At 57.7% G+C, this 57671-nt stretch carries 36 protein-coding genes, 2 rRNA genes and 1 riboswitch (2 of these 39 running past the window's edge); of the genes, 17 read left to right on the forward strand and 21 right to left on the reverse strand.

Annotated elements, in window-relative coordinates; translation table 11 throughout:
• The 4 genes from HUW35_RS08890 to HUW35_RS08905 form a co-directional block, all read left to right on the forward strand.
• Positions 1–1881 (forward strand): 23S ribosomal RNA (locus HUW35_RS08890); it begins 1005 nt to the left of the window's first position.
• A 212-nt stretch (positions 1882–2093) separates the two neighbouring features.
• Positions 2094–2209 (forward strand): 5S ribosomal RNA (rrf, locus tag HUW35_RS08895).
• An 866-nt stretch (positions 2210–3075) separates the two neighbouring features.
• A complete protein-coding gene (locus tag HUW35_RS08900; protein WP_181255207.1) occupies positions 3076–4242 on the forward strand; it encodes a glycosyltransferase family 4 protein in 1167 nt (388 codons plus the stop codon).
• Positions 4243–4312: 70 nt separating this feature from the next.
• Complete coding sequence (locus HUW35_RS08905; RefSeq protein ID WP_181255208.1) at positions 4313–5974, forward strand: alkaline phosphatase family protein; 1662 nt, start codon at positions 4313–4315, stop codon at positions 5972–5974.
• A gap of 340 nt (positions 5975–6314) precedes the next feature.
• On the opposite strand, the gene HUW35_RS08910 is transcribed toward HUW35_RS08905, so the two are convergent.
• The 3 genes from HUW35_RS08910 to HUW35_RS08920 all read right to left on the reverse strand — a co-directional run bounded on the left by HUW35_RS08910 (position 6315) and on the right by HUW35_RS08920 (position 9041).
• The gene (locus tag HUW35_RS08910) at positions 6315–7031 is read right to left on the reverse strand and encodes an outer membrane beta-barrel protein (RefSeq protein WP_181255209.1); all 717 of its coding nucleotides are present in this window, start codon (positions 7029–7031) and stop codon (positions 6315–6317) included.
• 101 nt (positions 7032–7132) lie between these two features.
• Positions 7133–7786 carry a replication protein P gene (locus HUW35_RS08915; RefSeq protein ID WP_255463578.1) on the reverse strand — a complete coding sequence of 218 codons (654 nt, stop codon included), beginning with the start codon at positions 7784–7786 and terminating at the stop codon, positions 7133–7135.
• Entirely contained in the window at positions 7698–9041 is a 1344-nt protein-coding gene (locus HUW35_RS08920) for a DnaT-like ssDNA-binding domain-containing protein (protein WP_181255210.1), read from the reverse strand. The genes HUW35_RS08915 and HUW35_RS08920 overlap by 89 nt, the downstream gene beginning before the upstream one ends.
• A gap of 93 nt (positions 9042–9134) precedes the next feature.
• On the opposite strand from HUW35_RS08920, the gene HUW35_RS08925 reads away from it, so the two are divergent.
• From HUW35_RS08925 to HUW35_RS08935, 3 genes are all read left to right on the forward strand, one after another.
• Positions 9135–10424, forward strand: coding sequence for a permease (locus tag HUW35_RS08925; RefSeq protein WP_219932675.1), 1290 nt, complete (start codon positions 9135–9137; stop codon positions 10422–10424).
• A gap of 77 nt (positions 10425–10501) precedes the next feature.
• Positions 10502–12748: a heavy metal translocating P-type ATPase gene (locus tag HUW35_RS08930; protein WP_181255211.1), complete on the forward strand. Its 2247-nt coding sequence runs from the start codon at positions 10502–10504 to the stop codon at positions 12746–12748.
• Positions 12748–13107 (forward strand): cupredoxin domain-containing protein, encoded by a 360-nt coding sequence (locus HUW35_RS08935; protein ID WP_181255212.1) that lies wholly within the window; start codon positions 12748–12750, stop codon positions 13105–13107. Before HUW35_RS08930 ends, HUW35_RS08935 begins: the two co-directional genes overlap by 1 nt.
• 75 nt (positions 13108–13182) lie before the next feature.
• Here HUW35_RS08935 and HUW35_RS08940 read toward each other — a convergent pair whose 3' ends face one another.
• The 7 genes from HUW35_RS08940 to HUW35_RS08970 form a co-directional block, all read right to left on the reverse strand.
• Entirely contained in the window at positions 13183–14022 is an 840-nt protein-coding gene (locus tag HUW35_RS08940) for a copper resistance protein B (RefSeq protein ID WP_255463579.1), read from the reverse strand.
• Between the two features lie 11 nt (positions 14023–14033).
• Positions 14034–16034 carry a copper resistance system multicopper oxidase gene (locus tag HUW35_RS08945; RefSeq protein WP_181255213.1) on the reverse strand — a complete coding sequence of 667 codons (2001 nt, stop codon included), beginning with the start codon at positions 16032–16034 and terminating at the stop codon, positions 14034–14036.
• 7 nt (positions 16035–16041) lie between these two features.
• Positions 16042–16569, reverse strand: coding sequence for a DUF411 domain-containing protein (locus HUW35_RS08950; RefSeq protein WP_181255214.1), 528 nt, complete (start codon positions 16567–16569; stop codon positions 16042–16044).
• 223 nt (positions 16570–16792) lie between these two features.
• Complete coding sequence (locus HUW35_RS08955) at positions 16793–17209, reverse strand: hypothetical protein (RefSeq protein WP_219932676.1); 417 nt, start codon at positions 17207–17209, stop codon at positions 16793–16795.
• Positions 17210–17351: 142 nt separating this feature from the next.
• The gene (gene nqrF, locus HUW35_RS08960) at positions 17352–19232 is read right to left on the reverse strand and encodes an NADH:ubiquinone reductase (Na(+)-transporting) subunit F (RefSeq protein WP_181255216.1); all 1881 of its coding nucleotides are present in this window, start codon (positions 19230–19232) and stop codon (positions 17352–17354) included.
• A complete protein-coding gene (locus tag HUW35_RS08965; RefSeq protein WP_181255217.1) occupies positions 19229–19960 on the reverse strand; it encodes a hypothetical protein in 732 nt (243 codons plus the stop codon). Before HUW35_RS08965 ends, nqrF begins: the two co-directional genes overlap by 4 nt.
• Before the next feature lie 85 nt (positions 19961–20045).
• Positions 20046–20762: a 4'-phosphopantetheinyl transferase superfamily protein gene (locus HUW35_RS08970; RefSeq protein WP_181255218.1), complete on the reverse strand. Its 717-nt coding sequence runs from the start codon at positions 20760–20762 to the stop codon at positions 20046–20048.
• 131 nt (positions 20763–20893) lie between these two features.
• On the opposite strand from HUW35_RS08970, the gene HUW35_RS08975 reads away from it, so the two are divergent.
• From HUW35_RS08975 to radA, 5 genes are all read left to right on the forward strand, one after another.
• Positions 20894–21355: a hypothetical protein gene (locus HUW35_RS08975; protein WP_181255219.1), complete on the forward strand. Its 462-nt coding sequence runs from the start codon at positions 20894–20896 to the stop codon at positions 21353–21355.
• Between the two features lie 68 nt (positions 21356–21423).
• A complete protein-coding gene (locus tag HUW35_RS08980) occupies positions 21424–22734 on the forward strand; it encodes a TolC family protein (RefSeq protein ID WP_181255220.1) in 1311 nt (436 codons plus the stop codon).
• Between the two features lie 84 nt (positions 22735–22818).
• On the forward strand, positions 22819–23688 hold the full coding sequence (locus tag HUW35_RS08985) for an efflux RND transporter periplasmic adaptor subunit (RefSeq protein WP_219932677.1): 870 nt from the start codon (positions 22819–22821) through the stop codon (positions 23686–23688).
• A gap of 10 nt (positions 23689–23698) precedes the next feature.
• Entirely contained in the window at positions 23699–26863 is a 3165-nt protein-coding gene (locus tag HUW35_RS08990; RefSeq protein WP_181255222.1) for an efflux RND transporter permease subunit, read from the forward strand.
• Positions 26864–26960: 97 nt separating this feature from the next.
• Positions 26961–28355 (forward strand): DNA repair protein RadA, encoded by a 1395-nt coding sequence (gene radA / locus HUW35_RS08995; protein WP_181255223.1) that lies wholly within the window; start codon positions 26961–26963, stop codon positions 28353–28355.
• Between the two features lie 26 nt (positions 28356–28381).
• Here radA and HUW35_RS09000 read toward each other — a convergent pair whose 3' ends face one another.
• Entirely contained in the window at positions 28382–28765 is a 384-nt protein-coding gene (locus HUW35_RS09000) for a DUF6249 domain-containing protein (RefSeq protein WP_181255225.1), read from the reverse strand.
• Positions 28766–28862: 97 nt separating this feature from the next.
• On the opposite strand from HUW35_RS09000, the gene HUW35_RS09005 reads away from it, so the two are divergent.
• The 5 genes from HUW35_RS09005 to cobO all read left to right on the forward strand — a co-directional run bounded on the left by HUW35_RS09005 (position 28863) and on the right by cobO (position 34531).
• Positions 28863–29723, forward strand: coding sequence for an ABC transporter substrate-binding protein (locus tag HUW35_RS09005; protein WP_181255226.1), 861 nt, complete (start codon positions 28863–28865; stop codon positions 29721–29723).
• On the forward strand, positions 29710–30699 hold the full coding sequence (locus HUW35_RS09010) for an iron ABC transporter permease (RefSeq protein WP_255463581.1): 990 nt from the start codon (positions 29710–29712) through the stop codon (positions 30697–30699). The genes HUW35_RS09005 and HUW35_RS09010 overlap by 14 nt, the downstream gene beginning before the upstream one ends.
• On the forward strand, positions 30696–31478 hold the full coding sequence (locus tag HUW35_RS09015) for an ABC transporter ATP-binding protein (protein ID WP_219932678.1): 783 nt from the start codon (positions 30696–30698) through the stop codon (positions 31476–31478). The genes HUW35_RS09010 and HUW35_RS09015 overlap by 4 nt, the downstream gene beginning before the upstream one ends.
• 80 nt (positions 31479–31558) lie before the next feature.
• Positions 31559–31754: riboswitch (cobalamin riboswitch) on the forward strand.
• 118 nt (positions 31755–31872) lie between these two features.
• The gene (locus tag HUW35_RS09020; RefSeq protein ID WP_181255228.1) at positions 31873–33747 is read left to right on the forward strand and encodes a TonB-dependent siderophore receptor; all 1875 of its coding nucleotides are present in this window, start codon (positions 31873–31875) and stop codon (positions 33745–33747) included.
• Between the two features lie 163 nt (positions 33748–33910).
• Positions 33911–34531, forward strand: coding sequence for a cob(I)yrinic acid a,c-diamide adenosyltransferase (cobO, locus tag HUW35_RS09025; RefSeq protein WP_181255229.1), 621 nt, complete (start codon positions 33911–33913; stop codon positions 34529–34531).
• 4 nt (positions 34532–34535) lie between these two features.
• On the opposite strand, the gene HUW35_RS09030 is transcribed toward cobO, so the two are convergent.
• The 10 genes from HUW35_RS09030 to HUW35_RS09075 all read right to left on the reverse strand — a co-directional run.
• The gene (locus tag HUW35_RS09030) at positions 34536–34913 is read right to left on the reverse strand and encodes a hypothetical protein (protein WP_181255231.1); all 378 of its coding nucleotides are present in this window, start codon (positions 34911–34913) and stop codon (positions 34536–34538) included.
• Positions 34914–34915: 2 nt separating this feature from the next.
• Positions 34916–35887, reverse strand: a complete 972-nt coding sequence (locus HUW35_RS09035; protein ID WP_181255232.1) for a hypothetical protein — start codon at positions 35885–35887, stop codon at positions 34916–34918.
• Between the two features lie 188 nt (positions 35888–36075).
• Positions 36076–38340, reverse strand: coding sequence for a TonB-dependent receptor (locus HUW35_RS09040; protein WP_181255234.1), 2265 nt, complete (start codon positions 38338–38340; stop codon positions 36076–36078).
• Positions 38341–38760: 420 nt separating this feature from the next.
• Positions 38761–40206 carry a coniferyl aldehyde dehydrogenase gene (locus HUW35_RS09045; RefSeq protein ID WP_181255236.1) on the reverse strand — a complete coding sequence of 482 codons (1446 nt, stop codon included), beginning with the start codon at positions 40204–40206 and terminating at the stop codon, positions 38761–38763.
• 110 nt (positions 40207–40316) lie between these two features.
• Positions 40317–41306 carry an AraC family transcriptional regulator gene (locus HUW35_RS09050; RefSeq protein WP_255463604.1) on the reverse strand — a complete coding sequence of 330 codons (990 nt, stop codon included), beginning with the start codon at positions 41304–41306 and terminating at the stop codon, positions 40317–40319.
• Positions 41307–41407: 101 nt separating this feature from the next.
• Positions 41408–51913, reverse strand: coding sequence for a DUF4347 domain-containing protein (locus tag HUW35_RS09055; protein WP_181255240.1), 10506 nt, complete (start codon positions 51911–51913; stop codon positions 41408–41410).
• Between the two features lie 79 nt (positions 51914–51992).
• The gene (locus HUW35_RS09060; RefSeq protein WP_181255242.1) at positions 51993–54275 is read right to left on the reverse strand and encodes a biotin/lipoyl-binding protein; all 2283 of its coding nucleotides are present in this window, start codon (positions 54273–54275) and stop codon (positions 51993–51995) included.
• Positions 54276–54300: 25 nt separating this feature from the next.
• The gene (locus HUW35_RS09065) at positions 54301–55632 is read right to left on the reverse strand and encodes an efflux RND transporter periplasmic adaptor subunit (protein WP_181255243.1); all 1332 of its coding nucleotides are present in this window, start codon (positions 55630–55632) and stop codon (positions 54301–54303) included.
• Entirely contained in the window at positions 55619–56455 is an 837-nt protein-coding gene (locus HUW35_RS09070) for an efflux RND transporter periplasmic adaptor subunit (protein WP_181255245.1), read from the reverse strand. Before HUW35_RS09070 ends, HUW35_RS09065 begins: the two co-directional genes overlap by 14 nt.
• A 74-nt stretch (positions 56456–56529) precedes the next feature.
• On the reverse strand, positions 56530–57671 hold the 3' portion of the coding sequence (locus HUW35_RS09075; protein ID WP_181255247.1) for a TolC family protein. 439 nt of this gene lie beyond the right edge of the window; 1142 of the gene's 1581 nt are visible here — the last part of the coding sequence; the start codon falls outside the window, past its right edge — the gene reads right to left on this strand; its stop codon occupies positions 56530–56532.

The raw sequence follows: 57671 nt of genomic DNA on the forward strand, positions 1-57671 counted from the left end.
AGTGGGAAACGATGTGGGAAGGCCCAGACAGCTAGGAAGTTGGCTTAGAAGCAGCCATCTTTTAAAGAAAGCGTAATAGCTCACTAGTCGAGTCGGCCCGCGCGGAAGATATACCGGGGCTCAAACTGATAACCGAAGCTGCGGATGCTCTTATGAGCATGGTAGAGGAGCGTTGTGTAAGCCGCTGAAGGTGAACTGTGAGGTTTGCTGGACGTATCAGAAGTGCGAATGCTGACATGAGTAACGATAAAGGGGGTGAAAAACCTCCTCGCCGGAAGACCAAGGGTTCCTGTCCAACGTTAATCGGGGCAGGGTAAGTCGACCCCTAAGGCGAGGCCGAAAGGCGTAGTCGATGGGAAACGGGTTAATATTCCCGTACTTCTTACAATTGCGATGGGGGGACGGAGAAGGCTAGGCCAGCACGGCGATTGGTTGTCCGTGTTTAAGGTAGTAGGCTGGGGACTTAGGCAAATCCGGGTCCCTAAGGCCGAGAGCTGATGACGAAGCTTACTTCGGTAAGTGAAGTGGTTGATGCCATGCTTCCAGGAAAAACTTCTAAGCTTCAGGCAATTGCGAACCGTACTCTAAACCGACACAGGTGGTCGGGTAGAGAATACCAAGGCGCTTGAGAGAACTCGGGTGAAGGAACTAGGCAAAATGGTACCGTAACTTCGGGAGAAGGTACGCCGGTTTTGGTGATGGGACTTGCTCCCTAAGCTGAGGCCGGTCGAAGTGACCAGGTGGCTGCGACTGTTTATTAAAAACATAGCACTCTGCAAACACGTAAGTGGACGTATAGGGTGTGACGCCTGCCCGGTGCCGGAAGGTTAATTGATGGGGTTAGCTTCGGCGAAGCTCTTGATCGAAGCCCCGGTAAACGGCGGCCGTAACTATAACGGTCCTAAGGTAGCGAAATTCCTTGTCGGGTAAGTTCCGACCTGCACGAATGGCGTAACGATGGCCACGCTGTCTCCACCAGAGACTCAGTGAAATTGAAATCGCTGTTAAGATGCAGTGTACCCGCGGCTAGACGGAAAGACCCCGTGAACCTTTACTACAGCTTTGCACTGAACTTTGAGCCTACTTGTGTAGGATAGGTGGGAGGCTTTGAAGCAGTGACGCTAGTCATTGTGGAGCCATCCTTGAAATACCACCCTGGTATGTTTGAGGTTCTAACTCTGGTCCGTTATCCGGATCGAGGACAGTGTATGGTGGGTAGTTTGACTGGGGCGGTCTCCTCCCAAAGAGTAACGGAGGAGTACGAAGGTGCACTCAGCATGGTCGGAAATCATGCAATGAGCATAATGGTATAAGTGCGCTTGACTGCGAGTCAGACATGACGAGCAGGTACGAAAGTAGGTCATAGTGATCCGGTGGTTCTGTATGGAAGGGCCATCGCTCAACGGATAAAAGGTACTCCGGGGATAACAGGCTGATACCGCCCAAGAGTTCACATCGACGGCGGTGTTTGGCACCTCGATGTCGGCTCATCACATCCTGGGGCTGAAGCCGGTCCCAAGGGTATGGCTGTTCGCCATTTAAAGTGGTACGCGAGCTGGGTTTAGAACGTCGTGAGACAGTTCGGTCCCTATCTGCCGTGGGCGTTGGAAATTTGAGAAGAGTTGCTCCTAGTACGAGAGGACCGGAGTGAACGAACCTCTGGTGTTCGGGTTGTCACGCCAGTGGCATTGCCCGGTAGCTATGTTCGGACGGGATAACCGCTGAAAGCATCTAAGCGGGAAGCCTCCTTCAAGATTAGATTTCCCTGACTCCTTGAGAGTCCTAAAGGGCCGTGGAAGACTACCACGTTGATAGGCTGGGTGTGGAAGCGTTGTGAGGCGTTGAGCTAACCAGTACTAATTGCCCGTGCGGCTTGACCATACAACAGAGATGGTTACTAACGATTACTGATCAGATGATCGATCAGTGGATTGTGCGCCAGACGAGACATACAGTTCTTGCGGTGTATTACTACAGAATGTTTTACCGACTTATTTGGGTTGACTGTTAACTGCGGAAGCAGTGGCAAACGGACAGTCAAGCGGCAGCGCAGAGCACAAGCTCATAAGACCAAGCCAACCCAAGCCAGTTTGCCTGACGACCATAGAACTGTGGAACCACCTGATCCCTTGCCGAACTCAGAAGTGAAACGCAGTATCGCCGATGGTAGTGTGGTGTTTCGCCATGTGAGAGTAGGTCATCGTCAGGCTTCTAAATAAAAGAAAGGGCCACCCATTTGGGTGGCCCTTTCTTTTATTTTGGATACGGTGAATTACTGCCACTACCACGCAGCGCCAAAGCGCTGCCATGTGAGCGGTCGTGCGCGACCCCGGCCGCACCGCAGGTGCAAAGGCACGGGCGCCAAAGGCGTCGCACCGCTCGCCACCCAGTGTAGGTCCGCGGACTACCAGCGACCCACACCACCAGACCGAACACAAAAATCGAACACAAAAAAGGCCCTGCTCGAACCAACGACCAGGGCCTTTTTTTATATCCACACACACCTACAAAACCAAACCCGCCCAAAAAAACACCGTCGCTTTTTTAAACGTTTTCCGCAACCCAACAACCACGCCACTCACACCCAATATCCCACACTTACCCACAGCTCTGTCCAGAGTTTCTGTGAGTAACGCGCCTGTGTATAACTCAAAAAAAGCTAAATAAAACAATCCACAAGTAAATTAAACGGCAGCCTTTATCCCATATTGATCTGGTTGAAAAATATACGGGCGCAGTTTGAAGGAGGTCAGTCCGAATATTGAACTGGTCTCAAGAAGGACTTACAAATCACACTAAACGGTGTACTCTTGAAAACTACTTTCAAGATATTTCGTCCGCCATTCTGGGAATAAAGATAAATAGAATGGCTTAATGCAACTAGTCGATTAAAAAGGCCTGGCGTTAGAAGCCTTCTGAAGGCCGAGCTCTGCTTATTTTTGCCTGTCATTAAGTGTTGTTGACGCAGTGTATAAGCGTGGCTTTTGGCTAAGAACATTGTTTATTAAGTTTTAAGAACTGCGTTGTCCGCAGGTTGCATAAATTAGGTACCGGAAAAGGACTTACGGTAATCCAATGCTGCGTATCGGATTTATTACTAGCCACAACCCGCTCGACAAAAATAGTTTCAGCGGAACTGTGTACTACATGTATCACAGTCTTCAAAAACTACAGAATGTGGACGTTGAAATTGTCTGTCAGTCTTTTCATTCAAAGCGCAACATGGTTGAAGAGCTGCTTTTCAAGTTGGGAAAAAGGCTGGCTAAAGGCGCTGGTTTCTCACCGCTCCATGACTTTTTAAATAGGCTTAAGGTGAGACGGTTTGAAGCCGTATTGAAACCCGAGATAGCGCAGCTTAAAGCGAGGTACGATATTCTCCTGGCGCCTGTCGCCTCTAATATTATTGGACGCCTAAAAGACTTTGAGAAACTTCCACCGATTGTATTCGTAACCGACGCAACCTATACATATCTCCACGAGAATTATGGCCAACCACTAAGACACGAGTATGTGGAGAATGAGCAGAAGACATATAGTAGTGCTGCCAGAATCGTATTTTCTTCCGAGTATATGCTGGGGTTGGCGAAGAAAACTTTTACCGAACAGATATTACTTCAACCTGAAAAATTTACACACTTTCCGTTTGGTTTGAATCTGGATTCATCCGTTTCATCGATCATAAAGCCGCCTTTAAGTGCGGGGGTCAATCTTGTTTTTATCGGGAAGGACTGGGAGCGTAAAGGTGGCCAAGAGGCGCTCGAAGCATTATCACTTCTTACAGAAATGGGAATTCAGGCACACTTGACGATCATCGGGGCATCCCCGGATAGTATTCGCGAAACTTCCCGCGTAACTATTCACCCATTTCTTGATAAAAATACCCAAGTAGGCCAGCAGCAGTTCTCCGAGGTCATGGCTAATAGCCACTTTCTACTATTGCCTACTAAAGCAGATTGCACGCCGATGGTGATTGCAGAAGCGAATGCATTCGGTATCCCGGCATTGGTGTCTAATGTGGGCGGAATCCCATCTTTGGTCGAACATGGTGTTAATGGTTTGTTATTTCAGCCCGATGCTTCGGGCTTGGAATATGCGGAAGTCATCCGTATATGGCTGGATGACCCTGAGGCATATCGTCGTTTTTCAGCGACTAGTAAAAGAGTTTTTGAGGAGCGACTTAACTGGGAGTCATGGGCAAAGAATATTGTTAGAAATGCCCACGAAATACTCGGCTGGGCGTAAGCCTATTGAATTGCATGTGATTTTTAAACTCTCTACATAATTTAATAGTCGCTATTTACAAGGATTGTTTATGACATTGATTGTTATTGGTCTGGACTCTGCGGAACCCTCGATGGTGGAAGAATTCATCGCGTCAGGCGATATGCCGGTACTAAAAGAATTAAGGGCGCGAGGGGCTTACGGCAGGCTCGAGAACTTTTCTGAGTTTACGGCTGAATTACCCTGGACAACCTTTGCTACTGGCGTTATGCCAGAAAAGACAGGCTACTGGACACCGATAAAATATACCGCGGATTATCAGGTTCGTACTCGTGCTGCCTATGAGTATGAAGAGTTCCCTGCATTTTTTGCATTGGGAGACAAATATCGGGTGTGTTGTTTCGATATTCCCCAAATTCGCTTGCAGAAAGGGCTAAATGGTATACAGGTCAATGCTTGGGGCTCCCATTCACCCCAGGTTAGCGCCGCTTCGAGCCCGCCTGAGCTATATCAAGAGATAACGGATAAGTATGGGGTGCACCCGGGGCTACATGCCGATTATGCCCATGCATTATCAATGGACGAAGTGAAACAGGTCTATGACCGCCTTATGGACGGTATTGATCGGCGCGCGTGTGTGGGTGTTGAACTATTAAAGCGTGAGCCCTGGGATCTATTTCTTACTGTCTTTGGTGAGACCCACGGCGCAGGGCATAATTTTTGGCAGTTTGAACCGGACCACCCGCTTTGCGATAGCAATATTCCTGGTAAGGAAGGTTTACCCGAGCGGCCGATGAAAGAGATTCTCATGGCGATAGACCGCGCTATCGGGAAGATCGTCGATTCGGCACCAGAGGGTGCGACAGTACTCGTTTTTTCCGCGCACGGGATGGGTGCCAATACTATGGATATTCCGTCTACGCTCTTTCTGCCAGAACTTATGTACCGCTGGCATTACGGTAGGCCTGCACTGGCAAGTGGCTTGCATTCGACAGAATTGTTACTGGAACAAGAATGGGGCACTTGGACGCGGCATATCTGGAATACCGTTGAGCCCGGCGGCTGGATTAGAAAACTGGCCAGAAAGAAACTACCATCGCGTTTGTATCGGTATTGGGCGCGATACTTCGAGATTGATCAGCCAGATTTCCCTATGTGCCCGGTTAAGGCGAGCGAGCGTTTTAGTGATATTCCCTCCTGGATGCCTTCAGTGTGGTACAGAAACTGTTGGCCCAATATGAAGGGATTCGCTTTGGGGAGTTTTTCGGAAGGTTACATTCGGGTCAATGTGAAAGGGCGTGAAGTCCACGGCGTGGTTGAACCGGGTGATTTCCAATCTGTCATTGACGAAATCCGCGAAGTTCTGGGGGAGCTGCGTTGTGTTCGAACCGGTGAACCAATGGTAGCGAAGACTCTGCAGATGCGGGAAGACCCGCTGGATTCGAATGAGAAACTATCGGATGCCGACCTGGTGGTAACGTGGCAGGAAAAGTTTGCGAGTGATTGCGTCGAGCATCCCAGGTTCGGAACTATAGGACCGGTTCCGCATTTTCGTGCCGGTAGTCACCGTCACACTGGATTCTACTTGGCCGCGGGTGATCAGATTGCGGCTGACGCGCAGGTGGGAGAAGGGCATGCTCTTGATCTGCCGCCTAGCATTTTGCAACTATTAGGCGCAGCAATCCCGGAGTATATGCAAGGCAAGGTAATCTCAGCGTTATTACAACGAAAGGCAGCTTCGGAAGCTTTATAGCGTAGCGGTTTTGTAGCGCCAATGGGCTTTATGCGCTTCTGTCCGCGGATTGGCGTGAGTATGTATCTGGCCCATCTCTGGGCCAGACCAGGCGACTGAACTGGCCGTCGTTTTTTTGTGCACGGCGTACAGCCTAGCAACCATACCGTCTAAGCCCAATATCCCCGGCTTATCCCCAGCTATGTCCAGCGTTTCTGTGAGTAACACGTCTGTGCATAACTTAGAAAACTTTCACAAAATCAATCCACAGCGTTACGGAGAATTATCAACAGATAGACAAAAAATACCCCGCAATGCGAGGTATCTCTGGATCAACGGGATTTTGTGCACAGTTCGGAATTTAGAAGTGCACACTCCAGCCGAGAGAGGCGGACTCAACCTGGTATTCGCCGGAAAGTTCATCGCTACCCACCTCGGGAAAGAGCTCCCACTCTGCACGCAGGCTCCAGCGGTCTTTTATACGGTAACTGATACCGGCACCGTAGCCCCAGTGAAAACCGCTCGTGTTCTGTGAGTAAGTTCCGTCAACAGGGATACCTACAGGCTGCAGGCTTCCGTCTTCCAGCTGGAGAATGGCAATGGCTTCGCCTGACTGGCGGGAGCGAAGCTGGCTCAGCCAGAAGCCGCCGCCGACTTTGCCGAAGAAGCTCAGGCCGGATCCGCCCACGGGAAAGTGTCCGACAAAGAATGCGTTCCCCATGCGGGTAGTGATTCTGTCTTTGACGTTGATATAGGAAAACTGCGGGTTACTCACACAGAAGCTGCTGGTGGCGGTCGCGGTCTGGCGCAGGTCGGCCTCTACGGCCATTAGCGGGCTCCAACGCCAGCCTGCGTAGAGTTTTACGCCTGTGCCGCTGTCCGAGCAGCCGATGAATTCTGCGGATTGCTGATCGCGATTCAGTCCTTCCACGAAGCCGCGGGAACTGGAACAAACGGGATCAAGGGCTGTGCTCTGTAGGCTCAGACCGCCGTAGCGATGTGAATAGAAGTCTGCACTGGCGAGGCTGCTGCCAAGCAGAGAAAGGGGTACCACAAGCAGAAGAAGGGGCCTGACCATGGCGATACCTGCTCTGGAGTCGATGAATTTTTGCGGCAGCCACTCCCGATAAAATCCGTTGGGAAGTGGCCGCAGGACCTTTATACGGCCCTGATATCACATCATATTTTGAGCTGTGCGCGCAATTCCGCCAACTTCTTGGCATTTTCAGCTTTTGATAATGGCTTGGCGGTCTGGTGTTCGAGCTGTACCTGCTGTGGTGCCGGCAGCGTTTCGCCGGCCATCAGGCGTTCACATATTTTCTTATAGTGCGCAGCAAATACCGGGTAAGCGGAAGATTCGGGATTGTTGGCGAGAAAGAACCAGTCCGCCGCGCGACCGGCGTGGTACACCGCCGGGTGACTCCAGTTATGGTTCGCCTTGGGGCTCGGTGCGTTGCACGCTTCGCGGTAGGCCGCACGGGCCTCGGGCAGGCCATTTTCGCCCTCGGCACACAACTGGAGCATACGGTGTACGTTAGGCAGGAACTCACACTGGCGGATGGCGCGCTTGGCGCCGGCAACCATCTGTTCCGGTGAAAAGCCGGAAAGGGACTCCAGCCACAGCCGCTTGGCGTGGTTCAGTGTCTGCACGTCGGGGAAGGCCGAGTTGAACTGATTGTGATAGCTGAGCTTGAGCAGTCCGAATACTTCGTTCAGTGCACGCTTGCGCGCGTCCAGTTCGGGATCACCAGTTTGTGTCTGTGACGATGTCCCAGACTGATGTGTCCCTTGTGCGCTGGTTACCTGAGTGCCCGGATTCTTGTGGCTTGCCATGATGTTGTCCTATCGCGAACTTGTTGCGCTCGGCCCACTGGTAGCGCGCGTGGCGCACGAAGACGGCGTCCCAGCTCTTGCGCGCTGCGCCCTGTTCCCGCCAGTAGAGACGGAATTCGGGGACCAGGCCGAGGGCAAATTCACGGTCGATTTCACATTGATTCAGTAGATGCCCGAGACAGTCGCTCGAAGGCTGCCAATTGCGGGAAATGGGCTTGGCGATCGGGTTCTTTTCGATCCCCTGACAGTAGTAGGCCCATTCGATCCGCGCGTATTCGATAAACTGTTCGCCCCAGCGCGCGCTGTGACCGCCGCGCTCGAGCCACTTGTAGATGAATTCCGGCAGTAATTCTGCGGCAAAACTGGGGTTGATGGCCAGTCGGCGCATCTGCTCCCAGGTGTGTTCGCTGGGTTGCCAGTCCCGGGTCATGGGTACCGGCTTGCGCTTCTCGATAAACGGGGTGTCCTGCTTCTCCCAGTCTTCGGTAACCCAGTCGTTAAACTCGAGATCCCAGGACACCGACTGCTTGCCGCTATTGCGATGGTACTCGACAAAGCGTTGCAGGCAGCGACGCACAAAGGTGCTGGGAACCCCCTCATCAGAGAGCTTGCTCAACGTACCCTCATCGGGATGCCAGGATTCCGGCAGTGGCTGCTTGCGTCCGTGGGTCGCGCGGAATGCCTCCCACTTGTTCTTTACCTGTTTGAGGAACAGGGAGCCGAAGGAGTGCCGGCTTTCGCCGCGATCACGCCAGTAGGTGACGAATTCAGGCACTTGCTCCCGGACGAAGTGCTCCGGAATGCCCAATTGGCTGATACGCGTCAGGGTCTCGTTGTCTGGTGTCCAGTTGGGGCCAATGGTATTCGCACTGCGCGCCCCGTATGTGTCGCCGGACGTGCCGCCGCCGGCTTGACGCGCCGAGGGTGGACGGGCAGTCCCCTGGGAGGCGGGCGCCGGGAAGGCGAACTTGAGCAGGCCGCTCTCCCCATAGGGCGCAGCGCCCAGCAGTAATGCCCCCTGATTACGCAAGCTGGTGGCGACACGCTGCACGTCGGCAGGCTGCCAGAACGGTAGCAACTGCTGAAGCTGATCACCATTGATCGTATACCAGTCCCGTCCGGGATGGGCTTCCACACCCAGGAACGGCAGTAGGTCCCCCAATGCGGTAAGCAGCACCGCCTCCTCCAGGCCGAGGGTCGCGGCCAGAGTCGGGGAGAAGTGGAGCGGTCTTTCCGAGAGCAGGGGATGTTTCATGGCGCGATTCTACCACTGCCGGGGCCGGGTTACAGGGTACAACGTCAGGTGACTGGTGGTTCCGGTCTGGTTTCGCCGGTGGCGACTGCTAGAGTGTCAGAGAGCTATCTATTAACCGCCATACGTCGTCATTTGCGCCTTGTACTCAACCTCGATAACCCGAGCGCCATGCAAACCTTCCTCTCCCAGTGGCACCAGTCCGCACTCACCACCCTCGGCCTCTTCTGGATGGCATTCTGGGCTTTTGCCCTGGGCTACCTGATCAGCAGTATGGTGCAGGTATTTGTCACCCGCCGGCGAATGCGTGAAAACCTGGGCAAGGCTGACGCGCGCAGTGTCGGCCTCGCTTCTTTTTTCGGGTTCATTTCCAGTTCCTGTTCTTTCGCTGCATTGGCCACCACGCGCGCGCTGTTTGCCAAGGGCGCCTCACTGATTCCTTCGCTCGCATTTCTGCTCGCATCCACCAATCTTGTTATCGAGCTGGGTATCGTGATTGCGATATTTCTCGGTTGGCAATTTGTGGTGGCGGAATATCTGGGCGGTATTCTGCTGATCCTGTTGATGTGGGCGCTGGTGGCCGTCAGTTTACCGAAGCATCTGGAAAAACAGGCGCGAGAGCATGCGCGTGAGGCGGAAGACAGCGATGACGGAAACGAGGATTCCCCCAACTGGAAAAAACTCCTTTTCTCACGTAAAGGTTGGGCGCGAGTTGCGAATCGTTATGTCATGGAATGGCATATGGTATGGCGGGATGTCACGGTCGGGTTTACGGTGGCCGGGATCATTGCCGTATTTGTGCCAAAAACTTTTTTCCAGACACTTTTTATCGGAGCCGGTGATGCCGACCCGGCGTTCTGGCAGGTGTTAATGCAATGTATCGTGGGGCCTGTCGCCGCGTTTTTTACCTTTATTGGCTCGATGGGTAACATTCCTCTCGCTGCAGTACTGTTTGGTAATGGTGTTGCATTCGCTGGCATTATGGCGTTTATCTTCAGTGATCTGGTTGTACTTCCGGTCTTGCGTATTCAGGCCCGCTATTACGGTTGGAAAATGGCACTGTATATTCTCGCGGTGTTTTTACTGATCCTTGTCGCGAGTGCCCTGCTGCTTCACTACGGGTTTGCCGCGTTTGACCTGTTACCGGACCCGGCCTCTGCCAAGCAGGTGGTGGATCGCGATTTTTTCAAAGTTGATTACACCCTGTTTTTCAATATTGGATTTGCGCTGATATCCGCTGCATTTTTTGTCTGGCGCTTTTTTCAGTCGGGGATGCCCGCTCTAAAAACCGCTTCAATCAAAGAAAAAATATTGCTAGCCCTGGCCGTGGTCGCGCTATTCTGGCTCGCCGTGGGTGCGTTACTACCTCTGTGGACTGATGTCTGAAATACAGTATTTGCATTGCCCTGGGGGGAAGCTTTTATGATGGCTGCATATAGGGTAAGCACAGGATTTAGCAGATTATGAGCCAGAAGCAGAAACAGGTATTCGCCCTCAGTGGTGCATCCTGCGCCAGCTGTGTACGCAAGATTGAAAGTGCCCTTGAGAGTGTTCCCGGTGTCGAGGATGCGAAGGTTAATCTCGCGGAAAAGACACTGTCGGTAGTGGGCGATGTGGACCAGACGCGCTGCATACAGGCGGTAGAAGAGGTCGGTTACGGCGCCAAACCCGCCCGTAAGGACCCCCGCGAACAGCGGGAACAGCAAAAAGCAGAAGACAAGCGCCATTATCGGCAGCTTCTGTGGCGCTGCGGGGTGGCGCTTGGTCTCGGGATTCCGCTGATGGCCTGGGGATTGATTACCGGCGAGATGACCGTGACTACCCCGACAGAACAACTCGCCTGGGGCGCCGTTGGGTTGCTGACACTGGCGGTCATGGTGTTCTGCGGGGGGCACTTTTACACCGGCGGCTGGAAAGCGTTCCGCCATCACAATGCGAACATGGATACCCTGATCGCACTGGGTACTGCGGCTGCCTGGCTTTATTCGATGATGGTGGTACTGGCGCCGGGACTGCTTCCCGAAGCGGCGCGACATGTGTATTTCGAAGCCAGCGCGATGATTATCGGTCTGATCAACCTCGGTCAGGCCCTGGAGGTGCGCGCGCGCGGTAAAACCAGTGCGGCAGTAGAAAAATTGCTGGAGTTACAGGATACCAGCGCGAGAGTACTGCGTGATGGCGAGGAAGTGGATATACCACTCGAAGACGTCCAGCCCGGTGATCGCATGCGGGTGCGTCCGGGAGAAAAGGTGCCGGTAGATGGTGTCGTCAGGGTGGGCAGCAGCCTGGTGGACGAATCCATGCTTACCGGCGAACCGGTACCGGTGAAGAAGGTTGAGGGCGATGCTGTTTCTGCGGGTACCCTGAACAAGAACGGCACCCTCATTTTTGAAGCACAGAAAGTCGGTGCGGAAACCCGCCTGTCACAGATTATTGAAATGGTGCGCAACGCACAGAACTCCCGGGTCCCCATTGCACGTCTGGCGGATCAGATCTCCGCGATATTTGTGCCGACGGTAATGATCATTGCGGTGTTGGCCGCACTGGTCTGGTTCAACATCGGACCGGATCCGAGAGCCGCCCATATGCTGGTGGTGCTGACATCGGTACTGATCATTGCCTGTCCCTGCGCGCTCGGTTTGGCAACGCCCATGTCGGTGATGGTGGGTGTAGGCAAGGGGGCGGAACACGGTGTTCTGATTCGCAACGGCAAGGCCCTGCAGCAGGCCAGTGATCTAGACACACTTGTTGTGGATAAGACTGGAACCCTGACCGAGGGCGCGCCGAAACTGACCGATATAGAAACGGATTTGGATGAAGATACATTGCTCGCACTACTGGCGTCCCTTGAGGCCGGCTCGGAGCACCCCCTGGCGGAAGCCATAGTGCAGGCAGCGAAAGAACGAGATCTGCAACTATCGGAAGTAGAGGATTTCGAGGCGATTACCGCGCATGGCGTACGCGGCAATATAGGTGGTAAACAGGTGCTGCTGGGCAATCGCAAGTTGCTGGAAAGAGAAGGTATTCCGGAAGGTGACTGGCCGTTGCAGGCAAAAGCACTGGCGGAACAGGGGCGCACCGCAATGTATGCCGCTGTGGATGGAAAAGCGGCCGGTGTGATCGCCGTTGCCGACCCCATCCGCGACGATGCCAAAGCCGCGGTCGCGCGGCTGCAAAAAGCCGGTCTGACGGTACAGATGCTGACCGGTGACAATCGCGCTACCGCCGAAGCTGTCGCCAGGCAACTGAATATCGACGAAGTACACGCGGACCTGCAGCCCGAAGACAAGGAAAAACTGGTGTCCCAACTGCAGGACAAGGGCAAAAAAGTCGGGATGGCCGGGGATGGTATCAACGATGCGCCAGCGCTGGCCCGTGCCGACGTGGGGTTCGCGATCGGTGCCGGTACCGATGTGGCTATCGAGACCGCCGATGTCACCTTGATGCGCTCGTCCCTGCATGGTGTCGCCGATGCGATCGAGCTGTCCCGCGCGACTCTGCGCAATATCAAACAGAACCTGTTTGGGGCCTTTATTTACAATACGCTGGGGATTCCCATTGCCGCCGGGGTCCTCTATCCGGTTACCGGCGCGCTGCTAAGCCCGGTAATCGCCGGTGCAGCCATGGCGTTTTCGTCGGTGACCGTGGTGAGTAATGCCAACCGATTGCGCTTTTTCCGTCCCACGCAAGTTGCAGGGGAGAAGAACTGATGAGTTTACTGGTGAATATTCTCGGCTTGTTGCTGATCGCTGCCATCGTGTGGTGGTTCTGGCTGGCCGGGCGTAAAAATGGCGGTGAGCACTACTCGGATACTCTGGAAATACTGGTGAAGGACGGTGTGTATGATCCGGATCGAATCGAAGTGCCCGCCGGCGAGGAAATCACTTTGCATTTCAGGCGGGAGGACCCCAGTCCCTGTGCCGAGTATGTTGTGTTTTCAGATCTGGATATCAGCAAGCAACTGGCTGTACACAAGGTCACCGAGTTGAATCTTCCGGCTCTGCAAAAAGGCGAATACCCTTTTACCTGCCAGATGAAAATGTACCGGGGACTACTGGTTTCCCGATGAATAAAATCGACAAATTACCGTGGAAGCCCGCAACTGTGAAAGCAATCCGGGGCAATCATTGCCCCGGATTTCAGTTTAGAACCAGGCGTGCAGCCCGATCACCCAGGTAGTTTCGCTGGTGGACTCCCCTTCGTCGCGGACGAAATCTGCGGTGTTACCGAATTTTTTTTCATAGTTCACCCCGATGTAGGGGGCGAACTGCGGCGTAAATTCGTAGCGTAACCGCAGCCCCGCCTCGATATCGGAAAGCCCGGAACCGGTGTGGAACTCGGGTGTATTCTGGCCGAAGAAATTCATTTCGATTTCCGGGCTCAGAATCCACTGCTGGGTGAACAGCAGCTCATACTCGGCTTCCACCCTCAGTGCGGTGTCCCCCTCTTCGCCGACAAACAGCGATGTGTCCACTTCGAAGAAGTAGGGCGCCAGTCCGTTCAGGGCAAGGACGCCCCAGTTGCGGCTGTCGCTTTCCAGTTCGAAGTCGTGGCGCACGCCCATCTGCAGATCCCAGTAGGGGGCAATGGCGCGGCTGTACAATGCCTGCAGTTCGGCTTTTTCGATTTCCCCCTCTTCCTGTTCCACCTCTGTTTTGAACCACGCCTTGTGCTTGTCACCACCGAACCACACGCTGCCCTCCAGCGCGCCGCCATCGTGCTCGCGCGCCTCCAGTTGGTCGATGGTGACCTTGGTCAGCAACACTTCGTGATCCATCACATGATCGGGTTCATTGGGGGCGTGGCGGAGATTCGCTGCCGCAGGTGCGCTGGCATCCTGCTGCGCCGGCTTGCCGTGCCCCATATGCTGATGCGCCGCGTGTTCGTCGCCCTGCATCGATTGGGGGGGATGCGTGTGCGGTTCTTCCGCGGCGTGCGCCAGTGGCGCCGCCAGGGTTAATGCCAGTAAGGTTTTCTTGTTCATTTGCAGACTCCTCATACCACACGCACCTCCCGGAACATGCCGGGCATGTGGTAAAGCAGGTGGCAGTGGTAGGCCCAGCGGCCGTAGGCATCTGCAGTCACCAGGTAACTGATCTTGGAGCCCGGTTGCACGAGGATGGTGTGTTTGCGCGGGATATATTCGCTGTCGCCGGTTTCCAGCTCACTCCACATGCCGTGCAGGTGAATGGGGTGCGTCATCATGGTGTCGTTCACCAGAGTGATGCGGATACGCTCGCCGTACTTCAGCATCAGGGGCTCGGCATCGTTGAACTTGATTCCGTCCATCGACCACATGTAGCGGTGCATATTGCCGGTGAGATGCAGTTGCAGTTCGCGGGTGGGCTCGCGCTTGTCGAGCGTGGGCGTGAGGTTGCGGATATCCGCATAGGTGAGCACGCGGCGGCCGTAGCGGGTGTCGTGATCGCGCAGGCCGATGCCGGGATCGTTCAGGCCATTGCCGGGCATTTCCGCACGCATATCCACGCCGTAGCGATACTCGCTGGGTAGATGCACGATGGGGCTGTTGCTGCCGTGTCCCGCGCGGCCCAGGCCATCGGTAAACCAGACACCCTGCATGCCGCCGAGCTCGGGACGGCCGCCGTGCAGACTGTACTGCCCGGCACTACCTGATTGCATGCCTGCGTGCTGGGAGTGGTCCATGCCGCTCATGCTGCCCATGTCGTGGCCGCTGTGGTCCATGCCCCCCTTACTGCCCATGTCGTGGCCACTGTGATCCATGCCACCCATGTTGCCCATATCGTGGCCACTGTGATCCATATCACCCATGTTGCCCATATCGTGGCCGCTGTGGTCCATGCCACTCATGCCGCCCATATTGTGGCCGGAATGATCCATGCCCATGTCGCGGTGAGTGAGGACCGGGGCGTAATCCATCGCCGGGACTTCGGCGCGCAGTTCCGGGTGCGGTGTCAGGGTGCCGCGGGCATAACCGCTGCGGTCGATGGTCTGGGCGAAGAGGGTATAGGCGCGGTCGTCTACCGGCTCAACCACGACGTCGTAGGTTTCCGCAACGCCGATGCGGAACTCATCCACGGTAACCGGTTCGATGTTCTGGCCGTCGCTCGCCACCACTGTCATTTTCAGTCCCGGAATCCGGATATCGAAAATCGACATGGCGGAGCCATTGATAAAGCGCAGGCGCACCTTCTCTCCCCGTTTGAACTGCGCCATCCAGTTGCCATCCGGGGTCTGTCCGTTCATCAGATAGGTGTAGGTGTAACCGGTGACGTCGGAGATATCGCGATCGGACATGCGCATCTCGTTCCACATCTTGCGGTCCTGCCAGGTCTGGGCGACGCCTTTCTGACGAATCTCGCTCCAGAGATCACCGGCGGTACGGCGCCGGCGATTGTAGTAGTGTCCTTCTTTTTTGAGCTTGGCGTATATATCGTGGGGCGATTCGTCGCTCCAGTCGGAGAGCATCACCACGTAATCGCGATCGCAGGCCACCGGATCTGGCTCTGCGGGATCGATGACGATGGAACCGTAGTGCCCCTGCTGTTCCTGGAAATCCGAGTGGCTGTGGTACCAGTAGGTGCCACTCTGGTTTACCGCAAACTGGTAGGTAAACGTCTCGCCGGGGCGGATGCCGTTGAAGCTGAGCCCGGGGACACCATCCATACCCGTGGGCAGGATAATGCCGTGCCAGTGGATGGAGGTGTCGTGGGCCAGATGGTTAGTGACATTGAGGGTGACGGTTTCTCCCTCTTTCCAGCGCAAGATGGGTCCGGGCACCGAGCCGTTGGTGGCTACCGCGGTGCGCTCACGACCGGTGAAATTCACCGGCTGATAATTTACGTGCAGATCAAACTGGTTTCCGCGCAGTGTCTGCGGCGTCGGATTGGCACGGGGTGAGGCGCTGCTGGCTCTCGCGGGCATACCCAGCAGCGCCGCGCCGGCGGCAACACCGGTGACAAAGCGCCGCCGGGACAGAGCCGGCAGTGCAATCTGGGGTTCTCGGGATCTGTTCATGAGTACCTCAGTGTTGTTGTTCAAAACGGTCGATGCTCGCGTATACCGCGGTGCTGCCATCTTTGTTGAGCTGTAGCACTTTATAGGGAGTGAAGCGGTCGCCCACTTCCATGCCGGGGCTACCCAGGGGCATGGCAGGTACCGCCAGGCCGCGCGCGCCTGCGGGCGGGTTTTGCAGGAACTGGCGAATCAGTTTTGCCGGGATATGCCCTTCGAAAACATAGCCGTTCGGTGACACGCTGGTGTGGCAGGATTGGAATTCCGCTGCAATCTGGTACTTGTCCTTGACGGCATTCAGGTCCGAAACGTTCTGCGCGTCGACTTCGAAGCCGTTGTCGGCGGCGTGTTCCACCCACAATTTGCAGCAGCCGCAAGTGGCGCTTTTATAGGTGGTCAGCGTAGAGGCGATGGGGGCGACGGCCGCGACATCGGGGCTGTCTTCACCCATATCGTGGTCGTGATCGGCTTTGGCGCAGGCGGTCAATGCGAGCAGTGCGGAAATGGCGAGGCTGCGCAGAAAAACATTCTGTTTCATAAATCAATTCCAACCTTGTATTGGTCACGTTTGCGTGACGGTACTGTTTTGGTGACGGTGTTGTTTTGCTAGTAGTGCTGTTTGGATAGTGGTGCTGGGCCCGGTTTCGACAGTGGGATACGGACGACAGCAAAACGCACGCGATGACAAAACGCGGAGCGCTGATATCGCAAGAGTTTGAAATGGGGGAAAGTGCGCCAGTGGGTGCGCGGGGATCCCCGGGTCAGGCAGACCGGGGTGGTTTGATCAGGGATTCGGGCTCGGCAGACGAGGCGAGATCCCGGTAGGTCACTTGCAGGGCAGTACGAGGCATGGGGATGCCGGCCGTTTCCACCGGCGGCAACACGGTTGCGCAGTGGCTGGGGCAGCAACTGCAGCTCGCATTGCACGGCTCACCGGTGGTATTCACACCAGTAGCGGAGGACTGCGCACAGTGGTCAGTACTGCTGGGCGATGAAGTGGCGGGCATATCTCCACAATGCGCGGATGTCTGCGTGTTATCCATAGCCTGGTGGTGGGTGGCTTTGACCTTGGAATCAGGATTGCCACCCATGTCCATGACCGAGGCTTTGGCCATTGCCGGTGCTGACATTTCCGCGCACGGCTGTGCCGCCGCCTGTCCGAAGACAGACAGCATCATAAGCGTTGCCATGATCCGTGCGATAAATCTTTGCATGTCAGCCGGTTGTTCGTTGAAGCCCGAAGGTTAGGGGTTGCTATTCGCTATGGCAAGTGGACAACGGCGCGTACCGAAAGGTTTCCGGTGCGCGCCGTTTTTCCGCTCAATTGCCGAAATCATCAAATGCGATCTGCTCTTCGCGTACGCCGAGTTGCTGCAGCATTGCGATGCTCGCGCGCAGCATGGCGGGCGGCCCGCACAGATAAAACTCGCAATTGCCGATGTCCGGATGCTGGCGCAGGTAGCTGTCCGCGGCGATATCGCTGATAAAGCCGGTCGCACCCTGCCAGGCATCTTGTGGACGCGGTTCCGACAGGCCCAGCTGCCACTGGAAGTTGTCGTATTGCTGCGCCAGTGCATCGAACAGTTCCGCGTAAAACACCTCGCGCAAGTTGCGCGCGCCGTACCAGAAGCGCATTGGCCGCTGGGTGGCCTGATTGCGTAACTGGTCGACAATCATCGAGCGCAGTGGCGCCATACCCGCGCCGCCGCCAATCAGGATGATCTCGCGCTCGCTGTCCTGTACATGGAAGCTGCCAAATGGGCCACTCAACTGCACCTGATCGCCCGGCTGCAGATTGAACATGTAGCTGGAGCCGGCACCTGCGGGCAGGGTTTCCTGTCCGGCGGGCGGCGGCTGTATCCGCACGTTGAGCAGAATGGAATCATTGCCGCTCGCATCGGTGCTTTCCTGCGGTGCATTGGCCATGGAATAGGAGCGGCGCAGGGGCGATGCGTGACTGCTGCCGGCGGCGCCGAGCCAGGGCTGCCAGTCGTCGCTGTACTGTGTGTCGAGTGGCATGTCGGCGAGGCGCAGCTGGTGCGGCGGAATCTCCACCTGCACGAAGCCACCGGCGCGGAAACCGAACGGGCGCTGGCCTTGCGGCGCCAGGCGGATCTCCTTGATGAACGGGGTAAGGAAGCGGGTTTCCTGGACCTCGGCGGTGAAGGCACCGGCCTGCAATACACTGTCATCCAGTGTCAGGCGGGTGGCGGCCACGGCGCGCTGCTGACAGGCGAGGCGCTGGCCAGCTGCCAGTTGCGCTGCGGACAGCAGGGCTTTCTCGCTGCTGGTGATCGGCGCGTCGGCGTCGAGCTGTACCTGGCACAGGCCACAGCTGCCACCGCCGCCACAGTTGGAAGGCAGCTGCACGCCACTGGCGGCAAGGCCATCGAACAGGTTGACGCCGCTCGGCAATGCCAGCTCCTGCACCGGGGTGGCGGCCTGATCGAGCAGGGTTACCGCCACTTTGCTGCCGCGCAGTTTTGCCAGCAGATTGAAGTCGTGGCGGGAGAAGCTGGAAAACAGCATTACGCAGCCGGAAATGGACAGCAGCAGGGCGCCAATGCCGAAGATCACCACGAACGGATTGTTGAAATCCTGGCGCTCGGTGTAGTCCATGATGTGCAGCATCCAGAAGATGTCGAACAGCCGCCAGGTGTCGTTGCGGCGCTCGAGTATCCGGCCGTCCGCCGCGGAGATATACAGGCTGGTGTTGCCTTCGTCCGCGATATCGACACGCCACACGGGCCCGTCGTGACGGCGGGATTCCATATTCGGCTGCGACAGGCGCTGCGGCGTGCCGATCAGGCTGTCGTCACCGGCGTAGTCGTGCGCCGCAATGGCGGCGGCCATCGCCGCGTCGATGAGCAGCGGGTTACCGCTGCGGGCATCGCGCAGCTCCACGCCGTCGGTGGTCTGAATCCGGTATACCGGGCGATCGAAACCCGGCTGCAGGCGGATATCCACAACCGCCTTGTCGGCGTTGTGATACAGGTCGGCGATCTCGGCATGCGAGCGCAGCGACTCAGAGCCCGACTGGTTTACGGAAAGAACTGCGGCGGGATGGCGCTCCGCCAGATGGCGGCCGCCGACCACACTGGAATCGAGCAGCGCGAAGGCGAGGCCACTGGCCAGCCACAGTGCCAGCTGCAGGCCGATGACGAGGCTCAGCCATTTGTGTGCGATCTTGATGAAATTCATTGTGCACCTCCCGCCGTAGCCGCGGTGCCGGCCGCTTTTTCCCTGCGCGCAAAGCTGTAAAACAGCAGGATCAGGCCGGCCAGTACGCCGGTCAGGCTGACGATGGAAATCACCAGCAGCAGCGGGTTGTGGATATCGGCCCGCTCCTCGTAATCCATGATGTGCAGCATCCAGAAGAAATCGAACGCGCGCCAGTAATTGTGGCGGCGGGTGACCAGCGCTCCGGTATCCGGGTCGACATAGAAACTGGTGCCGTAGCGGTCGTCAAAGTTGACCCGCCACAGGGGCAGTGCACGGGATTGCAGCTCGGTGGGCGGGTTGTCGGTAATCAGTTCGGCGGAGACCGCAGGCAGGCTGCCGGTGTAATAGTGCTCCGCCAGCGCGCGCGCGCGGTCGCCGTCGATGGGGGACACTTGGCGGCCGCTGCGGGCGTCGATCAGGTGTGCGCCCTCGCCGGTATTTACCACATAGTAAGGGTTGCCCTGCAGCGCCTTGAGCTGGATGGATTTCACCCCGCTATAGCGCTCGAGTAATGACTGGGTGGGCGCCAGTGTGCCCTGCTCCGTCGGCAGTGGCTCGCGCAGGTTCTTGACCAGGTGATCGCCGTGGATAAAGTCCAGGTCCATCACCACCATGCAGACGCCGCTCAGGGTCCACAACAGGGCCTGGACGCCGACAAACAGAAACAGCCACTTGTGGACTTTTCTCGCTATGGATGCCGAACGCATTATTATTACTCTTTCGTCACAGCTGGATAGAAACTATACAGATGGCGTCAGTTTAGCCGCCAGATCTGGAAAAGTCTCCAAAGGCTTAGTCAAAGCCTCGGTGGATACCCTCTTGCTGTAGCTCCCCCAGCCCTGGATCGGTGCCCGCCAGCGCTACGTGCAGCTGCGTGGTGTCCGGTAGTGGATGCATGGCGTAGTAGAACTGCCACGGAGCGTCCCGGTCGGCGAGGGTTTCGTCGAACGAGACTCCCTCGCCCAGGTGGTAGCCCGCCAGGTTGATCCGCCCCAGCCCCTCGGAGATACCGGTGCCGCGGGCCTTGAAAAAGGCCTCTTTCATTGTCCACAGCCGATAAAAGTGCATGGGCATCAGCTCCAGGGGCGGCGCCTCCAGTAATGCACACTCCTGGGGGTGGAAGTAGTGGCGGGCGATACGCAGAAAATCCCGCGGTTTGCTCGGCTGCTCGATATCGATACCGACGGGCGCTTCGCAGGAGACCGCCAGTGCGATCCACTGGCCACTGTGGCTGAGGCTGAAGTGCAGGTCGGGCATCGACGCGAGTAAAGGCTTGCCGTTTTCGTTGCGGGAAAAGCTGAGAGCTTCTGGTGGCTGATCGCTGATCTTCCCCAGAACCCGGCGCAGCAGAGCGCGCCCCAGCAGAAACTGGTGGCGGGCTTCGCTATTGTGATAGCGCGCGCGACGCGCGTGTTCATCGGCAGAGAGTAAGCGCTCCAACGCTTTGGCATCGGCGCTGTCGGCGGGCACATCATTGCTGTGGAGAAGCCATACGGCGGGTAAAGTCATCGCACCTGTAAAAGCATTGGAACCATGGACTTCATGCTAATCGCTGGCACGGGATGCTGCCACCGCTTTGTTTGATTGGGCGCGATTTGTTTTAATCGGAACTCACCGCGCGACCACCGGTCTGAAATTTCATGCTGAAACCCAGTTCGATCAAGTTGTTTGGCTTTGTGCTGACCGCACTGCTGGTATTCCAGCTGGTGTCGTCGGGCTATGACAGCCACAGCGAACTGGAAGCTTCCCTGCAACATCTGCCGCCGCATCACCAGGACGCGGCGGATGGCACCCCGCACCTGGATCATGCCGAGCACCGCAATCACAGTGCTGGTGATAGTGCTGGTGATAGCGCCGGTGATAGTGCCGGGGATTCTGGTGGTATCGTTCAGCTGGAACAGGTGATGCCCGACGAGCACCAGAAGCCGGATGCCGTTCAGGACTGCAGTCACTGTTGTCACTGCCACGGCAGCTCTTCGCTGTGTTTGCCTGTGACCAATCTTATTGCCCACAACCGTACCGCCAGCCGCTGGGCTGCGGCGGTGGACTCGGACTTCGTCCACGGCTACTTTTCCACGCCTTTCCGCCCTCCTATTACCTGAATTGTTGAATTTACCGCGCAACCCGTGATTCGGGCTGCGCAATTCGTTCAATAGTTCAGGAAACCTATATGTATATTCTGACGACGCCCTCCGTCCGGCGTCTGTACGCCTGTCTGCGCGCAAAGTCTGTATGCGCACTGGTATTGCTGTTTCATCCTGCGCCCGGTACCGCGGCGGTTCTTCCTCCGTCAACTCTTTCGCTGCAGGAGGCCATGGGCCTGACGTTGCAGCGCAATCCATCCCTCGCGGTATTTGATTTTCGCGAGCGAACCCTGAGCGGTCGTGTACAGATGGCGGCGCTGCGGCCGGCGATAAATTTCGATGCCGAAATGGAAAATTTCGCCGGTTCCGATGGCAGCGAAAACGCTGAGCTTACGGTAGCGCTTTCTTCGGTCATCGAACTGGGTGGCAAGCGCGACGCGCGCGTTGCGGCGGTTAATAGCGAGCGCCTGCTGCTGGATATGGAGCGCCAGATTCAGGCGCTGGATTTACTCGGTGAGGTCACCCGGCGCTACGTCAGGGTGCTCGCCAGCAGCGAGCGGCAAGTGATGGCATCCGATGCCGTTCGTCTGGCGCAGGATACGCTCAATGCGGTGCACTCCAGAGTCGCTGCTGGCGCTGCGCCCCGTGCGGAGAAGTTGCGTGCCGAGGCCGCACTGGCGAAAACAAAGCTAGCTTTTAATGCGGTGCAAAAGCAGTTAAGTGCTGACCGCGTGGCGCTTGCGGCCATGTGGGGGGATGTCGCTGCGGAGTTCTCCGTCAATGGCTCCGCACTTTACGACGTGGGGTCTGCTGGAGATTTTGCCAGCTTCTTCCAGCTTGTGGAGGAGAGTCCGCGTCTCGCCCGCTTCGCTTCCGCAGAGCGCGTTGCCGCCGCGCAATTGCGCCTCGCCCGCACTGGCGCCAGTGCGGATATCGGCTGGTCGGTCGGTTTGCGCCAGAGCCGTGAAACCGATAGCACCTCACTGGTTGCCGGTGTCAGTGTCCCCCTGTTCTCCGGCCGGCGCGCCCGCGGAGAAATTACCAGCGCCCAGGCCGCTCTCGACGAAATAGCCCCACAGCGCGCGTCCGTTCGTCTCGATCTCTATACACAGCTACATCGCGCATTCTCACTGCGTGCCCAGGCGATCGATTCCGTGCGTCAGCTGCGCGCCGAAGTGATCCCGACACAGATGCGCGCTCTTGAGGAAACCGAGCGCTATTACCGCGCAGGTCGCTACGGCTACCTGGAATGGGTTGCTGCGCGAGAGGAGTTGCTCGATACACGCCGCGCATTAATCGATGAGGCGGCAAAGGCACTGCTGGCCGCAGCAGAAATTGAGCAGCTGACCGCAGCTTCTCTAAACGCACTGCCTGCCAGTACCGCGGTGGAAAAATAATTCAGGGTTATCGATATGTTATTAAAGATATTGAAGAGAAAACTTCGTTCTCAGATTGGCTTGTGGAGTGCGGTTTTATTATTGATGCCGGCCGGCCAGGTATTTGCCGCCGGCGGACATCGCGAAGAAAACGAACACGATGAAAAAAAGGTAGTGCAAGTCGGCGAAAAAGCATTGAAGAGTGCAGGCGTGTCCACAGATGTAACCGCCCCGAAAAAAATCGAGCGGTACCTGAAACTGTACGGAAAACTGCACCCGGAGCCGACCGCGGTCAGTCATATTCGCGCTCGCTATTCCGGTGTGGTTTCCCGGGTTAACGTGCACATTGGTGATACGGTGAAAAAGGGGCAGGTACTGGCGGAGGTGGATTCTAACGAGAGTCTGCAGGAATACCAGTTGCGCGCACCATTCGCCGGTATGGTGACCGCAAAGCATGCGGGCCCGGGGGAATACGTCAATGACCAGGTACTGTTTACCGTTGCGGATTATTCGCAATTGTGGGCGGATCTGCAGGTCTTTCCCGCACGCATGGCATCGGTCAGAAAAGATCAGCGGGTGCGGGTCATTGCCGGGGATCACGTATACGCGGGCACCGTGCGCAGTGTGGTGCCGGGCAGTGAGAATTCTCCCTACGCCCGTGCCCGTGTTCTGGTAGACAACCACGACGGTAGCTGGGCGCCGGGTATTTTTGTTGAGGGGCATGTCGAAGTGGCCACAGCCGAAGTGCCGCTTGCGGTGGATAAACGGGCGCTGCAGTCACTGGATGGTGATACCGTGGTGTTCGTGCAGCATGGCCCTGGCCGCTTTGAAGCGGTGCCGGTTGTACTGGGGGCACGTGGTAAACAGTTTGTGGAAGTGCGCAGCGGGCTGAAACGTGGTGCGCGCTACGCGGTGGAAAACAGTTATCTGCTGAAAGCGGAACTGGAAAAATCCACTGCTGAACATACGCATTAAGGGGGATAGCATGATAGAACCCCTATTGCGTTTTTCCATCGAGCGTCGGGTGCTGCTGCTTTGCAGTAGCCTCATCATCGTTGCACTCGGGCTCTGGAGCTATCAACGCCTGCCCATCGATGCGGTGCCGGACATTACCAATGTGCAGGTGCAGATCAATACACAAGCCGCTGGCTATTCACCGCTGGAGGCGGAGCAGCGGGTAACCTTCCATGTGGAAACGGCGCTCGCGGGCCTGCCGGGGCTGGCCTATACGCGCAGTCTCTCCCGCTATGGCCTGTCGCAGGTCACAGCGGTGTTTCACGAGGGCACCGATCTCTATGTTGCCCGCAATTTGGTGGCGAACCGCCTGGCGTCCATTCGCAATGAGTTGCCGGCGGGACTGGAACCGAAAATGGGGCCGATTGCCACCGGCCTCGGGGAAATCTTTATGTACACCGTTACTGCCGACGCCCAGGCGCGGCAGGAAAACGGCAGGCCCTACGATATTACCGCGCTGCGGGAAATCCAGGACTGGATTATTCGCCCGCAACTGGCGCTGGTGCCGGGCGTAACCGAGGTCAACACCATCGGTGGCTACCGCAAGCAGTTTCACGTAACCCCGGATCCGCGCAAGCTGCTGAGTTTTGGAGTGCGCATGGAGGATGTGGTCAGTGCGCTGCAGCGCAATAATCAAAACCGCGGAGCGGGGTTTGTCGAGCGTGGTGGCAGCCAGTTGCTGGTGCGTTCACCCGGGCAGCTGGAAACCATAGCCGATATCGAAAGCGTGGTGGTTAAAGTGCCGGGAACTGCTAAGGATGGCAGCAGCGCGACGCCGGTAACGGTTGGCGACCTCGCTGACGTTGCCATCGGCCGCGAGCTGCGTACCGGTGCGGCAACGCAAAATGGTGACGAAACCGTGCTGGGTACGGCAATGATGCTGGTGGGGGAAAACTCCCGCGCAGTCTCTGAAGATCTCGCAATGGCATTGCAAGATATACAGAGTTCACTGCCGGCAGGTGTGCGCGCCGAGGCCGTGTACAACCGCACCACGCTGGTGGACAAGGCCATCGCCACGGTACAGAAAAACCTGCTGGAAGGCGCGCTGCTGGTCATCGCGGTGTTGTTCCTGATGCTGGGCAATATCCGCGCGGCTCTGATTACCGCAGCCGTCATTCCACTGGCGATGCTGGCCACCCTCACCGGAATGCGCGCCACCGGCGTATCCGCCAACTTGATGAGCCTCGGTGCGCTGGACTTTGGTCTGATCGTGGACGGTGCGGTGATTATTGTGGAAAACGCCATCCGCCGGCTGGCGCAGGCATCGGCGGGCGACAAAGCGGAGGCGTTACCGTTACAGCAGCGCCTGCACGTTGTGTTCAGTGCAACCAACGAGGTGATCCGGCCGAGCCTGTTCGGCGTGCTGATTATCACATTGGTTTATATCCCGCTATTTACCCTTACCGGTGTGGAAGGGAAGATGTTCCACCCCATGGCGGCGACGGTGGTGATGGCGCTGCTGGCGGCGATGGTGTTCTGCTTTACCCTGGTGCCTGCGGCGGTAGCGGTGTTTCTGCGTGGTCGCATTCAGGAGCGGGAGAGCTTTGTGGTACGTGGATTGAAAAGCGTGTACCGACCAGTGCTGATGCTCGCGTTGCAGCTGCGCTGGTTGGTGGTCTCCCTGGCAATGTTGCTGGTACTGCTGTGCGCCTGGCTGGCGATTTCTCTGGGATCCGAGTTTGTGCCGCAACTGAACGAAGGCGATGTCGCCCTGCATGCATTGCGCGTCCCGGGTACTGGCCTTGAGCAATCGGTGGCGATGCAACGACAGCTGGATCAGGCGCTGTTGGCTTTCCCGCAAGTGCAGCGAGTGTTTTCCAAAATCGGTACCCCGGAAGTGGCGACAGATCCGATGCCGCCCAATGTGGCGGATACCTTCGTCATTCTCAAGCCGAAATCGGAGTGGCCGGACAGCGCGCTTTCTCGTACGGCATTGCTTGAACAGTTGCAGGATGCTGTGGAACAGGTGCCGGGCAATAACTACGAATTCACCCAGCCAATCCAGATGCGGTTCAACGAACTGATCTCCGGGGTGCGGGCAGACCTGGGAATAAAAATCTTCGGGGATGACCTGGGCAATTTGCGCAAGTCTGCGGAGGAAATTCTTGCCGAGGTGCGGGAGGTTGAAGGTGCTGCGGATGTGCGTATCGAACAGATTGACGATCTGCCGGTGCTCTCGATCAAACCCAAGCGTATCGCCCTGGCCCAGTTTGGCCTCGATCTCCAGGCGCTGCAGGAATTGATCGCCGCGGCCATTGGAGGGGAGTCCGCCGGGCTGATCTACGCGGGCGATCGCCGTTTTGAACTGGTGGTGCGTTTGCCCGAACCTCTGCGCCGGGATATCGATGGCCTCACCTCGCTGCCGCTACCGCTGCCCTCCGGAGGCTTTGTGCCTCTAGAGGAGGTTGCCTCTGTGGAATGGGTGCCGGTTCCGGGGCAGGTCAGTCGCGAGAACGGCAAGCGCCGGGTGGTAGTCACGGCCAATGTGCGCGGCCGGGACCTGGGTTCGTTTGTGCGTGATGTGCAGGAAAAAGTTGCCGATTCGGTACGGTTGCCGCCGGGCTATTGGCTCGATTACGGCGGTTCCTTCGAACAGTTGCAGTCAGCCAGTGAGCGTTTGTCTGTGGTGGTACCGTTGACTCTGGTGATGATTCTGGCGCTGTTGCTGCTGGCTTTCGGCTCGTTGAAAGATGCGCTGATTATTTTTACTGGAGTGCCGTTGGCATTGACCGGTGGGGTATTGGCGCTGTGGCTTCGGGATATGCCGCTGTCGATTTCTGCGGGCGTCGGATTTATCGCGCTCTCCGGGGTGGCGGTACTGAATGGTCTGGTGATGCTGTCGTTTATTCGCGAGCGCTGGCGGGAGAGTGGCGAGTTGTATACGTCGGTGGTGGACGGCGCGATGTTGCGCCTGCGGCCAGTGCTGATGACGGCGCTAGTGGCGAGTCTCGGGTTTGTACCGATGGCTCTGAATACGGGCACCGGCGCGGAGGTGCAGCGGCCGCTGGCGACAGTGGTGATTGGGGGAATTATTTCCTCTACGCTGCTGACTCTGGTGGTATTACCGGTGTTGTACCAGTGGGTGCATGGGCGGATTCGGGGCTCTCAATTTTCCTCAGCCTTGACGGAGGGGTAAACTGCAGGCCTTGTTAGTGGCTCGAAGCAGGTTTTTGGCGCCGCCACTTTCCCCGATTGGGGCCCCTAAGACTGCACAATGAATCGAGGGAAACACCTTGGCCAAAAAATCCAAAACCGCATTTGTCTGTAATGAGTGCGGAGCCGACTACAGCAAATGGGCAGGCCAGTGCGGTGCCTGTGGGGCGTGGAACAGTCTGAGTGAAGTGCGACTGGGGCCGGCGCATACGGACAGCCGCTCTGCCAACTTTACCGATGCCCAGGCCGGCTACGCCGGCGCCGCAGGGCAGGGCAGGGTGCAGAAGCTTTCCGAGATCGACCTCAGCGAGTTGCCCCGTATCCCCACCAATGCCAGTGAGCTGGACCGGGTGCTGGGTGGTGGGCTGGTGCCCGGGTCGGTGGTGCTGATTGGCGGGCATCCCGGAGCGGGCAAGTCCACGGTGCTGCTGCAGACCCTGTGTCACCTCTCGCAAACCCTGCCGGCACTGTATGTGACCGGTGAGGAATCCCTGCAGCAGGTGGCCATGCGCGCCAAGCGCCTGGGCCTGCCGGCGGACCACCTGCAGATGCTGTCCGAGACCAATGTCGAGCAGATCTGCCTTACCGCCGGTGAAGTGAAACCCAAGGTGATGGTGGTGGATTCCATCCAGGTCATGCATATGGCCGAAGTGCAGTCCGCGCCGGGCTCTGTGGCGCAGGTGCGTGAGAGTGCCGCCTACCTGACCCGCTACGCCAAGCAGACCGGCACCGCGCTGATCCTCGTCGGCCACGTGACCAAAGACGGCAGCCTCGCCGGCCCCAAGGTGCTGGAGCACATCATCGACTGCTCGATCATGCTCGAAGGAACCCACGACTCCCGCTTCCGCACCCTGCGCGCGCACAAAAACCGCTTCGGCGCGGTGAACGAGCTGGGGGTGTTTGCGATGACCGAACAGGGACTGAAAGAAGTCTCCAATCCATCTGCGATTTTCCTGCAGCGCGCCGATGAGATTGCCGCCGGCTCGGTCGTCACCACCATCTGGGAAGGCACGCGGCCGCTGCTGGTGGAGTTGCAGGCACTGGTGGATGACAGCAGCCTAGGCAATCCGCGCCGGGTAGCGGTGGGCCTCGACCAGAATCGCCTGAACATGCTGCTGGCGGTGTTACACCGTCACGGTGGTGTTTTGGTGGGTGACCAGGATGTATTTATCAATGTAGTGGGCGGTGTGAAAGTCATGGAGACCAGCGCCGACCTGACACTGTTAGTTTCGGTGGTTTCCAGCTTCCGCAATCGCCCCCTGGCCAGGGATATGGTGGTGTTCGGTGAGGTGGGCCTCGCCGGAGAGATCCGCCCGGTGCCATCGGGCCAGGAGCGCTTGCGGGAGGCCGCCAAGCACGGTTTCCGCAAGGCGATCGTGCCTGCGGGCAACCGCCTTAAAAATGATATCGACGGCATGGAAGTGATTGCGGTCAAGACCCTGGCCGAAGCACTCAATGCCATCGAAATGAGCTGAGCGCAGACGGCGACGGGTCTCTCTGATCAGGCGACCTGGGTGTGGGTGAAGCGGTGCATGGCCAGGTATCCAAGGCCGATGGCCAGCGGCAGTGCGGCAATGGCCAGGATGGCGAAGAAGGCATGATTGCTGGGATCCGGGACGCAATAGCCGAACAGGGCCATACCCGCGGCAACGGCGATCCAGACAATCCCTCTGCGCACATCCTTCAGCGGGTGCGGTTTGTTGCTGGCCCCCATCTGCTCAATGAGTTCCGGAGACAGTTGCATACCGTTTTCCATAGCCATGCGCACGGTTTGCTGTACTTCCAGCGCTCGTTTGTTGCGGAAGTACAACACCATCCACAGCGAAGTGCCGATCAGTAGAAAAAAGCCGAAAGGAACCAGCAGTGCCAGGGTGCCTTCATTCATGTTGTGCTCCAAAGTTGGTTATTAGGGATGTGTTATTAACAGTTCATCGTTGGTACCAGTAGGATGCGCCGGCGCCATGGTTTGGATGCAGATGAAAATGGAACTCTACAGAGAGCCAGGAGCCGGCCTGCGGCTTCTGCGCTCGATAGCAACAGCGGTCCTGTTGCAGGTGCTGGTCTCTGTACCTGTCGCGGCTCAGGAGCGAATTGCCTCTCTCAATCTGTGCATGGATCAGATGCTGCTCCAGTGGGTCGCACCGGAGAGAATCGTTTCAGTAACCTGGCTGTCCGGAGAGCGGCACTATCAACGGGCGCCCTTGCCTGAGCACCTGTACCTGAACCGGGCGCAGGCGGAAGAATTGCTGCCGCTGAAGCCCGATCTGGTATTGACCGGCCAGTATGGCGCCCAGCGTGCGTCTCACCGTCTGGAACAGCTGGGCTTGCGCGTGGTGCGGATTCCCGACGCCTACAACCTGGCGCAGCTGCAGCAGCAACTGGCATCTCTGCAGCAGGCCCTGGGGGAATTGCCGGGGTTGCGGCAGCAGCGGAGCCAGCTAAAGGCGCTGCTGCAACAAATACCCGAGGCCGCTGCGGGTAATCCCGGTGCCCTGATCCTCTCGGCGAATAACATCACCTACGGCGACGGCATGCTTGAGCATGAGTTGTTGACCCGCGCGGGATTTACCAACCTGGCCGCGCAACAGGGTGTGCAACAATTGGGTCGGGTAAGCCTGGAACAGGTGATTGATGCCCGGCCCGAGCTGCTGGTTTTCTATGGCGGTGAGCAGGACTTTGCTATCGCCCATCTGGCGGAACGCCACCCAGTGTTGCGTGAATATATTGAGGCGGGCAGGGTATACCGTTTGCCGCAGGAGCTGGGTTTTTGCCCGGCACTGGCCGCTGTGGAAGTGCTGCAGCAGCTGATGGAAAAGAGAAAAGAAATTGTTGGCCAACCGTAATGTAATTCTGATCCTTATCGCCTGTGCGCTGCCCTTGGCCATGTTGGCGGCGTTATCCAGCGGCCCGGTATCGATTGACCTGGCGGCAGCGCTCGCCGATGGCTGGAACAGTGACAGCAGCGATGCGGTCATTCTCTGGCAATTGCGCCTGCCGCGGGCGGTGCTCGCCATTGTAGTGGGTGCGGCACTGGGGCTGGGGGGCGCGGCCATGCAGGGCATGTTGCGCAATCCGCTCGCGGAGCCCGCGCTGCTGGGCGTCAGCAGTGGTGCGGCACTGGCAGCGATTTTGGTGCTCTACTACGGCGCCGCGGTGAGTGGTTACCTGCTGCCAGCGCTGGCAATAGTGGGTGCGTTGCTCGCTGTGGGCAGTGTATGGCTGTTGGCGGGCCATGGTGCCAGCGCTACTCGCCTGGTACTGGCGGGCGTGGCGATCAATGCGTTTTTGTCGGCACTGATGGCGCTGGCATTGAACTATGCACCGAGCATGTTCGCCATGCAGGAAATCGTTTTCTGGTTGCTCGGTTCGCTCGCCAATCGGGGCTGGGATCAGGTATTGCTGGCGTTGCCCTTTGTGGTTCTCGGTGCGGTATTTCTGTTTTTTGCCCGCAACTACCTGCGCGCACTTTCTCTCGGCGAGGCCAGTGCCGCTTCCCTGGGGTTTGCCGGTCGTCGTTACCCCTTGCTAGTACTGTTTGGTATTGCCTTTGCGGTTGGGGCTTCGGTCGCGGTAGCGGGCACCATCGGCTTTATCGGTCTGGTGGTTCCACACCTGATGCGGCCACTGGTGGGCCAGGATCCGGGGCGACTGTTGTGGGCCAGTGCCCTTGCCGGTGCGCTGTTGTTGCTGCTGGCGGATGTGCTTGTATTGAACACCGTGGGTACCCAGGAGCTGCGGATCGGCGCGGTGACCGCTTTTATCGGAGCGCCCTTCTTTTTCTGGCTGATTGTGCGTAGCCGGCGGGGAGTGAATCTGTGAGCGAGCAATATCCGCAAACCCTGCGCTGTCGCGGTCTCGGGCTCGGCCGCCATCACCGGCAGGTACTGGAAGGCATCGACTGTACTATCAGTCCGGGTGAGCTGACCGCGGTGATCGGTCCCAATGGCGCCGGCAAGAGCAGCCTGCTGGCTTGTCTGGCGGGGGTGTTGCAGAACACGGCCGGGGAGCTTTCTGTCAATGAGCGCCCCTGCGCGAATATCCCCCGGGGCGAATGGGCAAAACGTTGCGCCTTCCTGCCACAGCAGGAAAGCCCCGCCTGGAGTATGCCCGCAGAGGATCTTGTCGCGCTGGGACTGCTGCCCTGGGGGCGAACTATCACGCGCGCACAGCGGCAAGCCCGGGTGGCGGCGGCGCTGCAGCAGGTGGACGCCCTGGATCTTGCCCTGCGCCCGGTAACGCAACTTTCCGGAGGTGAGTTGCGCCGTGTGCAGCTGGCGCGGCTGTTGGTGGGCGATGCCCCCACGCTGATTGCCGATGAGCCGGGTGCGGCACTGGATATTCGTCACCAGCTGCAGCTGATGGAAACGTTTCGCCAGCAGGCGGACGCGGGTAAAACCGTGATCCTCGCGATACACGACCTGGGCCTCGCTGCCCGCTATTGCGATCGTGTCCTGCTGCTGGAGTGCGGCCAGTTGCGCGCTCAGGGAACCCCGGAGGAAGTGCTAACCTCCGCGCAGGTGGCGGAAGTGTACGGTGTCCGCAGTGAGTTCCGCTGGCGCGACGGCCGGCCCGAGTTTGTTGCCGGCGACCTGATTTAGCACGGCGTTCTCCCTCCGCCCTTTGCACAATACTTTGCGCAGTCCTTCCGGCAATCCTTCCCGCAAGGCCCGCATTCTGTATAATCGCGCCGACTCCAGGTGCCCAGCAGCCAAAGTCGCCACAAGCGACTGGCTTGGTTGGGTTAAACGGGAAGTCCGGTGATCGCTGAACACAACAGCATTTACAATCCGGCGCTGCCCCCGCAACGGTGATTCGTTTTCTGCCAAGTGCATGGAACGATAAGCCCGATACCGGCCTCGAGCACACCAACTACGATAAAGCGGAGGGCTTTGTCTGGGCTTGTTCTTGGGGGCCGGTTTCCCGCGCCCGTCTGTGCTTCTCGCCCAAATCTCCCCTCCCTCAATCGATCGAATTTTCGGATTGGGGAACACCATGAAAAAAAATCTGCTCGCCCGCGCCTGCGCGACTAGTGTCGTTCTGGCCGCGCCATCCGCCTTTGCGGAAAACAATTCAGCGACCGCTGGTCAGGACCTGGAACAGGTTACCGTCACCGCCAGCCGGGTCGAGATACCCAAGGCACAGTCTGCCGTGTCTGTTTCGGTACTGACCGCGGCGGATATTGAAAACCTTGGCTACGGCACCCTGCTGGATGTGGTCAAAACCCTGCCGGGTATTTCCGTCAGCAACACCGGTGGCCTGGGCAAGGTCAGTAACGTCTACGTACGCGGCGAATCCGGTTCCCGTACCCTGGTGCTGCTGGACGGCGTCAACGTTGCCGACCCCACCAATACCCAGGTCACCACCCAGTTCCAGCACCTGCTGGCCAGCGATATCGAGCGCATCGAAGTGCTCCGCGGCCCCCAGGGCATGATGTACGGCGCCGGTGCCGGCGGGGTGATCAATATCATCACCAAGCGCGCCAGCCAGGCCCTGGAACTGCAATTGAGCGGAGAAACCGGCCGTTACGACACCAATCGCACCCAAGCCGCACTGCGTGGTGAACTGGCGGGATGGAGCTACGCGCTGGACCTGAGTCAGCTGGAAAGTGATGGGTTCAATGCCCAGGTAGCCGACAGCACCGGCGAGCGCGACGGCTACGACAACCAGACTACCAGTGCCAAGCTTGGCTATGCCTTTAGCGAGAGTTTTTCCGTACAGGGACAGGTGCGGGAAGTCGATGCGGAAACCGAGTTTGATGGCTGCTTTGCCTTGAGCGACCCGTCCGATTGCCTGGATATCTATACCCAGACCACTTATCAACTGGGCGTAGACCTGAAAACCGGGGCCCTCGCCCATCAGTGGTCCCTGTCCAGGCAAAAGCTGGAGCGCGACAGTCTCGCTGAAGGTGTCAGCAGCTATTCGGTGGAAGGTAGTATCGAGGAACTGAACTATGTAGGTAGCGCCGACCTGGGTGCCGGCGGCCTTTCCTGGGGACTGGATCTGGACCAGCAGGAATTTGAATCGGCCTACAACGCCCAGTCCTTGGAGATTCTTGGGCTGTATGGCGAGTGGCGCGGCGATGTGGCGGACAGTGTTTACTACACCGTCGGTTTCCGTCGCGACAGCCTGGAGAGCGAGGATCACAACAGCTGGCGGGTTTCCGCCGCGATCCCGCAGCTGATTGGCGACAGCCAGCAAATCAAATACCGTGCCAGTGCCAGCACCGGATTCCGCGCGCCAAGCCCCTACGAAGTATCCACCAATGTGGTCAGCGAAGTAGACCCGGTAGGCCCGGAAACCAGCCGCGGTTATGAGCTGGGGGTGGAGTACCGCTATGCCGACCTGCTGCAGCTGGAGCTGGTTGCCTTCCAGCAAACCATTACCGACGCCATCGTGTACGTAAACGGCATTGGCACCGGCTGGGGCGCCTACGCCCAGGACGATGGCGAGAGTGACTCCGACGGGGTGGAACTCTCCCTGGCGGGCAATATCGGCGATGCCGGGCGCTGGTATGCCAACGGAACCTGGCTCGACAGCACCGACAGTGCCGGCGAGCAACGCCTGAACGTGGCGCAGCGGGTGTTTAATTTGGGTGTCAGCTATGCACTGCTGGGAGATCGCTTGACCCTGTCCGGAAACTGGCAGCAGGCCGATGACCGCCTGAGCCCGAATCCGGCCTGGGGCGGAAGCCCGCTGCCCCAGGATGCCTATAGCAAGCTGGACCTGAATGCGAAGTATTCATTCAGCAAACGTCTCGCCTTCACCCTGCGCGGTGAAAATGTGCTGGACGACGACTACACCGAAGTAGCCGGTTACTACACCGCCGGCGCCGCGGTATATGCGGGTGTGCAGTTCTCCCTGAACTGATTTACTCGAGTGTGCCGGGCCCCGTGCCCGGCACTTTTCGCTTCTCTATTCCACTCTCTATTCCACCCTGTATTCTTCTCTCCGTGAAGCGCGCAAGCGCGATCCCAATCCGGTTCACGGATTCCTGTTATCCTGTTTATTTCCAATTTCGGACGGCTTATTTATGACTGCGGAAAGTGACAAGCAGCAGCGCCACAAAAAGCGCATGCAGGCGCGCAAGGAAATCGTCGATAGCGGTATCGCCCAGGCGCTGGAAGAGCGCGGTATCGTCATCGTGTATACCGGCGATGGAAAAGGTAAAACCACTGCGGCGGTGGGCACCGTCACCCGTGCACTAGGGTATGGCTACAAGGTGGTGGTAGGGCAGTTCATCAAGGGGGTGTGGGAGTGCGGCGAGAAAAACCTGCTGAGCCAGCTCCCCACCGACCAGTACCCGCTGCAGTGGCACGAGATGGGCACCGACTTTACCTGGGAAACCCAGGACTTCGAGGCCGACAAAGCCGCAGCACTAGCTCTGTGGGAGAAGCTGAGAACGGCGCTCGCCGACGACAGCGTGTATCTGGTAGTGATGGACGAGCTGACCTATGCGCTGAATTACAAATGGCTGGATAAGACGGAAGTACTGGAAGCTATTCATAACCGCCCGGCCGAGCAGAGCGTAATTATTACCGGTCGCGGTGCCAAGCAGTATTTAACGGATGTTGCGGATACGGTGACTGAGATGAAGTCGCACAAGCATGCATTTGAGAATGGGGTTTCTGCACGGAAGGGGGTGGAGTGGTAATGAGCTATGAGCTGAATACCCCTATCTTGTCGAGAATGATAAGAGAAATTAGGCAGAAAGCAGAGCCCATAAACATCCAAAAAAATACAATGGCCAGCGCCCGGTCAAACCGGTTTGTATGCTTAGCAATTAGCTCTGAATTGGCGTGGAGAAATGCAAGTTGCCCTCTCTCCAGGACTTTATGGAATTTTCGTGGAGTTGCCAGCGCTTGAGCAACATTTAAAATATCCCATCCACTAGCAAACTCCAGTCCAAGTTTGTACTTGGTTTCGGGGTTTTTACGCAATTTGCGCACGGTTATTTGCCCGAAAAGGACATATAAAATAAGACTTAATAACATGACTACGACACAGCAGCCAAGAATCGCCGAAAATGTACTCATGTTTAGTTGAGAACCTCCATAATGCTGTCGTACCAAGTGTCCGCATGAGACTGAGTTAACTCACTCGCGGCCATCGACGTTGCAGCTGCCACACCTACAATAGCAATACCACCGACAATAATTCCGACCCATCCAATTGGGGTTACCGCAATTAAAACACCTAGTGCAGCCGCACCGACTTTTGCTGTCGCGATTCCCAAGCCGGCGCCTACTCCAAAACTAAGAGATTCCCTAAACAGATCTCGTTCCCAGTCACCGCCGGCTTGGTAGCTATTGTGTACTTTCCCTACCCGGGTGCCAAAGTCCACTACAGCAAGCCCATTACCAAGCAGCTTGGTGTATTGACTGAATCTAACCAGTTTGTGCGCCTCAATCTCACTGGTAAATTGAAGCTTCGCTGCATTGCGGCTGCTGCGCGCGATATTGGTACCGCGTTCTGCACTGGTCAGCGGGGTGCCGCGCCGTGAGCGTATATGGTCTGTCACGGCATTCAGCTCGGCACGAAACTGCAGCTGCATGCGCTGAAAAGCGCGGTGCGCCAGTTGTTTGAACTGGCCATGGTTGCCCGCTTTATTCAGCTTCGCATCCCGATAGGCAAGCAGTGCTACCTGGTACTCCTTAACCGATTTTGCAAAGCCATTGATTCGCTCGCCGTAGACACTGGTGGAGGCGCCAGTCAGAGCGATATTGTAGTCCTTGAGCTGCTCCATCATAGCAGCAATGGCCAGGGTGTTGTCTTCACCGAAAGTCAGTGACATCTCGGTTATGGGGCGGGCGACCTGTGACGGAGCGAGAAGGGCCTGGATGCGTTTTCCCTGTGCACTGTTGTGACCATTCAGCAGGTAAGGCGTATTGGCCCGCGCGAATTTCGGGGTCGGGCAGTGGAGTGCGGAAAGTTGCTGTAAGTTTAAATTGCAGGCTTGCTGGATGTCGGGGGAAGTCAGCTCCCGATTACAGAGGAGGAGAGTGCTCATTTTCAGGTCCTTTTGAAAATGCAGGTATTTCTTGTGGCCGAGAAATACTAAAGGATCTGATGGGGAATTACAGAATTTTTAGAGGAATGGGCGTACCAGTTTTAGCTAACAAAAAACGCCTGAAAACAGGCGTTTTTTGCAAGGTTTAAGCTTGATAACTCCAGCTCGGAGGGCTTGTAAATTGGAAGTTACATCTTCCAGTTAAACCGCAGCCCGGCCGTGCGCGGCTGGCCCCACACACCGTATCCCCAGTCGGAACCCAGAGTGTTCTGGTAGGTGAAGTATTCCTCGTTGGCCAGGTTTCTGGCGAAGGCCTCGACGCTGTAGGTGTCCGTCGGTGAGTGCCAGGCGACCTTGGCGTTGGCGAGACCGTAGGCGCTCTGTTTGGAGTAGGGGTCGTTTTCCACCTGCAGGTAGTGGTCGTCCTGCCAGGCGTAATCCCCCTGGAAAACCAGTTCACCGTTGTCGCCCAGGCTCTGGTAGTAACGCGCTACCAGGTTGTAGGTAAAAGCGGGGGCGGAGGGCAGTTCATTGCCATCCAGGGTGTAAGCGTCTCCCGCTACGAAAAACAATTGCTCCGAATCAAATTCGGTATTGAGCCAGCCGGCGCCGGTGATGACTTCAAAGTTTTCGGTAATCGGCGCGGTCAGTTCCACTTCGGCACCGGTACCAGTTACGTCGCCGGCATTGGTGATCACACTGCCATCGGCCACGGTGAGAAATACCTGGGCCTGATAGTCATCCACTTTGTAGTGAAAGGCCGCCATATTCAGTCGGTAGACTTCTGCCAGGGTGGTTTTAAGGCCGAGTTCGAAGTTATCGATATTCTCTGCGCCCACCGGCTTGGTGGCCTCAAGGGAAGAGTTGTAACTGCCGGAGAAACCGCCGCTTTTAAAACCGGTGGAATAGCTCGCGTAGGCCAGTGTTCCGGCACTGGGACGCCAGTCCAGGCCGATACGGCCGGTGGTAGCGTTGTCGCTCAGGTCGCCGGTGGTATCGATCTCATCGTAAAAACTGGGTCCGGCATCCTGGGTAAAGTCGCGCTCCTCTTCCGTATAGCGCAGGCCGCTGACCAGGGTAAGAGTTTGCGAGAGGTCGTATTCCAGCTGGCCAAACAGTGCCCAGGATTCACTATCCAGGGTCACGATTTCCCGGTGCCATAGACCCAGTTCTGCCCAGTCTGCGGTGGTGGGGGCCTCGGTCACCAGACCGCGGTCATCCTTGTAGTAGTAAAACCCGGTTACCCAGTTACTTTTTTCGGTGTTGCCGTTCAGGCGTATTTCCTGGGTGTATTGCTCTGCATCCACCCCGTACTGTTCATCGAAATAAACCACTGCGGTGCCGTCGCCGTCATCCTGCAGGAATTTATCCAGTTCTTCGTAGGCGGTGATGGAGGTCAGGGAGAAATTTTCGAAATCCCAGGTAAGTGTCGCGGAAGAGCCAAAGGTATCGATCTCGGTGCCGAGGCCGCCCTTCGCGCCGGATGCCACATATTCCGGACCATAACTGCCCCCCGAGGCTTCGATACCGGTCATATCAAATGATGCACTGGTGCAGCGCCCGGCTTGAATGGCACCGATGGAACACTTGTTAGCGTCCCCGCTTGCTTCGTCCAGGTAGCCCATATGCGCAAAGCCCACGGATTGTTGGTCGGCACTGCTACCGTGCACGTTCAGGAGCAGGTTGGCATTGTCGGCAAGATCGAATTCCAGCTGGGTGCGATAACCGAAGCTGTCGGTATCATTGAGCTTTTCCCCGGTCACGGTGTTGGTCTGCCAGCCGTCGTTTTGTGTGGTCTTGACGGCGACGCGTCCGCGAACGCTGTCGCTGATCGGCCCGCTTATGGCACCCTCGAGAATACTCTCGGAGTAGGTGCCGATACTGGCGCTGGCACTGGCTTCAAATTCTTGGGTGGGTTTGCGTGAAACATAGTGCACCAGGCCGCCGGTGGTATTGCGTCCATACAGGGTACCCTGCGGGCCACGCAGGACTTCCACGCGCTCCAGGTCGAACAGTTGAATTGCGGAGCCTGCTGGATTGCCGCGGTAGACGTCGTCCACGTAGATGGATACCGGGGATTCCCAGGAGTCGGAGAAATTCACCAAACTGATACCGCGCAGGCTGACGGACGGGCTCGACGCTTCGCCGAAGATGGCGAAGAAGTTCATATTCGGTACCTGCTGGGTAATATCCAGACCTTCTTCAAAACCCATTTTATCGATCGCGTCCCCGGAAAAGGCACTGACGGCGACGGAGACGTCCTGCATGGACTGCTCGCGTTTTTGTGCGGTAACGGTGACTTCTTCCAGTACGGATTGCTGGGCGAGGACGGTGCTGGCACCGAGGGTGCCTGCAAGTGCGATGGCACTGACCAGCAGTTTGTGGCCGGGCAGATGGAGTCTGGTAGCTTTTGCGTCAGAATAGTGAAGCTTGCTGCGGTTTGGTGCAGACATATTTTTTCTCCTTGTGATCACGCGTGTTCCGTTGATATCCGAGCTGGATTGCGTGATGTAATAGCGGGCGTCATTGCCCGTGGTGCACAACGACGTTGCATCGTTGTGATTGAACTGGTGCTCTTGCAAAAGAGATCCAAGAAAAAAAGAGCGCCATAATGGCAAAGCTCTGGAATTACCCTACCAAAAGTTACAGTTTGATCGCAATTTTGTTTCTGGCTGGTGGGGTATGGATGCGGGGTTTGATGCGAAGGTAAAGTGCTGGGTATCTATTTTCGAAAGCGTCGGCGACAGGGATGTCGCCGACGCAGCGTACAGGGATGTCTTGAAGGGGGGCGCCTAGCTCGGTTTCGAAAATAGATACCCAGTGCTTTACCGCCACCGGGGGAATTTCTCGGTACCACTACAAATAAAGACCATTTATTTGGTCAAGCGAAGCATCAACTTCATCATTTTATCCGCGAGCTTGCCGTAAGGCGGCATCAACAGCTTCAGCGGATCCAGCGGACCCTGATAGAACACCGGACGCAGTTTGGAAAAGGTGATAAACCCTTCGTAACCGTGGTAGTGACCCATGCCACTCTCGCCCACGCCGCCGAATGGAATATCGTGCTGTCCAACATGCAGCACCGCGTTGTTTACACTGACACCGCCAGACATGACATGCTCGATGTAATAATTTTGCAGATCCTTGTCTTTGGTAAACGGGTAGATCGCCAGCGGACGATCACCGCCGTTGATATAGGCGGCTACTTCTTCGCGGTTTTTGTAGGTCTTGATCGGCAATAGCGGGCCGAAGATTTCCCGCTGCATGACTTCCATGTCCTCACTCACATTGATCAGCAGGTGAGCGGGAAATTTTTTCAGCGGGTCGTCGCGCTGGCCCTGGCCGTCGGTAAGGTCGATGGCGGTAGCGCCCTTCTCGACCGCATCGTCCAGGGTCTGCCAGATTCGCTGGAACGAGCGCTCGTCAATGACCGAGGTGTAGTCCGGGTTCTGGATGTCCGGGTAGCGCTTTTTGAAGACTTTCCTGGCTTTTTCCACAAAGCCGTCGACCTTGTCCTCCGGTAGCAGCAGGTAATCCACCGTGGTGCAGATCTGTCCGGCATTGAACAGCTTCCAGAACAGTACGCGTTCCACGGCAGTGTCCGTATCGTAATCCGGGCCAACAATCGCCGGAGACTTGCCGCCGAGTTCCAGGGTGACCGGTGTCAGGTTGGCCGCCGCCGCGGCCATGACTTTACGCCCGGTGGTGCCAGAGCCGGTAAAAATGAGGTGGTCGAATTTGAGCTTGGAAAACTCGATACCCACACCGCCAGTCTCTTCGAGAAATACCAGCTTGTCTGCGGGAAAATAGTCGCCACTGATGCGCTGTAGCAGCGCGGTGAGTTTGCGCGAGTTTTCCGACATCTTCACCATCGCGCGGTTGCCGGCGGCAAAGATGTTGATCAGAGGGCCGAAGGACAGATTGACCGGGAAATTCCACGGCACGATCACGCCCACCACGCCGAGCGGCTGCGGAATCACCTTATTGGACGAGGTGGGGAAGGCGGTGATGTCTATATGGCGGCGCTGGGGCTTCATCCACTTTTTGAGATTCTTGATGGTGCCCTTGATCCCGTCCAGTGAGGGGAAGATTTCCGCAAACAGGGTTTCGTGGTGAGAGCGGTTGCCGTAGTCGGCACTGACCGCCTGCACTATCTCGTCCTGGTGGTCACGAATCATCTGCGCGAGGGATTTCAGGTCTCTGACCCGCTGCTGGTAGTCCGGCGCGGGGTCGGCGAGGTAGGCCTGGCGCTGTTGTGCCAGCAGGTTTTCCAGGACGGCGGCCTGGGCGTTATCGCTGTTCAGTGTCTGGGTATTCATGATCGCTCCGCAGCGTGGTATCCGGGATCTAATGGTTGTTGTTCCCAGAATACGCAATTCCGACCCGCAAGAGTTGACCGATCGCGCAATTTACCACGCTGGCGATCGGTTCAGCCTGGGTGCTGGCGCAGCCAGGATCTGGGGCTGGCACCCATGATGCGCTTGAACGCGCGGGTGAGGGCGCTGAGCTGACTGTAGCCCACCAGCTCGGCGATTTCCGTGAGGGACAGGTTGCCCTCGAGTAAGTAAGTACACACCTGCTCCACCCGCGTGCGATCCAAAAGTTGCTGGAAACTGGTGCCCTGCTGGCGCAGACGCGCTTGCAGGGTGCGCGGAGCCATGTTCACGCTGTCAGCCACTTTCTCCAGGGTTACCGGTCCGCGGGGCAGGAGGTTGGTGATGGTCCACAGGAGTTGCTCCTGAAAATTGTCCAGCTGCTTTTTCTTCAGGAAACGGTCGATCAGGCCGCGCATTTCCGGGTTGGCGCCGGCTACGGGGCGTTGCAGCAGGTCGCGGGAAAAGGCAATACCGTTATGTTGCTGGTTAAACTTGATCGGGCACTGGAACAGCTCCCGGTATGGCGCCAGCCCTGGGGGCGCTTCTCCGCAGAGATAAACCGTGTGCAGTGGTACCGGCTCGGCGAGCAGGAAACAGACCATATTGAAGCCACTGGCCACCAGGTTGTCACTGTGCTGGCGGGAGTGGGCGGAGGGGCCGTCGAACTCGTACCGGGAGCACAGATACGCGGTGTGGCCGGACTCCTCCAGCCAGACTTTCAGCCCCTGGGCCGTCTGGCCGATAGAGGAGGTCACGGTATCCATGGCATCGCGCAGGGTCGGACTCTGCTGAAGCAGCAACCCGACGGTACCCAACGCGGCAATATTTTGCTGCTGCTGCGCCAGCCTGAGCCCAAAGTGCTGACAACCACTCAGTTGCGCGCCCAGCTCCAGCAGCTCCACCTTGGTTTCCATCGGAATCATCAGGTCCGGGCGGTCCAGATAATCCGCGGGCAGGGAGAGTCGCTGCAGCAATGCGTCGACATCAACACCAAAGCTGCTGAGCAGGGTTTTGTAGCCGGTGAGTGCGCTGGCGCGAACCATCGGGAGCAAGGGGCATCCTCTCGAACATCTGATCTCCAGGCATGATACCCAACCTGCCCCCCAAGTTACGATACGAAGGCGCGCTACTCTGCACAGTGCTGCTAGTTCGCCTGTCCCTGTCGGGCCTCCTCCGCACTCAGTTCTGCCAGTGCCACCAGCAGTGGCGATACGCGGGACTCGTCTATTTCCCGGGAGATTTCATCCAGCTGCTGCTGCAGCTGGCTGCGCTCCGGTGAAAGATTGAGTGGCTCGCCGGAAGGCGGCGAGGACTGTAGTGGTGACGGCAGTGGCTCGGCCTCCGGCGCCCATCCCGGCGCGCCGGCGGGCAGTTCCGGACTCGCCGCCGGGCGTTCGAAGTCTCCGAACAGGGAGTTTGCACGGTAGCGACCGGTGTCTTCATCCAGCTCCAGCGGGCTGGACTTCTCACCGTCGTTGTCGTCACTGGTATCGATGCTGAGATCGTTGCTGAAAACCCGCGACCAGTCGTTGGGATAATAGCGGCCATCCACCGGACCGAATGCCGGGTCGTAGTGGTCGCCGCTGCGACCGCCCTGGAGGTTCGCCGAAATGTCCCGTGTCTCATTGGAGATCAGGCGGCCGTGTAACTCCGGCGCCATCCGCTCCCATTCTCGCGGTGGATAGATGTAGTCCCCGTGCAGCTGCGAGAGCGTAATGTTATCGACGTTGGTGTCGTTTCTAATCTCAATTTCATCGGCGTCAGTATTGTCCTCGGTATTTTGATCGGGGCCATTGCCACCGTCGTCGGTAATGAAGGCGGTGTTGTCGATCTGCTGCACCGTGGCGGCCAGCGGGTAGTCAATGATGACCGCGAAGGTGATGGTGGCTTCCTCTCCCGGTGCCAAGGTGCCGACATCGAACGTGAGGGTATCGCCGTTCTGTACCCAGCCCGGTGTTGAGTTGGCGGCATCGAAGCTGGTGTTGGGGGGTAGGGTTTCGGTAATGACCACACCGTTTGAGGTGGCCGTACCGCGGTTACCATAGGTCAGGGTGTAGACAATGGTATCCGTGGGTTCAGGTACGGGACCGTCGTATTCCTTGTCGATAAACAAATCGACGTACTGGATTTCCAGGGTTTCATCGTCGCGGTTATTTTCCGGTGTCGGGTCCTCGCCATTGTTGCCATCATCTTCCACCACCACAGAATTGATCTGGGGCGGAATATTGGTGGGTACCGCTTCGTTGACCACCGCTTTCAGGCTCAGGGTGATGGAATCACCCGCGGCCAGATCGCCGATGTTCCAGGTCACGGTACCAGTGGCGAGATCAATAACGCCGCCATCACTGGCAACGAAGGAATTGAACAGGCTGGTGTCCGGCAGGGTATCGGTAACCACGACGCCGGTGCCATCCTGATTGCCCTCATTGGATACCTGGATGGTCCACTCGATGGGGTCTCCCGGGTTGGCCGGGTCATCGAAGTTTTCGATTTTGTCGATGACGTAGTCTGGAGCCGCATTGACGATGACTGATGGATCGTCTCGATCGGTCGACGTGTTATTTGATTCGTTTTGGTCCGGGCCGCTGCTGCCATCATCGTCTATGACGGCAATATTCGTGAAAGCCTCAACGCCGGATGGTATTGGATTGTCGATTATGACCGCAAACTGTACGGATCCCTCTTCTCCGGGCCCTACATCACCAATATCAATCACGTATTCATCGCCCACCAGTGTCCAACCCGGCGTGGAGTTTGCTGCATCGAATGTAGTGTTTTCCGGGAGACTCTCACTTATGGTTGCACCGGTAGCGGTCTCTGTTCCCAAGTTGGTGTAACGCAAAGTGTAAGTAACCAGTTCACCCGGCTGGGCCACGCCATCCTCATCATTGATAGATTTTCTAATCGCAAGATCGACAAACGTGATATCCAGTGGTTCCGCGTCGACATTGTTTTCTGGGGTGGGATCTGGGCCGTTGGTTCCATCGTCAGTAACCTCGACACTATTGATCTGAGGGGGGAAGTTGGCTGGGATGCGATCGGCCACCACTGCAGTCAGCGTTACAGTAGCACTTTCGCCAACGGCAAGGTCGCCAATATCCCAGGTTACCGTACCTGGAACCAGGGTAATGACACCGCCATCACTGGCGCTGAACTCGGAAAATAAAATGACGCTGGGAAGGTCGTCGGTGATCACTACACCGGTGCCATCCTGGTTGCCCTCATTGGTGATCGTGATGGTCCACTGGATGGTGTCACCGGGGTGCGCCGGATCGTCGAAGTTCTCGATCTTGTCGATCACATAGTCCGGTCGACCGTCGATTGGAGTAACCTCGTCGTCTTCATTGTCTACGAGGTTCTGGTCGGGGCCGGTATTGCCATCGTCTTCGATGGTGGTGGTGTTACTGGTCTCCTCGACGCCGGTGGGAATCGGCTCATCAATGATTACCGCAAATTCCACACTGCCGGTTTCTCCCGCGGCGAGGGTGTTGAGCTCGAGCGTGAAAGTGCCATCCCCTTGATCCACCCAGCGCGGGTCGGAATTGGCGGCATCGAAGGTCGCGTATTCCGGCAGGGACTCGGTGATTACCACACCGCTGGCATCGGCGGTCCCGTTGTTGGCGTAATTCAGTGTGTAGACCAGGGTATCGCCGGGCTCGACGGTAATGCCGCCGTCGTCCTTGTCGATGGCGAGATCCACATAGGTGATATCGAGATCTTCACTGTCGGTGTTGTTGTCCGGGGTCGGGTCTGCTCCGTTGGTGCCGTCATCGTCCACCGTTACCGTATTGGTCTGGGTGGGGATATTGGTGGGCACGGAATCCGCTACCACCGCGGTGAGGGTGAAGGTCACCGAATCCCCGGCAGCGAGGTCGCCGATGTCCCAGGTTACGGTGCCGGCATCGAGATCAATCACACCGCCGTCGCTGGCGGTGAAGTCGCTGAACAGGCTCGTATCTGGCAGCTGATCGGTTACCACCACACCAGTACCGTCCTGATTGCCCTGGTTACTGACCTCGATGGTCCACTCGATGGTATCGCCGGGATTGGCTGGGTCATCGAAGTTCTCGATTTTGTCGATCACATAATCGGGCTGGGCATCAATCGGGGTATTGTCATCATCAGTGTTGTTGTCAATATTCTGGTCCGGCCCGCGGCCGTCATCATAGGAAATCTCGGTACTGTTCAGTATTTCCTCGACACCCGCAGGCAGCGGCTCGTCGACGATCACCGCAAAGTCCACGGTACCGGTTGCTCCCGGATCCAGAGTGCCGAGGTCAAATGTCAGAGTGCCATCACCGTTATCCACCCAGCCAGCGGTGGAATTCGCTGCATCAAAAGTGGCGTATTCCGGCAGTGTCTCGGTGATGACCACATTGTCTGCCAGTGCGGTGCCGAGGTTATTGTACGTCAGGGTGTAAACAACGGTGCCACCGGGCGTGGTACTGATACCGCCGTCGTCTTTGGTGATGGATAGATCCACTTCGGTAATGTCGAAGGGTTCGCTGTCGACATTATTTTCCGGAGTCGGGTCGGGGCCGTTGGTGCCATCGTCGGTGACTTCCGCCGCATTGGTCTGCAGCGGAATCCGCGGCGGTACCTCATCTGCCACGACGCCGGTAAGCGTGACCGTGACGGTTTCACCGACGGCGAGATCACCGATATCCCACACCACGGTTCCCGCATCGGTATCCACGACACCGCCATCGCTGGCGGTATACCCGGAAACAAAGGGCGTGGATGGCAGCTGGTCGGTAATGGTCACACCGGTACCGTCCTGGTTGCCCTCATTGGTGATGGTGATGCTCCAGCTGATGGTTTCACCCGGGAAGGCGGGGTCATCAAACTCCTCGACTTTATCGATCACATAATCCGGTGCGGCGATCAGCGGAGTCACGTCCTCGTCGGTGTTGTCCTCCGGCGTCGGGTCGGTGCCATTGGTTTCGTCGCCGTCGATGGAGACGGTATTGTTCGTCTCCTCCACACCGGCGGGTAGTGGATCGATCACGGTAACGATCAGTTCCACCGAACCGGTTTCACCGGCGACCAGATCACCGACATTAAATGTCAGAGTGTCACCATTCAGGGTCCAGCCCGGATTATCGGCCGGGTCGAAGGTAACGTACTCCGGCAGGCTTTCGGTAATGACCACCCCGGTGGCATCGATGTTGCCATTGTTGCCGTAGTCGATGGTGTAGGTAATCTGGTCACCGGGCTCGGCGCTAATACCGCCATCGTCTTTGTCTACGAAAAGATCTACTGCCTCGATGGGGGCTGAGACCTCATCGCTATCGTCATACTCGCGCTCGATTGCGCTGTCGTCGCCGCCCTCCGGGGTGTCGAGGCTGGAGTATTCGCCCTCGACAATATTGGTGGTGGTCTCGCCGACGACGGCGGGGTCGCTGGTTACGCGATAATCCACGGTCACGGTGATGACAGTGGAGGGATCGATTTCACTGATTTCCAGTGACAGCAGGTTGGCCGTGGAGTTGTCGACGATGGTGGGCGAGCCGCCGATCACATCGATCTGCACATTTTCCACCCCCGACAGGAAGGGGGGCAGGGCATCCTCGACGGTGACATCGTAGGCGTGGCCGCCGCTGGCCGGGTCGAGCTGTATGGTGAACTGGAAGGTGGCAATACCGCCCAGTGTGAGGGGCGAGTCGCTCAGCAGTTGTTTATCGATATCCAGCAGGGGTTCGACCACGTCCACGGAGGCACTGTCGCTGATGCTGGCATCGGGCGTGCCATCGCCGTCCGTATCGTAATCCAGGGTCGCATCGTTGGTCAGTGTGGTGCCATCGACATTGCTGGGAATGTCCTCGACGCGCAGGCGATAGACAAAGGTGATGGTTTCATCGGTGGTGTTGTCGGTATCGGTGTTTTCCAGGGTGCCGAAATCGAAGCCGACGGTGTTGTTGGCCGGGTCGTCGATTGCCGTCACGCTGTCGGGGTCGAACTGGATGGCATCGGGGTCGCTGACGGTGACGCTCACCAGCTCGAGAAATTCGAAGCCCGGTCCGTAAACATCAGTAATGGTGCCGGTGATGGAGGCCTCGGGCAGGGTGACAGTGACCGAGAAGGTGGCAATCTCGCCAATGGTCGCCTCGGTATCGTCGTTGAGCGTATCGTTCTGGGAGGTGGATACCAAAGTTTTTTCAATTTCCGGTGCGTTCACCGAGATATCCACGCTGTCGTTGGTGGCGTAGTCATTCAGCGGGCCACCCGGTCCCTGCTCGCCGGTGCGCTCGCCATCGATATCGCCGTCGAGACTCGACCAGTCGATATCGGCGGTATTGGTAATCGTATCCCCTGCAATGGTGTCGATCAGTGTCCCGCTGACGGTGATGGTGACGGTGGTACCCGGGATGATGTCCAGTTCTGCCTGGGGGTCGATCGCCAGTTGGTTGGTCGCGGGGTCGAAGGTGAAAAAGCCGCTGACATCGGAGGTCGCACCGCCCAACTCCAGGGTTGCACTGATACTGACGTTATCCAGCTCCGCCGGAAGTTGGTCGGTAAAACTGATGTCGTAGGCGGTGGTGCTGCTGCCATCGTCGGGATTGGTAATGGTAATCGTGTAGCTGACCTGGTCGCCGTTGTCGCCGCTGGTGATATCGGCGGTCTTGTCGATGGTCAGTACCGGTTCGATCACGTCGACCGTAGTGGAGGCCTCGGAGGTACCTTCGTCGGTTATGAACTGGGCGTTGTTGGTCAGTTGTGTGCCGGCCTGGTTGGTCTCGACATTGGTGACGCGCACCGTATACACCACGGTGATCAGGTCGGCCACATTGTCGGTGCCTATGTTGGCCACGTTTGCCGTGCCGAAATCCAGAGTCGTGGTGCCGTCACCGTTGACGGTCACGGTGGGCGCGCCAAAACTGTCGGCCGGCGTGACGATCAGATCGTCGCCGATAATAACGCCGTCAAAGCTGACAAACTCCATCCCCACCGGCAGCGTGTCGAGGACTTGTGCGTTGAACACCACCCCTTCCGGGACTTCAAAGCTGGCCTGGTAGGTGACTTCCTCGCCAATCACCGCCTCGGTGAGGCCGTTGAACTCGTCTTCCACCGAGCTGCTAAGGATGCTTTTGCCCGCTTCTACACTGGCGACAGTGAACTGGAAACTGCCATCCGTCTCATAATCATTGAGCGCGCCGCCGGCGCCGTCCTCACCGGTGCGTTCGTTCGGGTCATCGCCGTCGATGCTTTCCCAGTCCACGATGGCGGTATTGATCACCTGGGAACCCAGCGTGACATCGCTGACCACATTGGCATCGATGACCAGAGTCAGGGTGTCGCCGAGCAGCAGGTCAAAACTGGCATCCGGGGCCATCTCGATGGTATTGCCGTTCACCACGAACAGGTTGGAGACATCGGTATCGAAGCCGTTGACCGTCAGGGTAGCGCTGGCCAGTGAGACGTTCTCCAATTCCGGCGGCAGGGTGTCGAAAAAGGTTGCATCGAACGCATCGGTATCGGAAAAACCGGTGTGGGAAATCACAATGGTGTACTGTACCGGATCGCCCGCATCAATCGGCTGGGTTGTGTTGGTGAGCGATTTGTCCACCTGCAAATCCGGCTCAATCACCGTGACGTTTGCCGCAGAATCCGTGTCATTGACCGTCGGGTTGTCGATCCCGTCCGCAGTGGAATCCCAGATAAACTGGGCGCGGTTGTTCAGCTGGTCCCCGCTCTGGTTGACCACATCATTTGCCACCAGTACCTCGTACGTGATGGTGATGACCTCATCAACAGTATTGTCGCGGTTGACGTTGTTCAGGTCGCCGAGATCAAAGATGACCTGCTGGCCGTTGGTGGACGTGCCGATGTCACTGCCACTCCAGGCTGCGCCGGAACCGTTCTGGATATCTCCGGATGATGAAGTGACATTGGTAATGCCGAGGAACACCAGCCCGTCGTCCAGGGTGTCGACGATGCTCGCCGACGGAGTAACACCCTCGGCAATAGTCAGGGTCAGGGTATAGGTAATGACCTCGCCAATGACGGCTTCATTGTCTGCGTTGTTGGGGCCATTGATGCTGGTGCCATCCAGCGTTTTGTCCACGGTGTTTTCACGCAGGGTTACCGTAGCGTCGTCCTGCCAGTTGATATTGGTGTTACCGTCGGTGTAGTCGTTGCCACCGTCGACGCCACCGTATTGCTCCAGTTGCGCGGTGTTCTCGATGATCTGCCCCGGCTGCACCGCATCGGTGGCAATCAGGTCATAGGTGATGATGATGATGTTGCTACCATCGGTAGTGGGGCCGGTATCCGGGTCGCGGCCCTCATTGAGGGCGCCTTCATCCGCAGACGGATCGTCCAGAGTAATGCCACCACTGAACAGGTCACCGGAAAAACTGACTGGCGTGCCGTCGCCGGTGAAAACCTGCAGGTTGACCCCACCCGGGGGAATTTCAAATCCATCCGGCAGGGTATCGCTGATCACCAGGTTGAACGCATCGGAGCCGCCAGTGTTTTCCAGGGTAATGGCAAAGCGAACGGTATCGCCGGCATCCACTTCACTGAGATTGGAGTCGATGGGCGAGGTGTCGAGTCCGTCACTGGTAATGTCGCCGGTCCAGGGGGCGCTGCCGTCGCCAGGAGTGCCGGCGGGGTCGAAGGTCACCGGGCCGGTGACGTTGGGATCGAATACACCGCTGCCGTCATCGGTGCCAATCACCCCTTTGGTGACATTGATCTCTGGCGAGGTCACTTCGATCTGGATATTGCCCGGCGGAAGCGTCACGCTCTCCTCGGTGCCGTCCACGGTGACTTGTGCCACATTGGTAAGAAACAACCCATCGGTAAAGGGTTCATCTTGTACCCGCACGGTAAACAGTAATTGGACATGCCCGCCCTGGGAATCGATCTGATCGATAGGGACAAAATTCCAGGTAATCGAATTGTTGGTGTCGTCGGCGGAAACTGTGACATTGAAACTTTCCAGGTAGCCGGGCGGGAAAGCATCAAAATCCGTGGCTGGCCCGAAACCCCAGAAATTTACGCCCGGAATGCTGGCGCCTTCTCCGGTATTGATGAAAGTGGGCGGAATGGCGTCGAATACCGGCGAGGGCAGGTAATCGGTGATGGTGACGCCGTTGTTATCGATGGTGCTCAGGTCGATATCAATGGCAAAGGTCACCGCCTCACCGACACTGATCTCACTCAGGTCGGCGGGGTCGGTACTGCCCTCCACCGCGTAGACACTTTTGCTGGACTCGGCTCCGGCAATCTGCACACTTTCACCACTGCCGTTTTCAACATTGCCGCCGTTGGCAGAGGTGGCAGTGCCGCTAACCGTAGACTGGTTGGTGATCACGTCGAAGTTATTTACTGGTTCGCCGGTGGCGAGATAGAACTCGCGAATGGTGGCCTCGTAGGTGATGGTGATAGTAGTGGTGCCCTGGGTGACATCGTCCGCGAACAGGTCGCCCACCAGACTGCCGTCGGCGCTGACACCCAGGTCGATCAGTTCCTGGGAAAGATTGATACTGATATCGGTGCTGCCGTCACCGGGATCATTTTCCAACACGGAGACGTTGCCTGCGCCCAGGGCATCCGGGCCGAAGGTGGTACCGTTGACGAAGAGCTCGAAGGTAAACGAATCCGGATCTATCTGAATGCCGTCCTGCATAGTGTCGGACAGCATCAGGTTGGCCAGTTCCATGTAATCGGAAACCTGCAGGGTCAATGTGTACTGCAGGCGATCGCCTGGCGTATTGCCGGCGGCGCCATTGTCCTCGATGACTATCACGCTTTTCTGCAGCGCGGTTGCGGTGGCGGTGATTACCTCATCGGCGCTATCGCTGATGCCGTCTCCTTGGTAATTGCCGGTAACACTGGCAGTGTTGCGCACCGCATCATTGGCGGCATCATTGATAACAATCGCATTGCCATTGGCATCGACGTCCGGCACATAGCCGGTGTAGGTAATAACGATGTCACCGCCGCCCTCGATACCGGTTATCGGATTGAGGAACTCAACGATCAGCTCGGCATCGTTGTTTGCGCCCTCCGGGGGCTCGGTGAGTATGTAGTCGACGCCCTCCTGCAGGGTGTTGCCGCCGGCATCGGTGACCGTGACATTGCCCGGCAGATAATAGAAATTATTTGGCACCTCCTCGCTGACGACCAGGTTTTCAATGGTCGACAGGTTGGCAATATCCACACTCACCTGCCAGGTGACCGGTTCGCTGGGGCCAGTGACCGTCTCGCCGTCATCGCCGATGGAGGCGTTGTCGCCGTCGCCATCCTGGGCCGTCTTGATCACATCGATGACGGTGGGAGTGACCGTGGTTTCGATCGGATTGGACAGGATGGGTGGGTCGACGTCCGGGTTGTTCAGCGGGTCATTGCCGAAGGCAAAACCGGGTCTCACCCAGATGGGAATAGGTACACCGACCATGGCGCCGGCAGCCTCGTTAAGCAGCGCCGAAATACTGAAATCAAATGAGGGCTGGTCCGGAGAGAAGGATCCGAACGGCAGCTGAATAGCGTACCAGGTCGAACCCTCCTGACCCGGGGGCAGGGGAATGAGCCCTGTCTGATTGAAATCGTAAGGGTGGTACAACACAGGGTTACCACCGCTATCTACCCATTGCCCGTTTTCATAGGTGTAGGTCTCAACATTTGCGCCGTTGAGGCCATTGACGCTTTCGATCTCCAGCCCAGGGCCGGCCACAACATCGATGAAGGGACCATAGCCGGTAGTATCACCGTCGTTGTCGAAGGAGAAACCGATATCCGTGGACTCGTTGATAAAGTCTTCGCTGGGTGCGTCGACGGTGGCCGAGGGCGTGGCCACCATCAGTCCCTCCCAGGTCCCCTGCAACAGCTGCGAAAACACGATGTCGGTTTCCACATTGCCCTGCTGTTGTTCCAGCTCCCAGTCGCCACCGCGCAGCGTACTGCCGGTGGCATCGTCCGAGGCCGCCACATCGGCGCCGGTGAGACTGGCCAGCTGCTGAATAAATTGCTCGCCGGTCAGGCTGTAACCGGTATTACATCCGTACAGCAGAATATCAGCTTCCGCACTAAGGTTGTCGCCCCAGCTCTGTAGCTGTGCGCTGTGGTCGCTGCCGTTGTCCCCGGCCAGCGATGCCAGGGACAACGCATCGCCGCCCACGTCAATGCCACCGGGGCCGCCGTGTGATATCAGGTGGATCGCGTCAAACGTTTGCCTGCTGTCCTGCAGGAAACCGGTGACCGTATCGAGGCCGTCGTCGATATCTAGCGCGAGTAAAGTGATGCTGCGCTCACCAATGGTCAGTTGCAGGGCATCGCCCGTTGTCGTCACATCCGAGGCCTGCTGGATCAGGTCGTCAACCAGTGCCTGGGCGTTAGTGAGCTGCAGGTCGATCACCACCAGTTCCGTTTTTTCGGTGGTGTCGCTTTCCTGTATTTCAGAGAACGGTTTTTTCACATCATCCTGTTCGCCATTCTGCTTGTCGCTGTTTAGCGCTGCAGTGGCATCGTCGCCCGCTGTATCGCCCGCAAGACCGCTGTCATTACTGGTGTGGCTCACATCGGCGGCAACAGAGGCATCCAGTAGCACCCGTTTTTCCAGGGTGCGGTGCAGGCTGGTCAGCCGTCGCCCCTGCTGGTTGATAGCTTGTGCCAGGGACGATCTGGAAAACTCGTTGAGTTCCATGGGATACCTCTTTCCTTGCGGTACATATTGGTCATCATCCGGATGACCAGAACATTAAAAATGTAATCAGCGTCGGGCGCTAAACGCCGCTTTCGCGAATCAAAACACCGGCAATACGCTCTATCAGCAACTGTCCCAGGCTGACCGGTTCACCGAACAGCACCAGGTGGCCAGTACGTTGTGCGGTAGTGGGTACTGTCTCTGTGCGCTCGCTGCGATGGACATCTTCTGCGGCAATATCGAACGTAATCAGGTGCAGTGCCTCGGCTGAGCGCTGCTTCTCCTCCGGCAGCGCCTGCAGCGGACCGCCGAAAGCCGACGCCAGGGCTGGATCCTGAATACGTCGGGAAGCGATCTGTTCGACAACTCGTACCCTGACCGGTACCGGCTGCCACTGCCCGCGTAAGAACAGATGTCCGCGATGCACTTCATTGGCTGGCGAAACTTTCAGGCGTGCAGCCTGCTGTGTTTCTGCATACGCGCGTCCGGTAATACTGCCGCGACCCGCGATGCTCAGGAATGGTTGGTTCAGATCCAGAAACTGTTGGGGATTCAGGCCGGGCAGTGTCCAATCCACGGTGCCAGAAATTTTGGCGAATACCTTTAATTGCTGCTGCTCGGTTTCCAGTGTGTGCAGCAGCTGCTGCTTGCTGAGCAGGTCCTGCAGATAGACCCCGTTGAGAGCATCGAGGCTTTCCGCAAAACCATCACTGCTCTGGCGACGCTTGAGCAGTGTCAACTCTGCCCGCGTGCGAGCAATACGGTACTCCAGCTCATCGTTGTGAAACTGGGCGATAACTTGCCCCGCTTTTACCGTGTCGCCGCGCTGTACCGATAGGGACTGCAGGGTGGCCGCCGCCGGCGCCATGGCTTTCTGTTCCTGCGCAAAATGTGTGGCGGCCGGCAGCTGCACCGGCCAAGGCAGGGGAATTAATAGTGTGGCGAGTAACAACCCAAGGAACACAAAAACGCCAGGCCGCAAAAGGCGGAGTGATTGCAGAAGAGTTTTGTAAGGGGGCGAAGCCTGGTCCGGGGGTTCACGCATGCTGCTGGCCTTTTCCGTCGGTGGGTTTGTACCCGCAGATTGCAACTGCCGCTGCTCCTTGATGTGCGCCAGGAAACTTGAGATTTCTCGACAGGCAGGGATGATCAGTAGCAGTCCGATGCACAACAGAAAAATGAGTGCGCCGGCCGCCTTGAACAGCAACTGGTACGCGGCATAGCTGATCAGCGTAAACACCATCAAGCGGTAGAGCAGACTGGCTGCGCCGAAAAGGATCAGCAGGTTCTGCCGGCGACCACCGGGCATTTTATGTGCGCGCAGCAGAAGCGACCACAACCAGTGGCGCAAGGTAGTATTGGCGGTGTGCTGCAGGTTTTTTTCGCCGGTGTAATCGCTCACCAGATAGTAGCCGTCAAACTTCATCAACGGATTGGCGTTGATCATCAGCGTGGTGAGCAGAGACGTAGTAAACATATAGAACATCAGCGCCCGCAGCGGGCCGTCGTCCAGCAGGCACCAGGCTATGGCGGCGATAATTCCCAGTGTCAGCTCAAAGGTGACACCGGCAGCGGAAATATGCAGGCGCGCGCGGCGCGGCAGGCGCCAGGCATCGGTGATTTCACTGAACATGATCGGCATCAGTGCAATCAGCCCGACGCCGACACTGTTGGCGCGGATACCATAGTGCCGCGCAACACTCGCATGGCCCAGTTCATGAGCCAGACTAAGTGCCAGGTAACACCCGAAAAATATCAGCGCACCCACCGGGTTCCAGCTGGCATTAAAGTAGGCGATGAATTCGGGCCAGTGCTGCCCCACCGAAAGCGCACAGAGCAGTGCGGCGATCAGCAAAACAGCATAAAACCACGGTTGGCCGGTGCAGCGGGCAAGGGGCAGCAGCAGCCGACTGCTCAGGTCGGGAACAAACAGTGGCCGGCGCCAGAACAGGTTCTGTTGAAGCCGCTGCAGCCGCTTCTGTGCCGGGCTGATCGCGGATTGCCTGGCGGACAACGTGTCGCTGTCGGTTTGCAGTAGTTCATTATCGGCCACAAAGCGGGCGATGGATTCCACCTGTCGCGGATCGATTGCGCATCCTTGTTGTTGCACGATCTCTGCAGCAACGTTTTCGGCACTGCCACAAGGCCACAGTCGCAGCACCAGCAACTCCAGCTCACCAAGTTCCAGATACTGGCCGCGCACCGGGTCGTACAGTAGCCAGGTGTCACTGTGTGTGCCGCTCTCGCTCTGACGGTGAAACTGCAGGTCGGTGCGCAGGGGGGGCCAGCAAGGCTGTGCTTGCTGCACAGGCTCGGTGGGTATCTGTGGCGCTGGCTGACTGACGAAACTCTGGCTGTGCACGTTGCTCGGTTACCTCTTGTGGGGGTTAAACCCCTATCCAGCGGCGGGCGGAGGCCAGTGGTCGGCGTAGCAGGTAATAAATCAACGGTACTCGCGTGCCATACACACGCGCGTGGCCGCGTGTATTGATACGCACCTGCGGTTGATCCTGCTGGATTCTTGCCAGTAATCGATAGCTCGCGGGCAGGTTCTCCCCTTCGCTGGTGAGCAGGCTGTGATAGTGCAGCTCGCCCTCGATGGGAGATAGCGGGTCAGATTCTGCGTAGAAAACGGTGTGTGCCTTTTTCGGAAGACTAATGGCATCGTTGGTGGGCAGGTCGATCTGTATCTGGCGTGCGCTGGGTTGCACTATCTCCATGACCTTTTCCCCCGCGCGGATCCGGCGCCCTATCCATTCCGCCGGATCGGTGTAAATCGCGACCCCGGTGGCCGGCGCCCTGACCCGGGTCTTATCCAGCTGGGCTTGCTGAAAATTCAGGTCCAGCGTTCGGATGGAAAGATCCGCTTCTGCCTCAGCCAGTTTGTGCCCGGCAGAGGTCTGCTGGAAATTGTATTGGCGTGTCATCCGCAGGCGCTCGGTGTAGAGCGTAATTTCCTGCTGTACGCGGTCAATTTCGGCGCTGACCTCGGCATCCTCCAGGGTGAACAATAACTGGCCGCTGTGGACGGAGGCGTTGGGCGGAATGTTGATCTCCCTGATCACGCCATCGATACGGGCGGACACAATTCGCGGCTCGATGGCGGCGAGGGTGGCGGGTGCGAGAACGCTCTGGCGCACGGGAATCAGGCTGATGGTCGCGATGACGGCGGCGGTGATCAGTGGCCGGCGGGCGAGAAATTTGCGGAAAGAAAAATGTTGGGTGCCCCTGAGCGCAAGCAATGACTGGCGCACTGCCGCGCCAAGTTCCCGCAGGACTTCCTGTTCCTGTTCGGATATGGGGCGCGCGCGCAGCAGGGCCAGGCAGCCCAGTGTGTCGCTATTAACGATGAGCGGTAGCAGTATCAGGTAGTGAATATTTGTCGCTTTAGTTGATTCTGCTAGTTCAGCGCCACGTTTGATTTCCACCTGCAGCGGAGACTGTTGCTGCGCTCGTTGAATATTGTTGAGTACGAGGCGCCGCCAGTTTTGTGCTTCGCTGCTGGTGGCGTCCACGCTACTGACATTGGAGGCGGCGGTGAGTTTTAGCCCCGCGCCTGAGAAGTACAGGCAGGCATCAAAGGTTAGGAGTTGCTGGCTGTCGGTGCAGGCGATACGTGCAATCTGCTCTTCGCTATTGGCCGTGCGCAGCTTTTTCTCCAGGGAGAGAAAACCGTTGAGCTTTTCCAGCAGCCTCGCGTCCACTTCAGTTGGCTCCATCTGTCTCGGTCAGGCTCGCAGCCTTGCGCGCGCGGTCTGCCAGCATATCCCCGGTGGTGTCATCCAGGGTGAAGTGGGCTTCGCCGCTCATGCCGGAAATCAGAAGCGTCGAGGAAAATTCTTCCGTGCGCTCCTCGAGTTTTCCGATGACGCGTACGGTGCGTGTGACCGGATCAACTACCGGAACGATTCGCTGCAGCGTGGCGCTGTAGTCGCGCCCGGTTTCGTTGATGGTGACCTTGAAGATAGTGCCTAGCGTAAGCTTATCGAGCCAGCCGGAGGGAATGATGGCTTCCACTTCCAGTCCCCGGTTGTCCACCAGCTCAAACAGCGGGGTGCCTACCTCTGCGCGCTGGTGTGGCTCTATCTGTCTGCTCACCACGAACCCGGCAAAGGGCGCGCGCACCTCACAGTAACTGTTGCGGTGGGCCAGTACCTTGTATTTGGCCGTTGCGTCAGCGAGCTGGGCCTCACTTTGCACCATTTCCAATTCGCTGATGTTGCCGCCCAGCTGGCGCAGGGAAATATTCGCATCCAGCTGCCGGCGGGCAAGGCTGCGCTGGGAGTCGGCACCCTGTAGCTCCGCTTTCAGCTCGGTGCAGTCGAAACGGGCAAGAAGGTCGCCTTGCTTGAAATGGTTACCGGCGCGCACGCGCACTTCGGTAATTCGAGTGGCCAGTTCGCTGGAGAGTTGCACTCGGCTGAGTGCATTCAGTTTGGCGGGCGCCGACTCGGTATCGGGTTGGTGCTGTGCCTGCGCTGCGCAGCTAACGAGTGCGGCGCTGACGAGTATCACCACGCGAGGAAAGACTGGAAATTGCATTGTCGCTACCACCCAAACATCGACCAGTTTTACAAAGATCCGCGGATAAAATTCCGCCCGGGATGGCCCGGTTATTACCAGTGCGCCGCAGCCTGTCCGTCTTCACGAATTTCCGCTTCACGCTTTTCGGCACCTTCCGGGTTGTAGCCACCGATGGGTAGCAGCTCCATGCTGGCACTCTGGGTGCGCATGTCTGCAACCTGCTGCTCGATGGCGTCCAGGGGCTGGCGGTAATCGATATAGAATTCGGGCTGGAAACCCACCGCGTTGCTCAGGCGCCCGTTGGCGCTGCGCCAGTCCGCATAACTCACATCCCTCCGTACACTGGACAGCAGCGACTGGGTCGCGGCGTGAATACTTTCCAGTTCGGTGCCCTGGCTGGACTGCCAACGGGCGCGGGACTGGTTCGCCATCTCCCGGTCCAGTTCTGCCATTTCCTCCGCGTAGCCGTGATTCAACTGGGCGCGTTTCACATGGCTGTAGGCCAGGTCGACCTGAGTCAGCACTGCCACGGTCAGTGCTGCGCGGCGCACATCGCCGAGGCGCTCGCTATCGCGCGCGTAACCGACCAGGTCTCTGCCGGCCACCACTGTGCCGAGCAGATCCCAGGTAAGGCGCAGGCTACTCTCGGCCCAGTCGTTGTAGAGCAGGTAGCTGTTGTCGTCGTAGAAATAGCCGGTACGCAGCTCCAGGCCCGGCAGTAATTGCAGGCAGGCTTTGCGGATTTCCGTGGCGGCGATGCGCTGGCGGTAATCCTCCTCCAGTAGCTCCGGCCGATTGCGCAGGCTGTATTGTTCGAGTTCCAGAATACTCATTTCCGCGAAGGGGCTGCGCAGCACATCGCTGGGTGCGGCACTGACGCTGAACTGGGTGCCGGGGGGGAGCCCCATCAGCGAGGCCAGCTCCATTTTGGCGTTGTGCATGTCGCCTTCCAGTGCGAGCAGCTGTTGCATCAGTTCCAGCAGGTCGCGGCGGTAGGAGAGGCTGGCCTCGGTCTGGCGCAGTCCGCGCTCGGCGCTCTGGCGGGATTTCTCCAGTGCGCGCCGGGTCTGCTCAATCAGTACCGGTAACTGGCTCTGCGCGCGTTGGGCGGCTGCAGCCATCCAGAAGGCGTACTCCACATCCATGATCACGTTGTGCATCAGCTTGCGCTGGCGCTCTACCGCGATCATCACACCGTCTGCTGCCTGTTTGGCAGAGAGATAGTTGATACCGA

The organism is Microbulbifer sp. YPW1 (assembly GCF_013367775.1).
GTDB lineage: Bacteria > Pseudomonadota > Gammaproteobacteria > Pseudomonadales > Cellvibrionaceae > Microbulbifer.

Excerpts from the sequence above, each read along its gene's own strand:
- HUW35_RS08900 (WP_181255207.1), top strand. The coding sequence starts at position 3,076 with ATGCTGCGTATCGGATTTATTACTAGCCACAACCCGCTCGACAAAAAT.
- HUW35_RS08905 (WP_181255208.1), top strand. The coding sequence starts at position 4,313 with ATGACATTGATTGTTATTGGTCTGGACTCTGCGGAACCCTCGATGGTG.
- HUW35_RS08910 (WP_181255209.1), bottom strand. The coding sequence starts at position 7,031 with ATGGTCAGGCCCCTTCTTCTGCTTGTGGTACCCCTTTCTCTGCTTGGC.
- HUW35_RS08915 (WP_255463578.1), bottom strand. The coding sequence starts at position 7,786 with ATGGCAAGCCACAAGAATCCGGGCACTCAGGTAACCAGCGCACAAGGG.
- HUW35_RS08920 (WP_181255210.1), bottom strand. The coding sequence starts at position 9,041 with ATGAAACATCCCCTGCTCTCGGAAAGACCGCTCCACTTCTCCCCGACT.
- HUW35_RS08930 (WP_181255211.1), top strand. The coding sequence starts at position 10,502 with ATGAGCCAGAAGCAGAAACAGGTATTCGCCCTCAGTGGTGCATCCTGC.
- HUW35_RS08935 (WP_181255212.1), top strand. The coding sequence starts at position 12,748 with ATGAGTTTACTGGTGAATATTCTCGGCTTGTTGCTGATCGCTGCCATC.
- HUW35_RS08940 (WP_255463579.1), bottom strand. The coding sequence starts at position 14,022 with ATGAACAAGAAAACCTTACTGGCATTAACCCTGGCGGCGCCACTGGCG.
- HUW35_RS08945 (WP_181255213.1), bottom strand. The coding sequence starts at position 16,034 with ATGAACAGATCCCGAGAACCCCAGATTGCACTGCCGGCTCTGTCCCGG.
- HUW35_RS08950 (WP_181255214.1), bottom strand. The coding sequence starts at position 16,569 with ATGAAACAGAATGTTTTTCTGCGCAGCCTCGCCATTTCCGCACTGCTC.
- HUW35_RS08955 (WP_219932676.1), bottom strand. The coding sequence starts at position 17,209 with ATGATGCTGTCTGTCTTCGGACAGGCGGCGGCACAGCCGTGCGCGGAA.
- nqrF (WP_181255216.1), bottom strand. The coding sequence starts at position 19,232 with ATGAATTTCATCAAGATCGCACACAAATGGCTGAGCCTCGTCATCGGC.
- HUW35_RS08965 (WP_181255217.1), bottom strand. The coding sequence starts at position 19,960 with ATGCGTTCGGCATCCATAGCGAGAAAAGTCCACAAGTGGCTGTTTCTG.
- HUW35_RS08970 (WP_181255218.1), bottom strand. The coding sequence starts at position 20,762 with ATGACTTTACCCGCCGTATGGCTTCTCCACAGCAATGATGTGCCCGCC.
- HUW35_RS08975 (WP_181255219.1), top strand. The coding sequence starts at position 20,894 with ATGCTGAAACCCAGTTCGATCAAGTTGTTTGGCTTTGTGCTGACCGCA.
- HUW35_RS08980 (WP_181255220.1), top strand. The coding sequence starts at position 21,424 with ATGTATATTCTGACGACGCCCTCCGTCCGGCGTCTGTACGCCTGTCTG.
- HUW35_RS08985 (WP_219932677.1), top strand. The coding sequence starts at position 22,819 with ATGCCGGCCGGCCAGGTATTTGCCGCCGGCGGACATCGCGAAGAAAAC.
- HUW35_RS08990 (WP_181255222.1), top strand. The coding sequence starts at position 23,699 with ATGATAGAACCCCTATTGCGTTTTTCCATCGAGCGTCGGGTGCTGCTG.
- HUW35_RS09000 (WP_181255225.1), bottom strand. The coding sequence starts at position 28,765 with ATGAATGAAGGCACCCTGGCACTGCTGGTTCCTTTCGGCTTTTTTCTA.
- HUW35_RS09005 (WP_181255226.1), top strand. The coding sequence starts at position 28,863 with ATGGAACTCTACAGAGAGCCAGGAGCCGGCCTGCGGCTTCTGCGCTCG.
- HUW35_RS09020 (WP_181255228.1), top strand. The coding sequence starts at position 31,873 with ATGAAAAAAAATCTGCTCGCCCGCGCCTGCGCGACTAGTGTCGTTCTG.
- cobO (WP_181255229.1), top strand. The coding sequence starts at position 33,911 with ATGACTGCGGAAAGTGACAAGCAGCAGCGCCACAAAAAGCGCATGCAG.
- HUW35_RS09030 (WP_181255231.1), bottom strand. The coding sequence starts at position 34,913 with ATGAGTACATTTTCGGCGATTCTTGGCTGCTGTGTCGTAGTCATGTTA.
- HUW35_RS09035 (WP_181255232.1), bottom strand. The coding sequence starts at position 35,887 with ATGAGCACTCTCCTCCTCTGTAATCGGGAGCTGACTTCCCCCGACATC.
- HUW35_RS09040 (WP_181255234.1), bottom strand. The coding sequence starts at position 38,340 with ATGTCTGCACCAAACCGCAGCAAGCTTCACTATTCTGACGCAAAAGCT.
- HUW35_RS09045 (WP_181255236.1), bottom strand. The coding sequence starts at position 40,206 with ATGAATACCCAGACACTGAACAGCGATAACGCCCAGGCCGCCGTCCTG.
- HUW35_RS09050 (WP_255463604.1), bottom strand. The coding sequence starts at position 41,306 with ATGGTTCGCGCCAGCGCACTCACCGGCTACAAAACCCTGCTCAGCAGC.
- HUW35_RS09055 (WP_181255240.1), bottom strand. The coding sequence starts at position 51,913 with ATGGAACTCAACGAGTTTTCCAGATCGTCCCTGGCACAAGCTATCAAC.
- HUW35_RS09065 (WP_181255243.1), bottom strand. The coding sequence starts at position 55,632 with ATGGAGCCAACTGAAGTGGACGCGAGGCTGCTGGAAAAGCTCAACGGT.
- HUW35_RS09070 (WP_181255245.1), bottom strand. The coding sequence starts at position 56,455 with ATGCAATTTCCAGTCTTTCCTCGCGTGGTGATACTCGTCAGCGCCGCA.